Genomic DNA, 57,671 nt, shown 5'->3' on the forward strand with positions numbered 1-57,671 from the left:
TTTTGAAAATTATTTGCTCTTAAAAGTTCAACTTGTGCATTTTCAAGTTCTTCTTGAGAAAAAGGAGAATTAATTAAAGTAATTTTTGCAGACTCTAAAAGTCTTTTGGTGTGTTCTTTTAATCTAAAAATTGCTAAACCATTTTGTGTTTTATAAGCTCTTGTTCCTTCAAAAACTGCATTTGCATAATGTAATGAATGTGTTAAAACATGAATTTTTGCATCATCAAAATCAATGATTTTTCCATCCATCCAAATTTTTTTTGCCCTAATCATAACTAAGCCTTTTTGTTGAAAATAAAACTAATTTTATCAAAAATATACTAATAATTACTAGAATATAGTAAAATTATTATATTTGAAACAAGGAAAAATCATGCCAATTATAAATATCAAATTAGCTAAACCAGAATTTAGCAAAACACAAAAAGAAGAGCTAATAGCAGATATTACAGAACTTTTACATACAAAATACAACAAGCCAAAGCAAAATATAGTGATTATGTTAGAAGATATTGAGCCATATAATATTGCTTTTGGTGGCGAAAGTGTAGAAAAATTAAGATTGAAAGATAAAAAATGAAAGAATTGCAAATTGGTGATAAAGCTCCTGTGTTTGAACTTTTAAATCAAGATGGAGTTAAAATTTCTTTAAGTGATTTCTTGGGTAAAAAAATTATTTTGTATTTTTATCCAAAAGATAACACCCCAGGTTGTACCACACAAGCTTGTGAATTTAGTCAAAGTTATGAGGATTTTTTAGAGCAAAATGCTGTGATTATAGGTATTAGTCCAGATAGTGTTAAATCGCATGAAAATTTCATAAAAAAATATGATTTAAAACACACTTTATTAAGCGATAGTGAAAAAGAAATTTGTAAACTTTATGGTGCTTGGGGTTTAAAGAAAAATTATGGTAAAGAGTATGAAGGGCTTATAAGATCTACTTTTGTGATTGATGAAAATGGAAAAATCTTAAAAATTTATAAAAATGTAAAAGCTAAAGATCATGCTTTTAAGGTGTTAAAAGAATTATGCTAGTGCATATTTGCTGTAGCGTGGATAGCCATTATTTTATACAAGAATTAAGCAAAACTTATCCTGAAGAGAAAATCATTGGGTATTTTTATGACCCAAATATTCATCCATATAGTGAGCATGAACTTAGATTTTTAGATGTTAAACGCAGTTGTGATAAATTAGGCATTAAACTTTATAAAGGTGAATATGAGTATGAAAAATGGCTTGAGGGTGTAAAGGGTTATGAAGACGAACCTGAAAAAGGCGCAAGATGTCAAATTTGTTTTGATTTTAGAATGCATAAAAGTGTTGAATTTGCTCAAAAAATTGGTGAAAAAAAACTTACAACAACCCTTTTAACATCCCCTAAAAAAGACTTAGAGCAGTTAAAATTAGCTTTACAAAAAGAATGCGATAAATTTGGTATAGAGTTTTTGGCACCTGATTTTAGAAAAAATGGAGGCACGCAAAGACAATTTGCCTTAGCTAAGCAAGATATGCTTTATCATCAAAATTATTGTGGGTGTATTTATGCACTTTCTAAACAAAAAGGCCAAAAAGCTTTTATAGATGAGCTTATGAGTCCTATAAATAAACAAATATTACCTTCAAGCATAGAAGAAAAGATAAAATTTTACAATCAAGTAAAAAAATTAGAAAAAAAGGGTGTTAAATTTGAAATTCAAAGAGAGAAATTTTTAAATTATCGCTTACTAAGAGCTTTGATAAAAGAAAACAAAAAAGCCATAAAAACTCATGTTTTATTTTATTCTCATTTTAAAAATTCTTACACTAAATTTAGTATTTTAGAAGAGGATTTAAAGTGCTATAAAAGCGTAAAGGATGAGATTAATTTATGGAGTTTTGATTATTTAAATAGTTTGTGCAAAATGCGATTTAAAAGTTTTGAAGATTTTTTACAAAATCCTTTAAAAATAGAGCAAGAAATCAAAATAAGGCAAAAGCATTTTGGTGCTTATGATCTTTCGCCGGTGATTATTGTTGAAAATATCACAAAAGGCGCTTATGAATTTATAGCAAAAAGTGAAATTTATTTTGATAGTAAAGAAAAGATTGTGAAGTTATAAAACTTAACTAGTTTGTTAATATTTTTTTTGTAAAATCTGAATTTTGAATATATTTTAAGGCTAAATTTATGATAGATGTAATGCAAATTCAAAAAATTTTACCACATAGGTATCCATTTTTACTTGTAGATAAAATCGTAGAATTAAAAAATAAAGAAGTTGTTAGAGGTTATAAAAATATTAGTATAAGTGACCATGTTTTTATGGGACATTTTCCAGATCATCCAATTTACCCGGGTGTGTTAATTTTAGAAGGTATGGCACAAACTGGAGGGGTTTTAGCATTTGAAAGTATGGATGATAAGGTAGATCCAAGCACTAAAGTAGTGTATTTTACAGGTATTGATAATGCTAAATTTAGAAATCCAGTGCGTCCAGGTGATAGGCTTGATTATGAGATGAGTGTGGTGAAAAATCGTGGAAATATGTGGATTTTTCAAGGAAAAGCTTTTGTTGATGGACAATTGGTTGCAGAAGCTGAACTTAAAGCTATGATAGTAGATAAATGATGAGCAAAATTCATCCAAGTGCTGTTATAGAAGATGGAGCTATTATAGCAGATGGTGTTGTAGTAGAGGCCTATGCCTATGTTGGAAAAAATGCCAATATAGGTGCAAATACTATCATCAAACAAGGTGCAAGAATTTTACCTAATGTAAGCATAGGTGAAAATTCTAAAGTTTTTTCTTATGCCATAGTTGGAGATATCCCACAAGATATATCTTATAAAGATGAGATAAATTCAGGTGTTATTATAGGAAAAAATGCAGTTATTAGAGAATTTGTTACTATAAATTCAGGTACAGCTAAGGGCGATGGTTTTACAAGAATAGGTGATAATGCTTTTATAATGGCTTATTCTCATATTGCACATGATTGTTTGCTTGGAGATAATATTATTTTAGCAAATAATGCTACTTTAGCAGGTCATGTGGAACTTGGAGATTATACTGTGGTAGGTGGACTTACTCCAATACATCAGTTTGTTAAGGTAGGTGAGGGGTGTATGATAGCAGGTGCTAGTGCGCTTTCTCAAGATGTGGTGCCATTTTGCTTAGCTGAAGGAAATCGAGCAAGCATTAGAAGTTTAAATTTAGTAGGCATTAGAAGACGCTTTGATAAAGAAGAAGTGGATGTTTTAAGTAAGGCTTTTAAATTTTTATTCAGACAAGGAAATTTAAAAGATAATGCTTTAAGTTTGCTAGAAAATACTTCTAGTGAAAATGTGAAAAAAATGTGTAATTTTATCTTAGAAACAAAAAGAGGAATTCCTATATATAAGGAAAAAAGTCATGGTTAAAAGATGTAGTTTTTGCAATGAAATAGAAACAAGTGAAAGAAGAATTTTAGTAAATGATTATAATAATGCCTTTATATGTGAGTATTGTGCCGAAAGTGCTTGTAATATTTTCTTTGGAGAGGAAAAAGAATTAAAAAATAAAGAAGTTGATAAAGAAAATTTTAAAGATATTACTCCTAAGGAATTAAAAGCATATTTAGATAAATATGTTATCGGGCAAGATAGAGCTAAAAAAATCTTTAGTGTAGGGGTATATAATCACTACAAAAGGCTTTTTAGATCTGAATTAGAAGATGATGATACAGAATTAGCAAAATCAAATATTTTATTAGTAGGCCCAACGGGAAGTGGAAAAACTTTACTAGCACAGACTTTAGCTAGATTTTTAGATGTTCCTATCGCAATTTGTGATGCGACTTCTTTAACTGAAGCAGGTTATGTGGGAGAAGATGTTGAAAATATCCTTACTCGTCTTTTGCAAGCTGCTGATGGAGATGTGCAAAGAGCACAAAAAGGGATTATATTTATCGATGAGATAGACAAAATCGCAAGAATGGGTGAAAATCGCTCCATTACAAGAGATGTAAGTGGTGAGGGTGTGCAACAAGCCTTACTCAAAATTATCGAAGGATCTTTGGTAAATATCCCACCAAAAGGCGGTAGAAAACACCCAAATCAAGACTTCATACAAATAGATACAACTAATATTTTATTTGTGTGTGGTGGGGCTTTTGATGGTATTAGTGATATTATTAAAAGAAAATTAGGCGATAATGTTATGGGCTTTTTTACTGATGATAAAAAAGATGAAAAAGAAGCTTTACTTCAAAGACTAGAGCCTGATGATTTGGTACATTTTGGGCTTATTCCTGAACTTATAGGAAGATTGCATGTGCTTGCTTCTTTAGAAGAGCTTGATGAAGAAAGCATGGTGCGTATTTTAACTGAGCCAAAAAATGCCATTATTAAGCAATATCAAAAACTTTTTGCTATTGACAATGTGGAATTAAAATTTGAAGATGAAGCGCTAAGAGAGATTGCTAAGCTTTCGCTAGAGCGTAAAACAGGCGCTAGAGGTTTAAGAAGTATTATTGAAGAAATGATGGTAGATTTGATGTTTGATTTGCCAGAGTATAATGGATATAGCATAGTAATTACTAAAGAAGTGATCAAAGAAGGTGCAAAACCTTTATTTATAAAAAATAAAAAAGTTAAAGGCTGAGAATGATTTTAGATCAAATAATTGGATTTTTTTCAAGCGATATGGGGATTGACTTAGGTACTGCAAATACTTTAGTTTTGGTAAAAGATAAAGGTATAGTGATTGATGAACCTTCGGTTGTTGCGGTAGAGCGTGAAAGATATGGTAGGGTTAAAATTTTAGCTGTTGGAAAAGAAGCTAAGGAAATGGTAGGAAAAACCCCAGGTAATATCGAAGCAATCCGTCCTATGAAAGATGGTGTGATTGCTGATTTTGATATGACTGAAAAAATGATCCGTTATTTTATAGAAAAAACTCATAGAAGAAAATCTTTTTTAAGACCTAGAATTATCATTTCAGTTCCTTATGGATTAACCCAAGTAGAAAGAAAAGCGGTTAGAGAAAGTGCGTTAAGTGCGGGTGCTAGAGAAGTATTTTTGATAGAAGAGCCTATGGCAGCAGCTATTGGTGCAAATTTACCAATTAGAGAGCCTCAAGGGAGCTTGGTGGTAGATATTGGCGGTGGTACTACTGAAATTGGTGTTACTTCTTTGGGCGGTCTTGTGATTTCAAAATCTATCCGAACAGCTGGTGATAAGCTTGATACTAGTATAGTAAATTATGTAAAAGAAAAATACAATCTTGTCATAGGTGAAAGAACGGGCGAGGAAATCAAAATCGCAATAGGCTCAGCAGTTCAGCTTCCAAAAGAGCTTTCTATGGTAGTTAAAGGACGCGATCAAGTAACAGGATTGTTAAATAGAATAGAGTTAACAAGTGAAGATGTAAGAGAGGCTATGCGTGAGCATTTAAAAGAAATTGCTGATGCATTAAAAATCGTTCTTGAAATGATGCCGCCTGATCTTGCAGCTGATATTGTTGAAAATGGTGTTGTTTTAACAGGAGGCGGAGCTTTAATACGCGGTCTTGATAAATATTTATCTGAAATTGTAAAACTTCCAGTATATGTAGCTGATGAGCCACTTTTAGCAGTGGCAAAAGGCACAGGTAAAGCTTTGGAAGAAATTTCTTTATTGCACCAACTAACGAATGAAGAGTAAAATTCTTAGTGTTTTAATTTTATCTTTTTTAGTGTTTGTTTCGTTTTATTATGGAGATATAATAAAACGAAATGTTTTAGATTTAAATATTGCTATTGTTAATCAGTTTTCTCAAAGCATTAATCTTTTAAAAGATAAATTTAATGAGCATTTTAATCAAGCTCAAGAAATTAAAAAATTAAGAGAAAGAAATGCTGAACTTGAAAAAAACAATATCTATATGAAAAACTTTGCCAATGAATTAAACAATATTTTAAGTGATAAAAATTCAAGTTTTTATTATCCTAATGTTAGTTTAGTTAAGGCAACTTCTTATGCTCAAATTAGTGATTATCATAAGGTTTGGCTTGATGTGGATTATAAAGGAAAAATTAAAGGCTTAATTTATAATGGCTATACAGCAGGCATAGTTATAGAAAAAAATGGTAGAGCTTTGGGACTTTTACAAGGTGATGAAGAGTGTATTTTTTCCGTATATATAGGTAAGGAACAAGCACCAGGTATAGCTCATGGTAGAAATGATTATGTTTTAGTTAAATATATTCCTAAATGGCTTGAACTTAAAATGGGCGATAAGGTTTATACAAGTGGCTTAGATGAGATTTTCTTTTCAGGAATTCCAGTGGGCGAAATTTTTAAAATAGAAGAAGAAGGCGCCTATCAAAATGCATATGTTAAACCTTATGTAAAAATGAAAGTACCAAGTTATTTTTATATGGTAGAAAATTTTTAATAAAAAGTTATTTATTTTAGTTGATATAAATTATTATTTACTATTAAATATTAGAATTATCTCCGAATTTTAAAAATTTAGGAGATTAAATGAAAAAATATATCAGTAGTTGTTTAGCTTTTTGCTGTTTAAGTGGTGCTATTTATGCAAATGAAGTGGAATATGATGCACAAAAAATAGCAGATATTTTTTATCAACTTAATGCTGATCCTAAAAATCCAAAAGCAAAAGTTAATCATGCAAAAGGCTTTTGTGCTATGGGAACTTTTGAGCCAGCTTTGTCTATCAATAAAGAAGTTGATGTGCCTTTGTTAACACAAAAAAGTTTGCCAATCCAAGTAAGATATTCTTTGGGTGGAGCTTTTAAAGATGATAAAAGCAAAACAAGAGGTATGGCTATTAGAATTACTGATCCTAAAGATTCTGCTTCTTGGACTATGGTTATGCTAAATACAGAAATAAATTTCGCAAAAAATCCTAAAGAATTCGGTCAGTTTTTTGAAATGAGACTTCCTGTAAATGGTAAAGTCGATCAAGAAAAAATAAGCAAGATGATGCAAGAGGTTGATTCTTATAGAAATTTTGCTGCATATACTGATAAAATTGGCATTAGTAAAAGTGTAGCAAATACTCCATTTTTTAGTATTCATACTTTTTATTTTAAACAAGCAAACGGAGAAAACTATTTACCAGCAAGATGGAAATTAGTTCCAAGTGAAGGTGTGGCATATTTAAATGAAGCACAAATGAAAAGTGCGAGTAGTGATTTTTTAAAAGAAGATTTCCAAAATCGTGTAAAAGCTAATAAGCCGGTTGAGTATAAAATGTATTTAGTATATGCAAATAAAAATGATATTACCAATGAAACAACGGCTTTATGGAGCGGTAAGCACAAAGAAAGTCTAGTTGGGACTTTTAAGGTTAATGCCTTGAGCGATGAAGATTGTAATTTTGATGTATATTTTCCTTCGGATGTACCTCAAGGGGTTAATCCACCACAAGATCCTTTATTTGATGTAAGAAATGAAGCTTATGCTATAACTTTTGGTAAGCGTCAATAAAATTTAGCTCTTTAAGAGCTAAATTCTTTGTTAAATTCAACTTCTAAAAAACTTATATTTGTTATAATTTGGCTAAAAATTCAGCTTAGGAAAATACATGCCAAAAAGAACAGATATAAAAAATATATTATTAATAGGCAGTGGGCCTATCATTATAGGTCAAGCTTGTGAGTTTGATTACTCAGGAACTCAAGCGGCAAAAACTTTAAAAGAGCTAGGTTATAGAGTAGTTTTGATCAATTCTAATCCGGCTACGATTATGACAGATCCTGAATTTGCTGATGCAACTTATATAGAACCAATTACCAAAGAAAGTATTCTAAGTATTATCAAAAAAGAAAAAATCGATGCGATTTTACCTACTATGGGTGGCCAAGTTGCTTTGAATGTTGCTATGGAAGTTTATGAAAGTGGCGAGCTTGCAGATATAAAATTTTTAGGTGCAAATCCTGAAGCGATTAAAAAAGGCGAAGACAGACAAGTTTTTAAAGAATGCATGAAAAAAATTGGCATGGATTTACCAAAATCTATGTATGCGTATAATTATGAAGAGGCTTTAAAAGCTGTTGATGAGATTGGCTTTCCTTTGATGATTAGAGCTTCTTTTACCTTAGGTGGTGCAGGAAGTGGCGTGGTATATAATATGGATGAGTTTGCAGAACTTGCAAATACTGCTTTAGCGCTAAGCCCTATCCATGAAATTTTAATCGAAGAAAGCTTGCTTGGTTGGAAAGAATACGAAATGGAGGTCATTAGAGATAAAAATGACAATTGTATTATCGTTTGCTCTATTGAAAATGTCGATCCTATGGGAGTTCATACAGGCGATTCTATTACTATAGCTCCTGCTTTAACTTTGACTGATAAAGAATACCAAGCGATGCGTAATGCTTCTTTTGCTATTTTAAGAGAAATTGGAGTAGATACAGGTGGATCAAATGTGCAATTTGCTATCAATCCAACTAATGGTAGAATGATAGTTATTGAAATGAATCCTAGGGTTTCAAGATCTTCAGCCCTAGCTAGTAAAGCTACGGGCTATCCTATAGCTAAGGTAGCTACGCTTTTAGCAGTTGGATTTAGTTTAGATGAGATTAAAAATGATATCACAGGAACTCCTGCTTCATTTGAACCGGTAATTGATTATATCGTAACTAAAATTCCTCGTTTTACTTTTGAAAAATTCCCAAATGCAAGCACAGAGCTTGGCACTGCTATGAAAAGCGTGGGTGAGGTTATGGCTATAGGGAGAACTTTTAAAGAAAGTATTCAAAAAGCACTTTGCTCACTTGAGAGAAATTTAAGTGGGTTTGATACTATAGAATGTGATAAAAATGAGCTTTTAGCAAAAATCCGCCAAGCTAATGAAAAACGCTTGCTTTATATAGCACAAGCTTTTAGAGAAGGTTTTAGCACACAAGAGCTTTTTGAGCTTTGCAAAATAGATCCTTGGTTTTTAAATCAAATCAAAGAAATAGTGGAATTTGAAAATCAAATAGATATGGATATTTTAAGTAATAAGCAACTATTAAGAAAAGCTAAAACCTTAGGTTTTTCAGATAAAAAAATTGCTAGCTTAATTAATCAAAAAGATAATCTTGAGTTAAGCCAAAATGATATTTATTATGCAAGAATGAAACACAAAATCATCGCTCAATATAGTGAAGTAGATACTTGTGCAGGAGAATTTGAAGCACTGACCCCGTATTTATACTCAAGTATTAATACAAATGAAGCTACGCAAGTAAAAGAAAGTAAAGATAAAAAAGATAAAAAAGTGATGATTATAGGTGGTGGACCAAACCGCATAGGACAAGGCATTGAGTTTGATTATGCTTGCGTGCATGCTTCTTTTGCTCTAAAAGATATGGGTGTAAAAACTATAATGTATAACTGTAACCCAGAAACGGTTTCAACAGATTATGATACGAGTGATATTTTGTATTTTGAGCCAATTGATTTTGAGCATTTAAGAGCGGTTATTGATAGAGAAAGACCCGATGGAGTGATAGTGCATTTTGGTGGTCAAACCCCGCTTAAATTTGCAAAACGCCTTAGTGCTTTTGGAGCAAAGATTATAGGAACAAGTGCAAGGGTAATAGATTTAGCTGAAGATAGAAAGAAATTTGCTAAATTTATTGAAGATCTAGGTATAAATCAACCTAAAAATGGCACAGCCATAAGTGTAGAAGAAGCGATTATAAAAGCAAATGAGATAGGTTATCCTGTGCTTGTTAGACCAAGTTATGTTTTAGGTGGTCGTGCAATGCGTGTAGTGCATGATGAGAGTGAGCTTAGACTTTATATGCAAGAAGCAGTAGATGTGAGTGATAAATCTCCGGTATTAATCGATCAGTTTTTAGATAATGCAACTGAGCTTGATGTAGATGCGATAAGTGATGGAAAAGAAGTTTATGTAGCAGGTATTATGGAGCATATTGAAGAAGCAGGAATTCACTCAGGCGATAGCGCTTGCTCTTTACCTGCTGTAAATATTGATGAAGCTATGCTTGAAATGATTGAGCAAAAAACAAAAGATATTGCTTTAAATTTAGGTGTAGTAGGACTTTTAAATATACAATTTGCTATTTATGATAATAAACTTTATATGATAGAAGTAAATCCAAGAGCTAGTAGAACCGTGCCTTTTGTGAGCAAAGCCACAGGAATTCCTTTAGCTAAGGTTGCAACGCGCATGATGTGGCAAGGAAATTTAAGAGAAAGCTTGAAATTTTATGACACCTTTAAAGTGGTAGAGGAAAAAAACGGAATTTTAAGAGCTAAAAAACCAAAACATATTAGTGTAAAATCAGTGGTATTTCCTTTTGCTAAACTTAGCGGAAGCGATCTTGAGCTTGGACCTGAAATGCGCTCAACCGGTGAAGTTATGGGAGTAAGTAAAGATTTTGATAACTCTTATGCAAAAAGCCAACTTGCTTCTTCAAATTTCTTACCAGAAAGTGGTAATGTGTTTTTATCACTAAGAGAGCAAGATAAAAAATATGCAGTAGATTTAGCTAATGAGTATATTAAGCTAGGATTTAAAATCATTGCTACGAGTGGAACTTATAAAGTTTTACAAGAAGCGGGCTTGGAGTGTGAGTTTGTGCATAAAATTTCTGAAGGACGCCCGAATGTAGAGGATAAATTAAAAAATTCTCAAATTCAACTTGCTATAAATACTAGCGATGAGCATAGTTTTAAAGGCGACACTAAAAAAATTAGAGCAAATATTTTACGCTTTAAAATCCCATATTTTACAAATCTAAGAGCAGCTTATGCGGGGATTAAAGCTATCAAAGCTATACAAAATAAATCATGTCTTGAAGTAAAGAGCTTACAAGAATACTTAAAAACATGATTTATCTTGCTCAAACTGATACAACAGCAGGGTTTTTAAGTAAGGACTTAAAAGCCCTTAATACTTTAAAAAAAAGGCCCTTAAAGAAAGATTGTTTAATTACTACGGCTAAATTTAGTGAGCTTAAAAAACTTACAAGAGTGCCAAATTATTTTAAAAATACTATTAGAAAATCCAAAAAAACTACTTTTTTATATCCTAATTCTAAAGCAATACGCGTTGTGAAAGATTGCACTCATGAGGAATTTTTAAAAAAGTTTGATTGGCTTTATTCTACTTCTGCAAACATTCATGGAAAAAAATTTGATCTAAATTGGGCTATGCAAAATGCAGATAAAATAGTAGATGAAAAGTTTTTTGAAAGTGGAGCCTCAAAGATTTTTAAACTTCGAGGCATTAAAAAAGTTAAACTGCGTTAATTTCCAAGCGGCCAAAATACTTTTGGCTCTTCGCCGATTTTTGCTTGTCCATGATACATTCCAAGTTTATCTTTAGTCCAAGCATAACCAACTTTTCCATTTTTATCTATTGAAATAATTCCGCCTGTACCACCAAGTTTTGCAACTTGTTTGATAGTTTCTTGGGCTGCTTTTTGCACTGAAAGTTTTTTGTATTTATACAAAGACGCAACTTCATGGGCTGCAGCTACTCTTATGTAAATGTCACCTGTTCCTGTGCAAGAAATTGCTACTGAGTCATTATTTGCATAATTTCCTGCTCCTATGATAGGAGAATCCCCAATGCGTCCTGTCATTTTATTTGTAGTGCCACCTGTGCTTGTACCTGCTGCTAGGTTGCCATTTTTATCTAAAGCTATTGCACCTACTGTGCCTAAATATGGCTCGGTGCTTACACCAAGATGAGCTTTTGCCTTATCACTATCTAATAAAACTTCCTTGCTTTTTTTAGCTTCTTGAAGTTGTTTGTATCTGTGCTCTGTAAAGAAGTATTTTTGTCCTACTATTTCTAAGCCATGTTTTTTGGCTAATTTATCAGCACCCTCGCCCGCTATTAAAGTATGGGGTGTTTTTTCCATAACAAGTCTTGCTGCCTCTATAGGGTTTTTAATCGTCCTAGCCATAGCAACTGCACCTGCTTTTAAATTTTTTCCATCCATTATAGATGCATCAAGCTCATTAAATCCATCAGAGGTAAAAACAGCACCTTTCCCAGCATTAAATTCAGGACTATCTTCCATTACTTTAATAGCGGCTATAACTGCATCAACCGAGCTCCCTCCTTTTTCAAGTATGCTTTGACCTGCTTTTAAAGATTCTTTCATTACCTTTTCTCTTTTGGCAAATTCTTCTTTGGTAAGTCCTAAGCCACTTGTTCCACCATGTATAACGATAATTGGCTCAAAATCTTTTGCAAAGACATTATTGCTTAGTAAAAATATTAAACTAGTTAATGTCAATAAAATTCTTTTACTACAGGTTAAAAATTTCATTATTTACTCCTTTTTTAAAATTATTTATTATATTTAATAAAAATTAAATATAACTAAAATTTAATTAATAAATGAGTATTTTTAGGACAAAAATTCTACTTTTTATTTTTATAGGTGTTATTTTTGAAAAATTTTTTAGAAATTAATTAAAATGTTTTTATATTTATTGCAAAATTAGGAGGTATTTTAATGTTTAAAACTATTGTAGCTAAGAAAATATCATTTTTCACAGCTTTGATTTTGGTTGTTGGATTTGGTATTTTTGTTGGACTAAATTATTATTCGTCTAAAACGGATATTCTTCAAAGTATTGTAAGTGGAAAGCAAGAAAGTGTTAAAAATGGAAAAAATTTTTCAGATTTATACTTCAATACCAAGATAGAGAATATTAAAAAAATCGCTGCAAATATTATTGAACATAAAAATGTAAGTGAGGAATATATTGGTTCTTTTTTAGAAAAGATGTTTGGTTTTTATTCTTTTAATGCTATTTATGTTGGGTATGAAAAAGATGGTAGCTTGATTGATGTAGATATTAATTCTAAAGGAAAACATTTTATTTTAAATCAAGAAAAAGATGGTTTTGATGCTAGAGAACGCGTGTGGTATCAAAATGCAAAAAATAAAAATAAGGTAAGCATTTCAGAACCTTTTTTAGATGTCATAACTAAAAAAATAGCTTTGTCAGTGTCAATTCCGATTGTTATTGATGGGAAATTTTATGGAGTTTTAGCAGGTGAGTTTTTTCTAGATGATATACGCAATGCTTTTGGAAGATTAAAAACTACTGCAAGTAATAATGTGTTTTTAATCAATGAAAGAAAGGAAATGATAGCTCATTCTTCTGCTAATATAGATTTTTATGAAGACAATGAAGTTAAAGAAGTGTTAAAAAATTTTGTTAATGTTGCAAGTGTAACTCCAAATGAAACTACTGATTTGATTTTGTATAAACTTAAAGGTCAAGAACGCTTAGCTGTGTGTATTATGGGAGAAAATTCTTTAACTTTGTGTTCTTCTAATGCTTTGAGTGATTATGATGAGGTTTTAAACGGACTTTTAATTACCCAAGTTATATTTGGTGTGATTTTTGTCCTTGTTATTATCGTTATTTTGGGTGGTATGATAGAGCATTTTCTTAAGAAAATTATATTTATTAAAGAAGCTTTAGAAGATTTTTTTGAAAGTTTAAACTACAAAGGCGATATGAAAGATATAGATTTAAATATCAAAGGAAATGATGAATTTGCTATTATTGGTAAAGAAATCAATAATGGTATAAAAAATATCCAAAAGAATTTAAAGCAAGACAAGAAGGCTGTGTTTGAAAGTGTTCAAAAGTTGAAAGAGATAGAACTTGGAGATTTATCTGTTAGAATTGATAATGATCCTATAAACCCTCAACTAATAGAGTTAAAAAATGTATTAAATGAATTGCTTGATATTTTAGAAGAGAAAATAGGATCAAACATCAACGAGCTTGATAGAGTGCTTGAAAGTTATAAGGCTTTAGATTTTTCAACACAGGTTGAAAATGCAAAAGGAAGTGTAGAAATAACAACAAATGTTTTAGGTTTAGAAATCAAAAAGATGTTGATTTCTTCTTCTAAATTTGCACATAAACTAACTATACAATGTGAAAAACTAGAAGAATTTATGCAAAAACTTGTTGATGGAACTTATTCTCAATCAAATTCTTTGGAAAAATCCATAAAAGCAGTAGAGCAAATAAACATTTCTATGCAAAATGTTGGAGGTAAAACTACAGAGGTTGTTTCTCAAGCTGAAAATATTAAAGAAGTAGTAAATGTGATCAAGGACATAGCAGAACAAACAAATTTATTAGCATTAAATGCTGCCATAGAAGCTGCTCGTGCGGGCGAACATGGCAGAGGTTTTGCTGTGGTTGCTGATGAGGTGCGTCATTTGGCTGAAAAGACAGAAAGAAGTTTAGGTGAGATAGAAGCTAATGTAAATATTTTAGTTCAAAGTGTTAATGATGTTTCTATATCAATGCATGAACAAACTCAAAGTATTTCACAAATCAATGATGCGATAATTCAACTAGAAGATGTCACAAAAGAAAATGTAAAAATAGCTAATTTTACTAATGAAACTACTAAAGAAGTAGGGGATATTTCTCAAGATATATTAAAAGAGGTAGAAAGTAAGAAAATTTAATACCAAGGAGCTTATTATTTTGTAATTTTGGTTATAATTTGCACTTTTAAAAAAAGGTAGATTATGATTGAAAGAACAAAAATAAGCTCTAATTTTGGTTGGTTTATGGTAATTTTAGGTGGTTTGGTTGAGTGTTTTTGGGTAAGTGGTTTAAAATACTCTACTGAAATTTGGCATTATGCTTTAACAGCCATTGGAGTTTGTATATCTTTTACATGTTTTTTGAAAGCTTGTGAAAGACTTGAAGTAAGTATTGCTTATAGTGTTTTTGTAGGTATTGGCACGGTTGGAGTGGTGCTTAATGAGATGTTTATTTTCAATGAGCCAAGCTCTATTACCAAGCTTACTTTAATAGCCATTTTGCTTTTAAGTATCATAGGCCTTAAAATCATTAGCAAGGAAGCTAAGTAATGGAATGGTTCTTTTTGTTTTTGGCGACTGCTTTTGAAATTTTTGGCGTGATTATTATGAAACAACTTGTAAGCACTAAAAATAAGCTTTATCTTTTAGCTTTGATAGTGTGTTTTGCTTTTTCATTTGGATTTTTAAGCCTTAGTATGCAAAGTATTGCTATGAGTGTGGCTTATTCTATATGGACAGGAGCTGGAACTGCAGGCGGGGTTATCATAGGGGTGCTTTTTTATAAAGAAAGCAAAAGCTTTTTAAAGCTTTTTTTGATTGCTCTTATCATTGCTTGCACCGTGGGTTTAAAAATACTTTCATAGGTTTAAAATGAAAATATACATTAGCGGTATAGACACAGATGTTGGTAAAACTTATCTAAGTGCTAGAATTTGTAAAGAATTGGGTTTTGATTATTTTAAGCTTATCCAAGCAGGCACGCCAAAAGATAGCGAGGTAGTAGCTGAGTTTAGCCCAAAAACTAAGATTTTCAAAGAAGGCGTGTTTTTACAAACTCCTGCTTCACCACACAAAGGTAGGATTTTAGAGAATTTAAATTATAAAGCTTTTGATATACAAATTCCACAAAGTGATAAACTCATCATCGAGCTAGCTGGTGGGCTTTTTTCGCCCCTTGATGATGAAAAAACAATGATTGATTATATGAGTGCGTTTAAGCACCCTACGATTTTAGTCGCAAAAGACTATCTAGGAAGTATCAATCACACGCTTTTAAGCATAGAAGCACTAAAACAAAGAGATATTAAAATCCTTGCTTTAATCTTAAAAACCCAAGATACTTTTAGCAAGGATTTTATAAGCAATTACGCTAAAATTCCTATCATAGAATTTGATGATAAAGTGTGTGAAAAACTTTCAAAAATCCTTGAAAATCTCTCTTAAAGACTGCACTATATAAGCAATTTCATCTTCATTTATAACATATGGTGGCATGAAATAAATTGTATTTCCAAGTGGTCTTAAAAGCAAGCCTTTTTCTAAGGCTCTTTGAAAGACTTCAAGTCCTGCTCTTTGATATTTGCTTTTTTGTATATCAAATGCACTTACCATGCCTAAATTTCTAAAATTTCCTAAAAAGTCAAATTCTTTTAAACTCTCCCATTGAGTTTTTATAAAAGCACTTTTGATTTTATTTTTTGCGATGATATTTTCTTTTTCAAAAATATCCAAAGTCGCATTAGCCGCTGCACAAGCTAGGGCATTACCCGTGTAAGAGTGAGAGTGTAAAAAGGCCTTTTGGCTCTCATAGCTATCATAAAATTTCTCATAAATTTCATCTTTAGTAAGCACCACTGAAAGTGGTAAATACCCACCCGTGATAGCTTTAGAAAGACATATATAATCAATGCTTTGTGAGCAATAATCAAGCGCAAACATTTCCCCTGTGCGTCCAAAACCTGTGGCTATCTCATCAAATATCACTTGCACGCCATAATCTTTAGCAAGTTTAACTGCCTCATCTAAATACCCAAGCTCGTACATATGCATATTGCCCGCACATTGAAGTAAAGGCTCAAGTATAAAAGCACAAATTTCATGATGATGATTTTTTAAAATGCTTTCTAGAATTTCGAGTTCTTTTGTATAGTTTTTACTTGTTGGCACAGGCGTTGTGATACTTTTTAAAAGTAAAGGCTTATAGGTTTTTTTATAAAGTGCTACATCGCCAACGCTTAATGCACCTAAGGTTTCTCCATGGTAAGAATTGCTAAGCGATAAGAATTTATCCTTTTTAGAGCCATTGTTTAAGTGGTATTGAAAACTCATTTTTAAAGCCACTTCTATGGCCGAACTACCATTGTCTGCAAAAAAACATTTATCAAAAGGTAAAAGCTCACAAAGTCTTTGTGAAAGCTTTATGATAGGCTCATGTGAAAAGCCTGCAAGTAAGACATGCTCTAAATTTTGAAGTTGATCTTTGATTTTTTCATTGATGTATTTATTACAATGACCAAAGATATTTACCCACCAAGAGCTAATGCAGTCTATGTAGGATTTTTCATCAAAATCATACAAATACACTCCTTTGGCCTTTTTTATAGGTATTAAAGGTAAAAATTCATGATCGCTCATTTGCGTGCAAGGGTGCCAAATGTGTTTTAAGTCTAGTTCTTTTAAATTCATTTTTACTTCTTTGATTTTTATTACTAATGATACTACAATTTTTACTCAAATTTATGCTTTAAAATGAAAAAAGGATTATTTAGAAAATGTTTATATAATTAGCTTTTATCTTAAATTTAAAGGTAAAGTATGAAAAAAGTTTTGATTATCTTAGCGATTTTATTTTTAAATTTTGCATATTCGCAAGAGGATTTATTTGTAAAAGGAATTAAAGCCTATGAGAGTGGTGATTATATAAATGCTATGAAGTATTACAAACAGGCTTGTGATTTGAATAGTGGAATCAGTTGCTCTAATCTTGGTGTCATGTATGAAGATGGAAAAGGTGTTGAAAAAGATAATTTCAAAGCAGTAGAATTTTATCAAAAAGCTTGCAAATTGAATGATAATGTAGGTTGCTCTCACCTTGGGTATATGTATGCAAATGGATATGGTGTAAAAAAAGATAATTTTAAAGCAATTAGTTTTTTTCAAAAGGCTTGTGATTTAAACAATGGTTTTGGTTGTAGTGCTACTGGTGTTATGTATGCAAATGGATATGGTGTAAAAAAGGATAATTTTAAAGCAGCAGAATTATATCAAAAAGCATGCGACTTAAATAATGGAAATGGCTGTTTTAATCTCGGAGCTATATATGCACTTGGAAAAGGCGTTAGAAAAGACACTTCTAAGGCTTTAGAATATTTTGGTAAAGCTTGTGATTTAAAAGATGATTTAGGTTGTCAAGCTTACGCAAGGCTTAAACAATAATGCAAATTGCACAAATTTTAGATGAGTTGAAACAACAAGATAATTTTAGAATTCTACGCTCATTAGGGCATGAGGGAAAATATGTTATTTATAATGAGCAAAAATTGCTGAATTTAGCGAGTAATGATTATCTAAATTTAAGCAATGAAAAAGCATTGAAGCAAGATTTTTTAACGCATTTAAAAGAATTTGAATTTTCTAGTTCAAGTTCAAGAAGCTTGAGTGGAAATTATGCGATTTTTGATGAATTTGAAAGCTTTTTAGAAGCTAAGCTAGGCAGAAAAATCTTGCATTTTAACAATGGCTATGCCTTAAATGTTAGCTGTTTGCAAGCTTTAGCAAGCATTAAAAATACTTTATTTTTAGCAGATAAGCAAGTTCATGCAAGTATCATCGATGGTTTAAGGCTTGGCGGGGCTAAATTTATAAGATTTAAACACAATGATATAAAGCATTTACAAAGCTTAGTGCAAAAGTATTACAAAGAATTTGAAAATATTATCATCATAAGTGAAGCGCTATTTAGTATGGATGGAGATTTTGCGCCTATAAAAGAATTCATAAATTTGAAAAAAGAATTTAAAAATATCAAAATTTACATCGATGAAGCTCATAGCATAGGTTGTTTTGGAGATGATGGTTTGGGTTATGTGAAATTTTTAGGCTTAGAAAAGGAAGTGGATTTTTTAGTTTTTACCTTTGGTAAGGCCATAGCTTCCATGGGAGCTTGCATGATAAGTGATGAAAAAGATTTTTTTATCAACAAAGCAAGGGCCTTTATATACTCAACTGCCATTGCGCCTATCAATATAGCTTGGACTTTGCATGTTTTTAAGCATTTGCATGAATTTAATGCTCAAAGAAAAGAGCTTTTAGAGTTAAGCACTTGGTTTAAAAATGCTTTGGCAAATAAAGGTGCAGTTTTAGGCGAGGCTTATGTGATATCTTTTATTTTAGGGCAAAATGCACTAGCTAGTGAAATTTCACAAAAGCTTTTAGAAAATGGTATTTTTGCACCTGCTATTAAAGAGCCAACCGTGGCTAAAAATACAGCTAGAATTCGTTTTTCTTTGCATGCTGGGCTAGTGAAAAAAGACTTAGAAAAGGTTTTGGAGGTACTTTGAAAACTCATTTTTTACATGAAAATGCAAATTCATCTGAGTTGATTTTATTTTTTTCAGGATTTTGCTCGCATTTTAGCCATTTTACGCATTTAAAAAGTGATGTAAATGTTTTAATGGCGTATGATTATACGAGTTTTGATTGGGAATTTGATCTTCATAAATTTGAAAAAATCACTCTTGTTGGCTTTTCTATGGGAGTTTGCATAGCGAGTAAAATTTTAAAAGATATAAAATTTGATAAAAAAATAGCCATAAATGGCACAAATTTACCTATAAATGATGAATTTGGGATTAAAGAAGCTATTTTTAAGCTAACGATGAAAAGATTTGCTTTGGAAGATTTTAAAACAAATTTGCTTGAAAAAAGAATGAGTTTAAGTGATGAATTTTACTTTGAAAAAGATGAGTATTTAAAAGAAGAACTTTTAAGTTTATATGAGTTTTGCACTAAAAACTTAAATGAAAATTTCACTTGGGATAAAGCCATAATTAGCAAAGATGATAAGATCTTTCCACCAAAACATGTTTTAAATTTTTTTAAAGAAAAGGCAATGTTTATCGATGAGCCACATTTTGCATTTTTTAAATACCACACTTGGGAAGAGCTTTGCAAACTTTCATAAGAGCAAAAGATACTTATAGCGCAAATACACCAGTGCAAAAAGACATGGTTAAAGAGCTTTGTAAAATGCTTAGTGAGAATGATTTGAGCGATTTTAAAGCGGTATTTGAGTTTGGCTGTGGAGTAGGGGTTTTTAGTAAGGCTTTGCAAGAGTGTATTAAATTTAAGCATTATTTTTTAAATGATATTTATCCTTTTGAAAATCCTTGCAAGTTTGATGAATTTGGCGTTTTTGATATGAATGAACTTAAAAATCATCATTTTTACACGAAAAAATTTGATCTTATAGCTTCAAATGCTTGTATGCAGTGGCTAAAGATAGATGAGCTTTTAGAAAATTTTGCAAGCATGCTAAATAAAAATGGGATTTTGCTTTTTTCTACTTTTGGAGAAAAAAATTTCACTCAAATAAAACAAAGCACTAATTTATCACTTGAATATTTAACTTTAGAGCAAATTAGGCAAAAGCTTTCTAAAAATTTTAAGATCATAAAAGCAAAAGAAGAATTAAAAGAGTTAAAATTTGATGATACTTTGGAGCTTTTTAGGCATTTGAAATTAAGCGGAGTAAATGCTTTGAGTGAAAAATTTTTCATAAGCAAGGCATTTTTAAAAAACTATGAAAAAGAATTTCAAAATACCTTGACTTATCATCCTTTATTTTTTCTAGTTAGAAAACTATAATCGCTAATGTTTTAAGTAAAATGGATAGGTAAAAAATATCAAATGGATTAAATTTAATCCATAGTGAAACAATACGCTCATCCATAAGCTTTTTGAGTATTTATAAGCTAAGCCATAAATCACACCTGCAACACTAGCAAATACAATCATCAAAACACCGCTTTTATAATGCACTAATCCAAAAGCTATGCTTGCGATTAATAAAGCAAGATTGGGGTGAATAAATTGTGTAAGTCTTTGTTGGAGATAACCTCTAAAAAAAGCTTCTTCTACTAAAGCAACTAACAAAAGATTTGAAAATAAAAAATATAAAATCCATGATGGTATGCTTATTTCTAGTTTGATAACACCCAAATACCAAGGCACGCACAGCAAAAGAATAGGAGATAAAAGCAATAAGCTCCATTTTAGCACTGAAGCTTTGGTGTAGTTTGTGTTTTTAAATAAAATAGGAAAAAGTATAAAAAGTATAAAAACCCCTAGTGGCTTGTCAATACTAAAGTAAAGATTAAAAGGTGCGCTATTTGTGCTTACATAAACTTGATCTAAAACTTTGATGTTATTTACACCAGGGATAAAATGAAGAAATAAAGCTAAAGCATAGATAAATAATGCTATTTCTAATATGAAAATTTTTTTATACTGATACAATATAGCCGTTATAAAAACTAATACATTAATCACTATAAAAGTTATATCTATAATTTTAAATACATATCCCAACAAGACTGAAAAGAGTAAAAAAATATACGAAATTTTGACTTTATCAAATGAAAGCAATATCAAAGAAATAGCCAAAAAAAGATGAGTGCTTAAAGCTAACATATAAAATCCTTGTTTATAATTGATCTAGATATAGTTTTACTACTTCTTCTCTTAGGTAAAGCTTTTTTAAATCATTTACATTTATATATTTAAGACAAAAGTGTAAATTTTGTTACTTTTTATAAAACTTACAATTTGTCTATATTGTTTTAAATTCCAGTTTGTGTTTTTACCTAGCTTGATGATATTTATAATTTTTACCTTTGTAGTGAAAAATTTATTATTATCTTTTATAATACCTTTATTGAGTGTAATTAAGATATTAAAAATTTTAAAGTAGAAGCAGATAAAATGCATTTTGTTTGCTTTTTTAAAATCGTTTTATTTTCTTTTTCATGAAAAAATTTTTTAATTCTTTTTGATCTCTTATAGCAATGTTTTCTTTGATGATTTTAAATCCTGCTTTTAAAAAGAAATTTTTAGCGCTAAGGCTAGCAAAAGTATAAATTTCACTATAAGGGTAGTTTTTAAGAGCAAATTCTAATAAAGCTTTACCATAACCTTGATGAGCATAGTTTGTATGAGTAAAGCAAAGATCGAGTGTTTTTTCTTCTAAATTTATACTTATAAAAGATACAATTTGGCCTTTTTCTTCATAAATAAAACCTAGTTGATTTTGAAATTTTTCTTCCCAAGCTTTTTGGTTTATATTAATCCAAGCACGAATTTGTTCTTTTGTATAATCATTTTTACAAAGAATGGATACGCTTTGCTTAAAAAGCTTGATACAAGGAGCTAAGTCTTTTATATCAAGCTTTCTTATCAAGCACTTTCCTTAAAGCCAAAGAAGCTAGAGCAAGTCCAAAAGAAGCTGTTACACCCATAAATGAGCCAAGATCTTTACAATGGGCTTCTTCATCTGAAAATACCACATCAAAATCCCCTTTAAAGCCCGATTTTCTAAGTTCATAGCGGAATTTTTTAGCTAAAGCATCGCCATGTGTTTTAAATATGCTTGTCGTTTTAATACGCGTTGGATCAAGCTTTCTAGCTCCACCGGTTGATGAGATAAAAATTTGCTTTTTCAAATCAAGTAAATTAGCCAAAGCAACCTTAGCAGGTATATCATCAATCGCATCGATGATAAGATCAAATTCACTCAAATTAAAACTTTTCAAAAACTCATCATCGATTTTACTGACTATACCTTTAGCATTGTAAATACGCTCAAAAACCTTAGCTTTTTCTTCGCCTATATTTTCACTATGAAGCTGGCGGTTTTGATTAGTAGTTTCAAATTTATCCGCATCAATTAAAGTTAGATTACTAAAGCCACTTCTAAAAAGCGCATCAACACAAATTCCACCAACTCCACCAAGCCCACAAACTAAAACTTTAGTGTTTTGAATTTTGATAAAATTTTCTTCATTAATAAGCCATTTTATACGCGTGTATCTATCCATTTTTCATCCATTTTTTGAGATTTTTCATTTGTTTATAAGCTGTTAGATCAAGCATTATAGGGGTTATTGTGGCATAGCCTTGTTTTAAAAGTGCTATGTCTGAGTCTTTTTCATTTTCATGATCAAGATTAGCAGCAGCTAGCCAGTAGTATTCTACACCTCTTGGATTTGTATTTGAGTGTGCTTTATAGCTATAAATTCTTTTACCTGCTTTGCAAATTTTTAAGCCTTGAAAGGCTGTTTTGCTAGAAGGAAAGTTGATATTTAAAAATTCTTTTTTATCTAAAGGAAAGCCCTTTTCAAAGATATTTTTGACTATTTTTTTAGTAAGTTTTAAAGCAAGTTTATAATCAAGCTCTTTTTGATTATCTTTGTAAAATTGCGATAAAGCAATGGCAGGAATTCCATGAAGTACTGCTTCCATAGCACCTGCGCAAGTTCCTGAGTAGGTTATATCCTCGCCTACATTAGCACCTTTGTTAATTCCACTTATGACAAGATCAGGCAAACGCTTTTTATATAAAGCATGTAAAGCTAGATAAATACAATCTGCAGGCGTGCCATCATCAAGCTTGTAAAATCTTTTACCAACCTTATGAAATCTCAAAGGCTTAGTTAGTGTTATGGAGTGTGAGCATGCTGATTTTTCACTAGCAGGAGCTACTATGGTAATTTTAGCTTTAAAATGCTTTCTTAGCATTTTTATAAGCTTTTTTAAACCCTCACTTTCATAGCCATCATCGTTTGTTATTAAAATTTCTTTCATGTTTTTTCCTTTTTTTAAATTCTAACACAAGTAATACAATATTTTTTTATTACTAAATTGTTTTTTCATTTTTTAAATATTAAAATTATAGTTTTGATTAATTTTTTAAAGGAAAGAATGATGTCAAAACTTTTACTTTTTAGTGCTTCTGGCTATAAAGATAGCGCTTATTTAAGTCATACTAGAGAATTTATAGATGATTTTTTAAAAGAAAATTCCATGAAAGATGAAGAAATTCTTTTTATACCTTATGCGGGTGTTAGAAGGACTTATGATGCTTATGAAGCTAGAGTAAAAGAAGGCTTGAAAAAAGATAATATCAAATCATTACACCATTTTGAAAATTTAAAAGAAGCGATTTTAAATGCAAGGGTTTTTTTAGTAGGTGGTGGCAATAGTTTTATGCTTTTGCATAAATTATATGAAAATGATTTGCTTGAAGTGTTAAAAGAGTGTATTGAAAAAGGGGCTTGTTATATAGGTTGGAGTGCAGGCTCAAACATAGCAGGTCTTAGCATAAAAACAACTAATGATATGCCTATTGTTATGCCAAAAAGTTTTGATAGTTTAGGGGTTTTTCCTTGTCAAATCAACCCACATTTTATTGGCGGGAAAATTCCTGGACACAACGGAGAAAGTAGAGAAGAGCGTTTGGAAGAGTTTTTATTAACTAATCCAAAAGACATTGTTTATGCTATACCGGAGGGTTCTGCATTAAAAGTGCAAGATGATAGCTTAAAAATCATAGGTTATCATGATGTGTTAAAGCTAAGTCATCCTTTTAATGTAGAATATTTAAAAATCAATCAAATAACTAAAATCTAAAGGAGAAAAATGCAAACTTTTTATCTTTTAGCTGCGATTTTTGGTATTGTGGCTGTGGTTTATTTGCTTATTAAAAAAGTAGAAACAAAAACAGCTTTAATTAGTGTTGGTTTTATTTTATGTTTGATTTCACTTAAGCCCATTGAAGCTTTGAGTGCTTTTACACATGCTATGGTGCAACCTGCTTTGATTAAGGCAATTTGTGCAAGCATGGGCTTTGCTTTTGTGATGAAAGTGACTAAATGTGATAAACATTTGGTTAAAATACTTACAACACCTTTGAAAAATGTAGGATTTTTCTTAATCCCACTTGCTTTTATGGTGACTTTTTTTATCGCTATAGCTATACCTTCAGCGGCAGGATGTTCAGCTGCAGTTGGTGCGACTTTAATACCACTTTTAATGGCTTCGGGTATAAAACCTGCCATGGCAGCAGCAACAGTGCTTTGTGGAACTATAGGAGGAATTTTAAGTCCAGGTGTTTCTCATACGGCTTTGATTTCTGAAATTTCAGGGAAAAATATACAAGAAATTGTTTTAACTCAAACTCCAAATGCATTAACAGCAGGAGTGATAGTGATGATTTCTTTGATGATTATGGCAGTGATTTTTAAAGATTATCAAAAAGGGCAAGTTTTTGAAGTGGCTAATCAAAACAAGACTGAAGATAATATTGAAAAAGTAAATGCATTTTATGCGCTTATGCCTTTAGTGCCTTTAATTGTACTAATCATAGGCGCAAGTCCTTTAAATGATTATGAGTTTTTAACATGGACAAAACAAGTTGGAGTTGCTGAAGCTATGCTTTTAGGAGCGATTATAGCTTTAGTAGTAACTATGAGCAAGCCTGATAATATTTTTAAAGAGTTTTTCAATGGCATGGGAAAATCTTATGCAGAGATTATAGGGATTATCATAGCTGCTAGTGTTTTTGTTGCGGGTTTAAAAGCATGCGGTGTAATTGATATTATCATAGAATGGCTTAAAAATGAACAGCATTATGTGCGTTTTGGTGGAACTTTTATACCATTTTTAATGGCTATGATTACAGGTAGCGGTGATGCTGCTGCTATGGCATTTAACAAGGCTGTAACTATTCATGCTCAAGATCTTGGTTTTGATCAAGTTAAACTTGGTACTGCAGTGGCAATGTCAGCAGTGCTTGGAAGATACCTTTCGCCTATTTTAGGAGCTTGTATCATCGTTTCAGCTATAGCTGGGGTTAGTCCTTTAGAAATTGTTAAAAGAACTGCTTTGGGTTGTGTTGTTTCGGTGATTGTAATTGCTTTTGTGTTATTATAATTTTAAGCCTTAAAAGGCTTAAAATTATTTTGCGGCTAGGATGATGATTTCTTGTATAACTTTGCTCGCTGCTTTTAAAGATTTAACAGGTAAATACTCATAAATAGAGTGAAAATTATGTGCTCCAGTAAAGATATTTGGACAAGGTAGGCCTTTTTCTGAAAGTACCGCTCCATCGTATCCTCCACGCATAGGAATGATTTTAGTTTTGATATTTAAATTTTCATAAGCTTGTAAAGCAAGTTTAATAGGCAAAGATTTGGTTGTTTTTAGACTATTAAAGACATTTTTATAACGATCGTTAAGCTTAATGTTAATTCTTTCTTCTCCATATAGCTTTTTAAAACTATCGTTTAAATCTTGTAAAAATTGCATTCTTTGTTTGTATTTTTCATCATCAAATTCTCTAATATCTATTTTTAAAATAGTTTTAGCACTATTTCCCTTGAGTTCTTTAACCCAAAAATATCCTTCTTTATTTTCTGTGTATTCAGGTGCTTCGCCATTTGGAAGCATAGAGATAAATTTATGTGCTAAAAGTAAAGAATTAACTAATTTTCCCTTAGCACTCATAGGATGAGCAGATTTTCCTATAAATTCTACTTCACAATCTCCTGCATTCCAATTTTCATAAATAAACTCTCCTATCTCGCAACAATCTAAACAATATCCAAAATCAGCATTAATTTCTTTTATATCAAAAGCTTTTGCACCTCTTAAACCTTGTTCTTCATCAGGTAAAAAGCAAGCATAAATATCACCATGCTTAATATCAGGATTTTTAACAAAAAATTCAAGCATATCCATAATAGCTGCAATAGCTGCTTTATCATCAGCTCCAAGCAAGCTTGTGCCATCAGTGTGGATAATATCATCTCCTATGTAGTTTTTAAGCTCTTTAAATTCACTTTCTTTCAAATAAAGATCTAAGTTTTTATTTAAGCATATATCTCCACCTTGATACTTAGTGATTTGTGCTTTGGTGTCATTAGTTTGTTCCATACTTGTATCTAAATGCGCAAAAAAGGCTATTTTAGGAGCATTTGGAGTGTTTGCTGGTAAAAGAGCTGTGGTAATGGTGTTTTCTCTTCTTTTGATGTCTTTTAAACCTAGTTCTTGTAATTCTTTTTCAAGTAATTTTGCAAGCTCCATTTGATTAGGACTTGATGGCATAATGCCTTTGGCGCCATTTTCTCTACTTGTAGTAGTATTAATCTTAGTGTAATTTATAAATCTTTGTACAATATCCATAATTTTTCCTTTTTAGATTAAAATTAATAAAATTATAACAATTCATTTTTAAAATATTTGATCAATATAAGAAGATTTTATTAAATGATATTTTCTATCAAAATTTATTTAAAATTATGATAATATATTTAAATTTATATTTTTTAAGGAGAGAATATGCAAAAACTTAGATTTATGATGATATTGAGCGTATTTATAACTTTTTTTGTTGGATGTTCTTCTAAAGAAATCAATCCTTTAGGGCGTTCTTTTGGAGAATTTAGCGATGGAGATCCTTTGAAAATAGGTAAAAATCCAACTCCACCGGCTAAACAAAAAACACCAACTTTAGTGGAAGGTAAGAAAATCCCAGCTATACCACTTGAGCCACCTCTTATGAAAGTCAATACTTTTAAAGGAGATAATGCTGTAAAAGGACCATTACCAAGGCTTACATCAAGCAATGGATTTACTTCAAATGCTTTGTATGAAAATATAGGATTTGTAAGCGATTTTGTAACTATTATGAACCCAAATGGAGCTGCATTAACGGTTTGGGCTTTAAATCCAGGCAATTGGATATGGGGGTATAATTTATTTGATAGTAAATCTTTTGGTGATGCAAGAGTGTGGCAACTCATTGAATTTCCAAATAATACTGTGATGATTAAAAATGCAAAAACTTTAACTTGCTTAAATGCTTATGGTAATGGTATAGTACATTATCCTTGCGATCAGACAAATTTTGCACAATTTTGGAGATTATATCCTATGAGCAATGGTGCTTATCAAATTCAAAATTTTGCAACACAACAATGTATACAAACGACAGTTGGAAATGTAATGGAGGAATTTTATTTTGACTATTATAGTATTTATTTGACACCTTGTTTGAAATCAAAAGAAAAAAATTTAGATAGACAATGGAGCATTAGTGCGCCTGCTTTTCAAACAAGATCGCCTTATGCTTATACGGGAGAGTGATGATGAAAAAGATAGTATTTTTGATTTTTAGTTTTAATTTATTATTTGCTGCTTTGGAAAATTATAATAGCGGTACTTGGAATTTACAAGGTGCATCAGCTTCTACCGAAAGTAAGTGGAATATTAGTATAAGACAGCTTGTAACCGGTGCTAATCCTATGGATATTTTGGCTGTTCAAGAAGCAGGAGTTTTACCAAGTACTGCTATAATGACGCCAAGACAAGTTCAACCCGTGGGAGTTGGCATTCCTATTCATGAGTATGAGTGGAATTTGGGCTCATCAAGTCGTCCAAATTCAGTTTATATATACTACTCAAGAGTTGATGTTGGGGCAAATCGCGTAAATATGGCTATTGTGAGTAGAACGCGAGCTGATGAGGTGATAGTTTTACCGCCTCCAACCGTTGCTTCAAGGCCTATTATAGGAATTCGTATAGGAAATGATGCGTTTTTTAGCATACACGCTTTATCAAGAGGTGGTAATGATGCAGGGGCTATTATAAGTGCTGTGGATATGCACTTTAGGAATATGCCACAGGTTAATTGGATGATTTTAGGGGATTTTAACAGACCTCCTGGGACTATTGTAAATTTAATTGATCCGGATTTAAGATCTCGCATTAATATAGTCGCACCTCCTTCTTTTACACAAACAGGTGGCAATACAATTGATTATGCGATTACGGGAAATTCAAGCACTACATCTTTATATAGTCCGCCTAGAATTCTTGCAATCTTAGCTGTAGCAGGACTTAGGACTTTTTTAGCTTCGGATCATTTTCCTGTAAATTTTAGAAGACCTTAGGAGAAGATGATGAGAAAAATTTGTATTTTATTTTGCTTTATTTTAAGTTTTTTAAAAGCTGAAGTTTTATTTGATGATTTAGAAGATTTTACACCTATGTTCGCGATAAGATCTTTAGAAACAGGAATTTCACTTAGTCCTTTTAGATATAGCTCTGAAAAACTAGAAGAGCAAAATTGGTTTTTAAAAGAGATAATTCTTAGCGATGCGTTAAAACAAAAAGATAGATATGCCGTGCAACGCCCTTTTGGCTATGTGCAGTTTATAAACCCTAGAGGTGCTGATGTATGTTTAGCTGTCTTAAGTGAAAAATCTTTTGGAGTGAAATCTTGCAAGCAAGATTTACAAGATGGGCAAATGCAAACGGTTTTTTCTATCATGCCTACTACAAGTTCAGCTGTGCAAATTAGATCTTTAACTCATGGCGGGGTAAAATGCATGAGTACCTTTTATGAAGCGCGCGTACCTATAGAAAATCGTTTTGGCTTAGATGATTGCACTGTAAATCCTTCTGTGCCGATAGAGTTAAAAGAGTTATTTTTCTTTGCTCCTGCTATTGTTGAAGCAACTCCGATTTATTAAATTTACTTGCTATTTTAGCAAGTAAATTTTACTTTTTTAACGCAATATTTATTCATTTTTTTAAGTCAAAAAAAGATATTATTTTAACTTACAAATTTAAAGGTAAAGTATGGATTATAAAAAAGCATTTTATTCAAAATTAGAAGATTGTTATTTAGGTGCGAAAATCAAAAACTCGCAAAATCAAGCTAAAAATGGTTTTACAAATTTACTCGTTATAAAAGAAAAATATTTTCAAAAAATCAAAGACTATTTAGACACACAAAATCTTTATACAGATATTTATAATAAACTTTATAATTTTTTTAGCACTTATTTAAACGAAACAGGAACGCCGTTTTTTTACGATACACCTATGTATAAAAATATCTATGCAAGGGTATATTCAAACTCAAAAGACACAAGTCTTTTTTATAAAACACAAAATTTATACTATGTAAAATCAGATACTATTTACAATCCTTTAAGCTTGCGAAGTGAAGATAAAAAATATACTTTAAATTTTCTTACCGATGAGTATGAGCAAAATGCTGATAATAATAAAAGTAAAATCAATTTTTATTTGCAAAATATACAAGATGATAATATAAATATAAAAGTGATAAATTCTAAAAATAATGATGGCGCAAATGTTTTTAAACAAAACTCAAGTGAATTTAGCGATGTTTTTTTAAAGACTTTAAAAAATGCACAAATAAACATAAAAGAAGAAGAGCTAAAAAAGCTTTTTAAAACTTATAAAAAACAAAATGAAGTAGATTTTTTTATTCATAAAAATGCGAAAGAATTTTTAAAAGAACAATTTGATTTGTGGTTGTTTTCCTATGTGAATGATAGCATTACTGATTGGACTAAAGAAAAGATAGATGAGATCAACGATCTAAAACAAATCGCTTTTGCTATCATTGACATGATAGCTGACTTTGAAAACGAGTTAAAAGCTATATGGTTAAAGCCAAAATTTGCTAAAAACGCTCACTATGTATTTAGCTTAGATACCATTAAATCACATTCAAACAACGCTGATGAAATTTTAAAATCCATCTGCAAAGATGTAAAATTTAATGAGCAAATCACAGAATGGAAAGAATTAAATTTCATAAATGATGAGTTTGATATAAAGGCTATAAATGATGAAAAATACAAATTCTTACCGCTTGATACAAAGTATTTAAGCGAGGAAAATTATTATAAACTTTTGCAAAGTTTTGAAAATTTAGATGAAATTTTAAATGGAGAACTTATAAAAGCAGATAATTTTCAAGCACTTAATTCTCTAATGCCAAAATATCAAGGTAAAATAGATCTAATTTACATAGATCCGCCATTTAATACAGGAAGTGACTTTGATTACAAAGATAAATTTCAAGATAGCACTTGGCTTTCTTTGATGCATAATCGCTTGGAATTGGCAAAAGAATTTTTAAGCGATAAAGGAAGTTTTTATTTACATTTGGATCACAATGCAAATTATCGTGGCAGAGAACTTTTAAATGAAGTTTTTGGGGAAGAGAATTTTGTAAATGAAATTGTGTGGGATAAAGGTTTTAGAGGAACGGAATCTAAAAATAAGTATCAAATTTCACACGATATAATATTTTTTTATTCAAATATATTAAAGATTTGGAATCAGCCAAGAGATATTTATAAAGATAGTGATATGTCAAGATATAATAAAGAAGATGAAAACGGCAAATTTGCTTTAATTAAAAGAGTAAAAACTAGTGGTGAGGTTTATTACGGTAAAACATATTTTAATAGTGAGGGTAAGAAAGCAAATGATGTATTTGATATTCCTATTTTAGCTTCAACTGATACTCAAAGACTTGATTTTCAAACTCAAAAACCTGAAGCTTTACTTCAAAGAATAATAAAAGCAAGTAGTAATGAAAATTCCATAGTTTTTGATTATCATTTAGGGAGTGGCACTACAATAGCTACTGCACATAAACTAAAACGCAAATGGCTTGGAGTGGAAATGGGAGAGCATTTTTACAAAGTCATTATCCCAAGAATGAAAAAAATTTTAAATGGTTTTGTTTGTGGTATAAGCAAAGAAGTAGAATTTAAAGGTGGTGGTGCTTTTAGATACTATGAACTTGAAAGCTATGAAGAAAGTTTAGAAAATTGTGAGTATGAGCTTGATAAAAACTCACTTATAGATTATAGAAAATCACGCAAACTTATAAAAGCACTTAAAAAAGGCGAGAATATATGCCTTGATATGAAAGCTTATGATAAAGAATTTGATATATTTTTAACGATGTCAAATCTTTTAGGACTTAAAATCAAAAATATTTTTATAGATGAAAATGGCATAAAATCTTGCAAATTTGAAAACGATGAGATTATAAATTTAGAAAATATAGACTTAATTAAATATCCAAAACTAAAAAATCTAATTTGGTGGGAGAAATAAAATGAAAAATATAGCAATTCTAGTGGGAAATTCTGAATATCAAAATTTAAATAAATTACATTTTTGCAGAGAAGATATTAGTTCAATGCAAAAAATATTAAACTTGAGCAAAAAATTTGAAATTCATATTTTTGAAAATTACCAAAGTGAACAATTAAAAAGTGAATTATCAAAAATTATTAGAGAACTTGAAAAATTTAAAATTAATGAGTTGTTATTTTATTATACTGGACATGGATTATTTAAAGAGCGATTTTATTATTTGCCAATTAATTTTACTGATAAGCAATTTGAAACGACGAGTTTATCTAATGATGAATTGGATAATATGCTTAAAAGTTTAGATGCAGAAATGGTAATTAAAATAATTGATGCTTGTCAATCAGGACAACAATATATCAAAGAATCTGATCAAGCATCTGTCAAAAAAAGTTTAACTCAACATTTTTTTAAAAAATGTCATTTTTTCTTTTCTTCTATGAATAATCAATCTTCAATGGGTGATGATAAGGGTAGTTATTTTACAAATGCTATTATAGAATCAATCTTAGCGCATAAAACAGATTCTATTCGATATATGGATGTTCAATCTTATGTTGCCGATTATTTTAGCAGTAGAAGTGAATTGCAAACGCCGTTTTTTGTGAATCAATCAAATGCAACTGAAATTTTTCTTAATGAGCTTACATCTATACAAAAAGAATTTGAAAACAATAATCTCATGACAAATAATGGCGAAGATATTGTTCAAGAAATAGAAAATGATAAAATTGATATAGTAGAAAAGCTTAAAACTTTATCTAAAAAGTATATAAATAAAGATGTAGCACAAAAAACTATTGAATGCATTTTTAATGAAAATAATATCAATAATATGTTTAATGATGATATAAAGTTAATTTATGATATAAAAATCGAAAAATACAATGATTATGATATTGGTAATATCAATAAGTTGTATAATGAAATAGAAAAAAATAAACAACATTTTTTTATTAATCTTGAATATAGACAAGAGACTTATACTACTACAGAGTGGGTTCCAAAAAAGAAAAATCCATATGATATTACAGGACATTTTTCTTATGATCAGTTTTTGGGTAAGAATTATGAAGAAAAAGAAGTCCAAAAATACAGAAATATAGTTAATTCTATTTGTTTAGTAGATGATATTTTGCCAATAGGTATTGCTATATCTCTTAATCCTAAAGAAGATATTGATAATATTAATAGATATTTGATAAATATTATTAATTTTCATAATAATCTTGATATTGTTTTTTATAGTAATATAATTGAATATTATAAAAACAACTGGCATGATTGGAAAAAAATAAATACTGAAGATTGGATAAAAAGTAAAGAAAGTTTTTGCGATAAAGATAAGATCTTAGAGAAAATTCAAATAATAATAAAAAACTATAATCAAAAAATTATTGATAATATTTTTAATATTTTAAAACAAGAAGATTTAAAAATTAGAGAGTAAATAGCAATTGAAATAACATCATTCTTTATACCACTTGCAAGATAAGCGGTTGCAAGAATTTTCAGTATGTAAAAAATTCTTACATGCTGCAAATGATAATAAACAATTAAAGCTTTAAAGGAAAAATAATGGCTAAGGCAAAACAAAACACAAGAAAACATTTATTGTTAAATAAATTTATCCATGATAAATCACTAGTGCAAAAGCTTGATGAAAGTTATGATTTTGGCAATTTTTCTCAAGCTATAAATTTGCAATTTTATCAACAAGAAAGTGTTAAAAATGCTTTAGCCATACTCTCTTTTTATATGAAAGATGAGTTAAATTCACATCAATACAATCAAGAACGCAGAAATCTTTTAGCATTTTATCAAGATGAAAGTGAGAATTTAAAACTACAAAAAGAACATATCGCAAGAGCTTCATTTTGGATGGCTACAGGAAGTGGTAAAACTATAGTTATGATCAAACTTATAGCTTTGATACATGAATTTATTAAAAATAATCAATTACCTAAAAAGCCTATCATGCTTTTAGCACCAAATGATAAGATTTTAAATCAATTCAAAGCAAATATAGCTAAATACAACAATCATCACAGCAATTTTATCAAAATAAAAGATTTAAAAGATTTTGAAAGCATAGAAAAAGAAGCTAGTTTATTAAATGAAGCGGTGGTGTATTTTGCAAGAAGTGATTTACTTGAGAGTGAAGAAAATGTAGGCAAAGATAAAAAAGCAAAAAGATTAAACTATAAAAATTATCTTAATAAAGATGGTTGGTATATATTGTTAGATGAAGCTCATAGAGGCGATAGTAAAACATCACTAAGAAAAAACTATTATCATGAGCTTGCTAGAGGTTTTATCAAAGAAGATGAATTTCCAAAAGGATTTGTTTTTAATTTTTCTGCTACCTTTGAAGATGAAATAGACTTTATAACTTGTGCTTATAATTATAATCTTCAAAAATTCAATCAAGAAGGATATGGTAAAAATATAGCAGTTTTAAATGAGAATTTAGATTTTAAAAGTGAAAATAACGAAGAAGTAAAAATTAAAACGATTTTAGAAAGTTTTATAATATTCAATGCGATTGTAAAATCAAAAGAAGAATTGTTTTTAAAAAGATCAGACTTTAAATATCATAATCCTTTGATCATAGCAGTTTCTGATAAAGTAAATACTCAAGATGCGGGTATAAAAGCGTATTTTAAAGCAGTGCATAATGTATTAAAAAATAAAGTAGATATACGCAATATAGCTTTAGAACTTTATGAAAAACTTCAAAATCAAAATTTGTATTTTGGTATAAATACACTAAGCGATGATTTTTTAAAATATATAAAAAATGCAAATAATGATGAACTTAGAGAAAATATTTTTTATGCAAATGCAAATGCAAAATTAGAATGTTATAGCATTAAAGGAAATGATAAAGAATTGGCTTTTAAGAGTAAAAATTCAAACAAACCTTTCATGCTTTTAAATATTTCAAATGCAAAAGAATGGGAAAAAGATTTTTTACTTGAGCTTGGGGTAGAAAGCATAAGTGATATATCACAAAGTCATTTTGAAAATATCAATAGCTCACAATCTTCTATCAATATAATGCTAGGAAGTAAGGTTTTTTCAGAAGGTTGGGATAGTAATCGTGTAAATTTAATTTCTTTTATCAATATAGGAAGCATTAATGCTAAAAAATATGTTTTGCAAACTATAGGAAGAGGTGTTAGAATAGAACCTTTCTTAAATATAAGAAAGAGATTAAATGCTTTAAAAGAGATGTTTAAAATCGATGAGCGATGTGTAAATTTAGCATGTGGTTTAGAAACTCTTTTTGTAATGGCAAGTGATAATGAAGCCATAAAAGCTATCATAGAGGGTATAGAATGTGAATTTATGGAAAGTAAGCATTTAAAAGGATTTAAAGAAACAAAATTGTCGTTTAATTTACCTGTGCCAAAATATAAAAATGAAAATAAACTAAATAGTATCTATAGAATTTCAGAAAAAGAAGCAAAATCTTTAAAAGAATTTATAAAATCTTACGATGAGGATGTTTTGATTTTAGAGCAGTGTTTGTATAAAAATTTTAAATATTCTACATTAGAAGAATTTTATAAATTTAGCGAAGGAAAAGAAAGTAAAATTCAATTACTAAGAAACAATGTAGAATTTAATGAAAAAACAACATTAAAAACAATCAATAGTGTGTTAAATTCTAATGCCAAAGTTTTGGATAAATTTGTAAAGCTAGAAGAAGAAATAACGCACTATAAAAATATACAAGCAAAGTTAGATTTTGAAACCGTTCAAAAAATTAATAAGACTATAAAAGATGTTTTAAACGCAAAAAGTGAAGATGAATTAAAAGCAGACTTTGAAAATAAAAAAATAAATTTAGATGAGCTAATGCAAGGTATAAAAGAAAGTCAAAAAAGCAAGGAAGTGCAAAACTATATAATTAGTGCAAAACTTAGCAAGCATTATTATAGCCCTTTAATCATTTACAATAAAAATGATAAAGAAAATAAGATTAATTTTGCCATTTCTAATAAAAGTGAAAAAGAATTTTTAGAAGATTTAGAAAGTAATTTAAAATCATCTTTTTTTGAACAATATGAATGGTATTTTTCTAAATTGGTAGAAAATCAAGATGAAATTTATATCCCTTATTTTGATGAAGAACAGCAAAAAGAAAGAAAATTTTATCCTGATTTTATATTTTGGTTAAAAAATAAACAAAGTGGAGATTTTTTTATATATTTTATAGATCCAAAAGGCTTAAAAATAGAAGATAATCCTAGATTTAAATTAAAAGGCTTTAAAGCAATATTTGAAAATAAAAATTTAAGTTATGAAGATAAAAGTATAAAAGTTAATTTGTTTTTTTATAATAAAAATTATACTTTTTCAGATGAATTAAAAGACTTTGTTAAATCTGCAATAGAGGATATTTTCAAATGAAAACCTTTTTAGTTTGTGCCTTAGAGCCATCAGCAAATTTGCATTTAAAAGAAGTTTTAAAAGCTTATAAAAATGAGTATAAAGAATTTGATTTAATGGGAATTTATGATGAGAATTTATGTGAAGAATTTAGTTTAAATTCCAAGCCACTTTATAGCTCACATGAGTTTAGTGCTATGGGTTTTATAGAGGTTTTGCCGCTCATTTTAAAAGCTAAAAGAGCCATAAAAGAGCTAGTGAGTTTAAGTTTTGCTCAAAAAATTGATGCGATTTTATGTATAGATTCTCCTGCCTTTAACTTACCTTTTGCAAAGGCTTTAAAAAAAGCAAATTCCAAAGTAAAAAGAATTTATTATATTTTACCTCAAGTTTGGGCATGGAAAAAAGGACGCATTCCTATCATAGAAAGTCATTTTGATGTGTTAGCTTCTATCTTGCCTTTTGATAGTGAGTTTTTTAGTAAAAGCACTTATGTGGGACATCCGCTTTTAGATGAGATAAAAGAATTTAAAAATCAAGAAGATATAAATTCTATACTTTCAAAAAATGATGATGAAAAAGTAATCGCTTTCTTACCGGGCTCAAGAAAAAGCGAAATAAAGCGTTTGATGCCTATTTTTAGAGAGTTAAGTACTAAATTTAAAGGTAAAAAAATCCTTTGCGTACCCGAGTTTAATTTAAAAAGATTAGAAATTTACGGAGAAATGAGTAATTTTGAAATTCAAACTAACACCCCAAAGGTGCTAAAAAATGCTGATTTTGCTTTTATTTGTAGTGGCACAGCTACACTTGAAGCAGCTTTGGTTGGCACGCCTTTTGTGCTTGCTTATAAGGCTAAAGCTATTGATGTATTTATCGCAAGATGTTTTGTAAAACTCAAACATATAGGCCTTGCAAATATCTTTTTGGATTTTGCAGGAAAAAGCGAGCTTAATCCTGAATTTTTACAAGAGCAAGTGAATGTGGAAAATTTATATCAAGCTTATCTTAAATACGATTATAAGGCATTTTTTGATAAAGTAGATTTTTTAAAAGAATATTTGCAATTTGCAAGTGCAAAAAATTTAGCTAAAATACTTTATGAAATCAAATAAGGATAAATCATGCAAAAAGAACCTATGAGTAAATATGGCTATGAGAAATTAGAAAAAGAATTAGAACATTTAAAGAAAGTTGAACGCCCAAAAGTAGTAGAAGAAATAGACATAGCAAGAAGTCATGGAGATTTAAAAGAAAATGCAGAATATCACGCGGCTAGAGAAAAACAAGCTTTTATAGAAGGAAAGATTGCTGAACTTGGAGATTTGATCTCAAGAGCACAAATCATTGATCCATCTTCTTATGAGCATGATAGTGTGAAATTTGGCTCAACTGTTGTTGTAGAGGATTTAGAAAGTGAAAAACAAAGCACTTATACTTTGGTAGGGGTAAATGAAGGAAATTTAGAAAAAGGCTATATTTCCATTAGTTCACCTATTGCTAAAGCAATGCTTGGTAAAAAAGAAAGGGATGATTTTAAAGTGCGTTTGCCAAAAGGCGAGAGTGAATTTGAAATCATTTCTATAGAATACAAAGCTTTGGAATTTTAATTTTTGCAAAAAATAATTATAAAAGAAAATGCTATTTTTATTGCCGATGCGCATGAAAATAAAAATAGGCGTGGTTTTTGGGAGTTTTTGCAAGCCTTAAAAAATAAAAAAATTCAAACTCCACAGCTTTTTTTAATGGGTGATATATTTGATCTTTTAATTTATGAAGTAAAGGCCACGCATGATTTTGCAAAAGCTTATATAGACTTACTTGAAGAACTTGCGTATGAAATTGAAATCATTTATTTAGAAGGCAATCATGATTTTAATTTAGCTAAATTTTTTAAAAAAGTGAAAGTTTTTAGTATAAAACAACAACCCTTGCTTTGCGAATTTCAAGATAAAACCTTAGTAAAATTAGCCCATGGGGATATTTTTTTAAAACCTTTTTTGCAGTTTTGCTTAAAGAGTTTGAGAAATCATTATTTGCTACTTTTTTTAAATTTTTTAAATGTTATTAGTAAAGAAAGAATTACTCAAAAAATTCTAAAAAATCAAAACAAAAAACAACTTATTAGAAAAATTCCCCATTTTTCTGCTTTAGTAAAAGAGCGTTTAAAGCACTATAATATAGACTTTGTAATAGAAGGTCATTATCATCAAGATGTATTTTTAAAAAATGAAGATATAAAATATCTAAATTTAGCTACTTTTGCATACAAGGAAAGTTTTTTTATAGTAAAATATGAGCCAGAAATCAGATTTCACAAAATAGAACTTAAGGAGGCATAATGTTTGATGAGAATGTCGTTAAAACAGGTTCAAATGAAATGGAACTTGTTGATTTTCGCATCTTTAAGCAAGGCCACGATAAAGTCTATGAGGGAATTTATGGTGTAAATGTTTCTAAGGTTAGAGAAATCATTAAAATTCCTTTTTTGACTGAAATTCCAGGAGTGCCTGAATATGTAGAAGGTATTTTTGATCTTCGTGGCGTGGTGATTCCTGTAATCAACCTAGCAAAATGGATGCAAATTCAAGAACCAGAAATGACAAATATAAAACCTAGAGTTATCATTACTGAATTTAGTAATGTTTTAATCGGTTTTATTGTCCATGAGGCGAAAAGAATTCGTAGAATTAATTGGAAAAATATTGAACCAGCTACTTTTGCAACAAGTGCGGGTAGTTTAGATAAAGGTAAAATTACTGGTGTAACTAAGATCGAAGGAGATGAGGTTTTACTTATCCTAGATTTAGAAAGTATAGTGCAAGAACTTGGAATTTATACCCCGCAAACTGATATTGACGATGATAAAATTCAAAAAATCGAAGGTATGGCTTTAGCACTTGATGATAGTTCAACTGCAAGAAAACTTGTTAAAGATTTACTAAATAAAATCGGTCTTAAAGTAATTGAAGCTAAAGATGGTGTTGAAGGTTTACATAAACTAGAAGAGCTTTATAGTACTTATGGCAGTGATTTAAATAAACATTTAAAAATTATTGTAAGTGATGTTGAAATGCCACAAATGGATGGATTCCATTTTGCAGCAAAAGTTAGAGATGATGAGAGATTTAAAAATATTCCTATCGTATTTAACTCTTCTTTATCAAATGAATTTATGAGTGATAAAGGTGTTAAAGAAGCAGGTGGAGATGGGTATTTAGTTAAATTTAATGCAAGTGATTTCTTTGCTGAAATTTCTCGTATCATAGCAAAACATGAAAAAGGTGAGGAGTAAAAATGGAAGATATTCAAGAAATACTTGAGGATTTTTTAGTTGAAGCCTTTGAATTAGTCGAGCAAATTGATCATGATTTGGTTGAATTAGAAGCAAATCCTGAAGATTTAGAACTATTAAATAGAATTTTCCGCGTTGCGCATACTGTTAAAGGATCATCAAGCTTTTTAAATTTTGATGTTTTAACAAAACTTACTCATCATATGGAAGATGTTTTAAATAAAGCAAGACATAATGAGCTTAAAATTACTCCTGAAGTAATGGATGTAGTTTTAGAATCTATTGATATGATGAAAACTTTATTAAATTCTATTAGAGATAATGGAAATGATACAGCAATCGGACTTGATATAGCTCCAATTTGTGCAAGATTAACCGCAATTTCAGAAGGAGAAAGTTTAGAATCAATTACTCCGGCTAAGGCTGAAGAGCCAAAAGAAGAAGTTAAAGAAGAGCCAAAAGCTGAAGAACCTGAAGTTGATGTAAATAAACTTAGTGATGATGAAGTTGAAGCTGAAATTGAAAGACTTTTAAAAGTAAGAAAAGCTGAAGATCAAGCAAGACGCGCTGAAAAGAAAAAAACTCAAGAATCAACTCCAACCCCAAGTAAGCCAGCTCCACAGGCACAAAATGCAGCAGCTGAGAAAAAGGTCCCTGCAGCAGGTGGTGGAAGCAGCGGTGCAAATATGGATCAAACAATTAGGGTTGAAGTTAAAAGACTTGATCATTTAATGAACTTAATTGGTGAGCTTGTATTAGGTAAAAACCGCTTGTTAAAAATTTATGATGATGTTGAAGAAAGATATGATGGAGAAAAATTCTTAGAAGAATTAAATCAAGTTGTTTCTCAACTTAGCATTGTCACTACAGATATTCAACTTGCGGTTATGAAAACAAGAATGCAACCTATTGCGAAAGTATTTAATAAATTCCCAAGAGTTGTGCGTGATTTAGGCCGTGAACTTGGTAAACAAATGGAGCTTGAAATTTCAGGGGAAGAAACTGAACTTGATAAGTCTATTGTAGAAGAAATTGGCGATCCTATTATGCATATGATTAGAAATTCTTGTGATCATGGTATAGAAGATCCAGCAACGCGTATAGCTAATGGTAAACCAGAAAAAGGAACGGTTAATCTTAAAGCATATAATGAAGGAAATCATATCGTTGTTGAAATTGCCGATGATGGTAAAGGTTTAGATGCTGATGTGTTAAAATCAAAAGCAATAGAGAAAAACTTAATCACAGAGCGTGAAGCTGATCAAATGAGTGATAAAGAAGCATTTGCATTGATTTTCAAACCAGGTTTTTCAACCGCTGCAAAAATCACCAATGTTTCAGGGCGTGGTGTTGGAATGGATGTTGTTAAAACTAATATTGAAAAATTAAATGGTGTGATTGAAATCGATAGTGAGCTTGGAAAAGGCACTGTGATGAAGCTTAAAATTCCACTTACTTTGGCGATTATTCAATCTTTACTTGTGGGAACTCAAGAAGAATTTTATGCTATTCCACTTGCAAGTGTTCTTGAAACAGTTAGAGTGCCAATTGATGATATTTATACCATTGAAGGTAAAAATGTACTTCGCTTAAGAGATGAGGTTTTATCTTTAGTAAGACTTTCAGATGTATTTGGCGTAAAACAAGTGCTTGAAAATGCTGATCAAACTTATGTAGTTGTTATAGGTGTGGCAGAAAGTAAGCTTGGTATTATAGTAGATACTTTAGTAGGTCAAGAAGAAATTGTTATCAAGTCTATGGGTGAGTATTTGCAAAATATCCAAGGTATAGCAGGAGCAACTATCCGTGGTGATGGTAGAGTAACTTTGATTATCGATGTTGCTGCTATGATGGATATAGCTAAAGAAATTAAAGTTGATATTAAAGCACAAATTGAATCACAATCTAAAAAAACAACTAAAGAAAAACCAAGTGATTATACAGTGCTTATAGTGGATGATTCTAAAATGGATAGAAATATCATGCAAAAATCATTAGAGCCACTAGGTGTAAGTATTATAGAAGCAACTAATGGTGTTGAAGCATTAAATACAATTAAATCAGGCGAGCATGATATTGATGCTGTGTTGATTGATATTGAAATGCCAAGAATGGATGGTTATACCTTAGCAGGTGAAATTAGAAAATATTCTAAATATAAAAACCTCCCACTTGTTGCAGTAACTTCAAGAACTAGTAAATCAGACCGCTTAAGAGGTGTGGAAGTAGGAATGACTGAGTATATTACTAAGCCTTACTCTCCAGAGTACTTAGAAAATGTAGTTAGAAAAAATTTAAAACTAGGATAAGAAGATGAATGATAAATTAAACCAGGTTTTGCAAAAACAACAAGCGCAAATTGCAGAACCTGATGTAGATAAAGAAGAGGATATTATTCAGCTTGTTGGCTTTGTGGTAGGAGATGAGGAATACGCTATTCCAATTCTTAATATCCAAGAAATTATTAAACCTATAGAATATACTAGGGTTCCAAGTGTACCTGATTATGTTTTAGGTGTGTTTAATATGAGGGGTAATGTTATGCCTTTGATTGATCTTGCTAAAAGATTTAATCAAGGTAGTTCTAAAATGACTCCTCAAACAAGATATATTGTTTTAAAAGGTATAGCAAATGGCAATCAAACTCCTGCAGGTAATGCAGGCTTTGTGATAGATAGATTAACAGAAGCTATTAAAATTCACAGAAGCAGGATTGATCCGCCACCTGAAACTTTACTAAAAGAAAAAGGTATGATTTTTGGTATAGGCAAAAGAGAAGAAAATATCTTGACTATATTAAAAGCTGAAGCTTTATTAAAGCGTGAGTTTTAATGATAAAGCTTTGTGCCTTTGACTTTGATTCTACGCTAATGGATGGGGAAACTATCGATATTTTAGCGCAAGAATATAATGTTGGTGATGCTGTAAAAGCAATCACCAACAAAGCAATGAATGGTGAGCTTGATTTTTTTGAAAGCTTAAGTGCTAGAGTAGCTTTGCTTGAAGGTATGCCTATAGAGCAGGTAAAGAAATGCTGTGAAAATTTACCTTTGATGAATGGCGCTAAAGAATTATGTGAATATTTAAAAAGTAAGAATATAAAAATAATCGTTTTTAGTGGTGGATTTCATGAAGGAATTGATTTAATACAAAATAAACTTCATTTTGATTTTGGTTTTGCTAACTTTTTACATAGTAAAAATGGTTTTTTAACAGGAAAAGTTGGCGGAGAAATTATGTTTAATAACTCAAAAGGTATTATACTACAAAGACTTAAGAAATTTTTAAATTTAAAAACAGAAGAAATTATGTGTGTAGGCGATGGAGCTAATGATATTTCTATGTTTAAAGAATGTGGATTAAAAATAGCTTTTTGTGCCAAAGAAATTTTAAAATCTCATGCAGATATTTGTATAGATAAGAAAGATTTAAAAGAAATAATAAAGGTAATACAATGAAAAAATTTTCACTATGGTGTGATTTTATAGAAAATGAATTTTTAGATCATGAATTTTTAGATTTAATTTACTCAAAAACAATCAATGGTGCTACCTCAAATCCTGCTATTTTTAAAAATGCGATTTTAAACTCAGCTATTTATAAAGAAAAAATCAAAAAATCAAATCTTAAAGATAAAAAAGCTTTATATGAGTATCTTGCGATAGAAGATATAGCTAAGGCTGCGGATAAATTAGCTATTAATTATTATGAAAATAATGATGGTTTTATTAGTATTGAAATTGACCCAAGATTAAAAGATAATACTAGCCTATCTTTGGCCGAAGCAAAAAGATTATACATGCAAATTGCAAAAGAAAATGTGATGATGAAAATTCCTGCCACGGAAGCTTCTTATGAAGTAATGCAAGAATTAATGAAAAATGGTATTAGTGTCAATGCGACTTTGATTTTTGATTTTGAGCAAACTAAAAAATGCTTTGAAGCTTTAAATTTGGGTTTAAAAGAATTTAGAAAAAATAATATCGCAACCAAAAAAGAACCTCAAGCAGTTATTAGTATTTTTGTAAGCCGTTTTGATAGATTATTAAATAATCAAGTTTTAGATAAAAATTATATAGGAATTCTCACTGCAACTAAGGCTTATAATTATATCGTTAAACAAAATGAAGCAAATATTAGAGCTTTATTTGCAAGTACGGGTGTTAAAGGTGATGATTTAGAAAAAGATTATTATATTAAAGAATTACTCTATGATAAAGCTATTAATACTGCACCACTAGATGCTATCAAAGCTTTTAAAGGTAAGCAAATTGTGTTTAAAGAGCCTTTAAAAGATGAGTGTATAGAGAAAAAATTAAATGCAAATATTTCAAAAGATACTTTAAGCAAAGCTTGTAAAGATTTACTTGATGATGGTTTAGAGCAATTTTGCATAGCTTATGAAGATATTTTAAAATCTTTATAAACTTATTTAGCTATAATTAGCGTTTATTTTTTTAGAAAGGAAACAGATGTTAGAAGGTATCGTTAGAGAGAGTATCGGTAGAAAAGCTGCTAAAGCTTTAAAAAGAGATGGTTATCTAATCGCAAACATCTACGGAAAAGGATTAGAAAACATCAATGCTGCTTTTAAAGTAAATGAATTTATTAAAGAAGTACGCAAAAAAACTACTTTAGCTTTTGATGTAAAAGTAGCAGACAAAGTATTAAATGTTGTGGTAGTTGATTATCAAAAAGATCCTGTAACTGCAGAATTAAAACACGTAGATTTAAAAGTAGCACAAAAAGGTGTTATTTCTAAATATATGGTTCCTGTAAAAATCGTAGGAACGGCTATGGGTCTTAAAAATAAAGGTGTTTTAATCCAATCAAAAAGAAGATTGAAAGTAAAATGTGCAGCTGAAAACTTACCAAATTATTTTGAATTAGATGTAACTAAACTTGATGTTGGTGATGCACTTTTAATCCGCGATGTAGTTGTACCTGAGGGTGTAACTATGGTTGATGCTGATAGAGTAGCTGTAGTTGGCGTAGAAAAAGCAAGATAAAATGACCTTAGTCGTAGGACTTGGTAATATAGGAGAACAATACGCCCAAACCCGTCATAATGTAGGGTTTATGCTAATTGACTTAATTTTGAAAGACTTGCAAACAACAAAGCTTTCAAATGCTAAATTTAAAGGAGAGCTTTTTAAAAGCTCTCCTACTCTTTTTTTAAAACCTTCCACTTATATGAATTTATCTGGAGAAAGCGTAAAAGCTGTTAGTGAATACTATAAATGTGATAGAATTATTGTAATCCATGATGATATAGATTTAAATTTAGGTGCTTTGAAATTTAAAATAGGTGGATCAAGTGGTGGACATAATGGACTTAAAAGTATAGATAATCTTTGTGGCAATGCTTATGAGAGGGTACGCATAGGAGTAGGAAAAGAACAAGATGTAATTTCTCATGTTTTGGGAAAATTTAAACAAGAAGAACAAGAAAGTTTAACTAAGGTTTTAGAACATAGCAAAAAAGCTTTACTTGAGCTTTTAAATTCTGATATAGAAAAAATCGCTTCAAAATATTCTTTAAAAAGTTAAACGATGAGTATATTTTTTCGCTATATTTCATCTTTGTATTTAAAATCATTTTTTATTTTATTTTTTTCTTTGACTTTTTTCTTTGTAGCGATTGATTTTTTGCTCAATTTCAATAGACTACCAAAAAGTGCAAATTTAGAGCTTTTGTATATATTTTTTTTAACATGCTCAGCAGCTTCTTATATACTACCTTTAGCTATAGTCCTTGCTTTGGTTTTATGTATTTTTAATATGATACGTTCGAATGAATTTGTTAGCTTGTATGCTTTGGGTTTAAGTAAAAATCAAGTGATTTTTTATCCTTTTTTATGGGCTATGTTTTTTTGTTGTGTTTATGTTGGACTTAATTTTAGCTCCTTTGCTTATGCAGATGAATATAAAAGTAATATTCTTAAGCGTGGCGTTGTAGATAGAGAGGGCGGGGAAGTTTTGATTAAATATGATGATAAATTTATTTATATACAAAAAACAAGTTCTCAAACCCTATATAATGTAAAAATCTTTGATGTAAAAAATTTAGACATTCAAAGCATAATCCACGCAAAAACTGCTAAATTTAATGGAGATTCTTGGGATTTAAATGATGCCAAGGCTACTAATATACCGCAAAATTTGATTGTTTCAAAAGAGGGTTTAAGTATAGAAGAATTTAAAAATATTAAAGGTTTAGAAGACTTTTCTCCAAAAATTTTAGAAAGAATTTCTTTAGTAGAGAGTAATCCTTCTTATTCTATTTTAGACGCACTAGAAAGTATGGTGATTTTTGCAAAACAAAATATTTCTACTAATACACTTAGAACAAGTTTATATTCTTTAATTCTTACACCATTTTTTGCCCCATTTTTGATGCTTATTGTGTATTATTATTTTCCTTTAACTGCAAGATTTTTTAATCTTGCACTTTTAGCTTTTGTGTTTTTTGTGTGCATACTTTTAGTTTGGGGCTTGTTGTTTTTATTAACAAGATTGAGCGAAAATGAAATTTTACTTCCAGAGCTTGGTATAATGCTACCAGTATTTATTTTAATGAGTATAGGAAGTTTTTATTATTTTAAACACAAATAACTACAAGTGAGGTTTTTATGGATTATTTAAAACTAGCAAAAGAATATAACACACCATTTTATATTTATGATTTTGATAAAATCAAAGAACGTTTTACAATGTTAAAAGATGCATTTAAAGCAAGAAAATCACAAATTTTTTATGCAGTTAAAGCAAATTCTAATTTAAGTGTTTTAAAACTTTTAGCTTCTTTAGATAGTGGGTTTGATTGTGTTAGCGCAGGCGAGATTTATAGAGCTTTAAAAGCAGGAGCTAAAAATTATAAAATTATTTTTAGCGGGGTAGGTAAAAGTGCTGATGAGTTAAAATATGCTTTAGAACAAAACATACTTTATGTAAATTTAGAAAGCTATGAAGAAATGCTTCTTTTAGAACAAATTGCTAAAGAAAATCAAAAGATAGCTCGTATAAGCATAAGAGTAAATCCAAATGTAGATGCTAAAACACATCCTTATATTTCTACAGGTTTGCATGAAAATAAATTTGGTGTAGATATAGAAAGTGCTAAAAAAATGTATCTTTATGCTAAAAACTCACAATTTTTAGAGCCAGTTGGTGTGCATTTTCACATAGGCTCTCAAATTCTTGATATAAGCAGTATTCATGAAGCTTCAGTGATTGTTGCAAAATTAGTAAAAGAACTTTTAGCTTTGAAAATTAATATTAAATTCTTTGATATAGGCGGGGGTTTAGGAGTTTGTTATAAAGATGAACAAGAGCCAAATTTATATGATTATGCTCAAGGAATTTTAGCAAGTTTACAAGGTCTTGATGTGTGTATAGGTATGGAACCTGGTAGATTTTTAGTGGCAAATGCAGGTGAGTTTGTTACTAAAGTTTTATATGAAAAATTTAATGATAAAAAGCGTTTTGTGGTTGTTGATGGGGCGATGAATGATTTATTGCGTCCAAGTTTATATAGTGCTTATCATGAAATCAAGCTTTTGAGTGAAAATAAAGAAGAAAGCCTTTGTGATATTGTTGGTGGGGTTTGTGAAAGTGGAGATTTTTTAGCTAAAGATAGAAAATTGGCTAAAACAAAAGCAGGAGATTTGATCATAGTTAAAAGCGCAGGTGCATATGGTTTTAGCATGAGTAGTAATTATAATACTCGCAATAGAGTATGTGAGCTAGCTTGTGAAAATGGTAAGGTAAGAATGATTAGAAAAAGAGAAAGTTATGAGGATCAAATTGCATTAGAGTTTGATTTTTTAAAGGATTGAAATGTTGTTTTTAGATGTGCAAGGAACTTTGATTTCAGATTATGATAAAAGTCCTATAAATGGTGCTTTAGAACTCATTAAATCTTTAAATAAAGAAAAAATTCCTTATGTGATTATCACTAATAATACCAAAAAATTAGATTTTTTAAATTATTTGCAAAATTTGGGTTTTGAAATTAATGAAAAAGTTTATATCGATCCTTTTTGTGTTTTAAAAGATCATTTAAAGCCTTGTAAAATAGCAGCTTTTGGAGCAAAAGAATTTTTAGATTCACTTCAAGAGTTAGGTTATGAGCTTGATTATAAAGATCCAAAAGCATTTTTACTAGCAAGTTATGATGATTTTAAATTTCAAGATTTTGCTAGTATGATAGAGTATCTTAAAAATGGTGTGCAAGCTATAGCAATGCATGAAAGTAGTATTTATAAGAAAAACTCAAGGCTTTATCCAGGCGTTGGAAGTATCATGTCTATGCTTAAAAATGCATGCGAGTTTGATTATAAAGTGATAGGAAAACCTAGTAAGGCTTTTTATGAAAGTGCTTTAAATTTATTAAAACAGCAAGATTATAATGCAAGCTTTGAAAATACTTTAATCATTAGTGATGATTTTAAAGGTGATTTGCTTGGTGCCTATGAACTTGGCATGCAAACAGCCTTAGTTTTAAGCGGTAAAATTTCTAACACTCAAGGTCTTGATACAACTAAACTTAATTTTGTATATGATAGTATTAAGAATTACTACATATCGAGGTTTAAATGAAAGAGATAGAAAAATTACGCAATAAAATTGACACTATCGATGATAAAATTTTGGCTTTACTTAATGAAAGAATGCTTCATGTTAAAGATATAGGAGTTATTAAGCAAAATTTAGGTGGGAGTATTTATAGACCTGAGCGCGAAAGAGCTATTATAAATAGACTTAAAAATTATAATCATGGTTTATTAGATCAAAATGCAATCGAAGCAATTTACCAAGAAATTTTTGCTGTATCAAGAAATTTAGAAATGCCTCAAAGCATAGCTTATTTAGGCCCTGAGGGAAGCTATACACATCAAGTAGCAAGAACGCGTTTTGGTGCTATGAGTCGTTATACTCCACTTGCAAATATAGAAGATGTTTTTAAAGAATTAGCTCACAAAGAAGCAAAATATGGAGTAGTGCCTATAGAAAATAATACAGCAGGTGCAGTGGGTGTGACGCTTGATTGTCTTGGAAAATATGAAGATGTAAAGATTTTTGCTGAAATTTATATGGATATTCATCATTCTTTTGTAAGTATGGGTGAAAATTTAAAAGATATTAAACGTATATATTCTCATCCACAAGGTTATAATCAATGTAGAAATTTTTTAGAAAGTCATGATTTAAGTGAAGTAGAATTTGTAGCAAGTAAATCCACAGCTCATGCAGCTTACTTAGCTTCGCAAGATGTTACTTCAGCTGCGATTTGCTCTAAGATTGCAGCAAAACTTTATAATGTACCTATATTATTTGAAACGATTGAGGATAATTTGGCAAATCGTACTAGGTTTTTGATTTTAAGTGATATAAAAATACCTCAAATGCCTCATTGTAAAACTTCTATCTTAGCACTTGCTGCACACAAACCAGGTGGACTTAGTGATTTGTTATATGAGTTTAAAAAAGAAGGGATAAATTTAACAAAACTTGAATCACGCCCTATAAAAACAAGAGAATTTGTGCATAGTTTTTATATAGATTTTGAAGGACATATTGATGATGAAAATGTCCAAAGAGTATTAAAAAAAGCCGAGCATATAAAATGGCTTGGATCATATTTATCAGGAGAAAGCAATGAAATTTAATCCTTTTTTAGAAGCTATTAAAACTTATGAAAGTGGTAAGGATATGGATTTAGTTGCTAAAGAATATGGTTTAAAAGAAGTTATTAAATTAGCGAGTAATGAAAATCCTTATGGTACAAGTAAAAAAGCTAAAGAAGCCATCATAAATAATGCACATTTAGCTCATTTGTATCCTGATGATACTATGAGTGAATTAAAACAAGCTCTAGCACAAAAATATGATATTTTAAAAGAAAATCTCATCATAGGTAGCGGGAGTGATCAAATCATAGAATATATAGTGCATGCAAAACTTGATCATTCTAAGGCTTATTTGCAATGTGGGGTTAGCTTTGCTATGTATGAAATTTATGCAAAACAACTAGGAGTTAAGGTTTATAAAACCTCAAGTTTAATCCATGATTTAAATGAGTTGCATGAGTTATATCAAAAGTATAAAAATGAAATCAAAGTAATCTTTTTATGCTTACCTAACAATCCTTTAGGTGAGTGTTTGGATGCAAGTGCGGTTTTTGAGTTTTTAGAAAAAATTGATGAAGATTGTTTGGTGGCTATTGATGGAGCTTATAATGAATTTGCTTCATTTAAAGATAGCAAAAAACATATCAACCCTAAGGAATTAATCCATAAATTTCAAAATGCAATATATCTAGGAACTTTTTCTAAGCTTTATGGTTTGGGTGGTATGAGAGTGGGTTATGGTATAGCTTGCAAGGAAATTATTAATGCATTTTATAAATTAAGAGCACCTTTTAATGTGACTAATTTGAGTTTAAAAGCCGCTGTTGCTGCGTTAGATGATGATGAGTTTGTGCAAAAAACCTTGGAAAATAATTTTTCGCAAATGAAACTTTATGAAGATTTTGCTAAAAATTATAAAATTCAATACATTCCAAGCTATACAAATTTTATTACCTATTTCTTTGATGAAAAAAATAGCACAGATTTATCTGAAAAACTGCTTAAAAACGGTATAATAATAAGAAATTTACAAAGTTATGGTTTAAATGCTGTGCGTATAAGTATAGGTACAGAGTATGAAAATTCAAGGTTTTTTGAAGAGTTTTCTAAAAATTTTTAGTTTGTAGGAAATAAATGGATTATAAAACTATACTGCACCAAGTAGGTCAGCTTTATCAAAATTTAAGTTTAAGACAGCGTATTATCATTGCTGCTTCTATTGTTGTTGTAGTTGGATTTTTAGTATTTTTAACCCTTTTTAGAAGCGGCTCTACAGTAGCTAGCGAGGCTGGATATTCAGTATTATTTGAAAATGCTAATACTAGCGACTCAGCGATGATAGTAACGCAGCTTGAAAAAAGTGGAGTTCCTTATATTTTGCGTGATGAGGGAACTATTTTAGTACCTAATGAACAAGTATATAAACAGCGTTTAGCTATCGCTTCAGCAGGGTTATTGCCAAAAGATAATAAAGTAGGCTTTGAGCTTTTTGATAAACAAGAATTTGGAGCTACAGAAGCTGAACAAAAGGTAAAATATCAAAGAGCATTAGAAGGTGAGCTTGCTAGAACGATTGAAAGTTTAGAGCCTATCCATAGTGCCACAGTGCATATTGCTTTTGCTAAAGATACGCTTTTTACTCAACAACAAGTTCCACCAACTGCTTCAGTAGCTTTGACTATAAAAGAAGGTTTAAAGCTTAATAAAAAGCAAATTATGGGGATTAAAAACCTAATCGCTTCTTCAGTAACAAAACTTACTCCAGAAAATGTAAAAATCATGGATCAAAAAGGTATTCCTTTAGATGATGAGGGTGCTTTTGAAAGTGATTTAATTGCTGCTCAAATTAAATATAAAAGAGATCAAGAATATGAATTAGAGCAAAAAATTGTTGCTTCTATTGCTCCATTTGCAGGTGGCTATGATAGGGTAGTAGCAAAGGTTAGTATTGATTATGATTTTTCTAAAGAAGAATCACAAAGTGAAGTATATGATCCAAATACCGTTGTGCGTAGTGAGCAAACCTTGGAAGAGCATAGAGAAGGCTATAAAGATAAAGAAATTCAAGGTGTACCAGGTGCTGTTTCAAACATCGGTCCTGTGGAAGGTTTGGATGATAAAGGTGCGCGCGAGGTTTATACTAAAAATCAAACTACAACTAATAATGAAATTTCTAAAAAAATTACCAACACCACTAAGCAATTTGCAACCATTAAAAGAATTTCTGCAGCCGTTGTGGTAGATGGAAAGTATAAAGTAATTACTGATGATCAGGGAAATATTACTAATGAATATATTCCTTTGAGTGATAAAGAAATTAAAGCGATTGAAAATCTTACTAAAGGTGCCATAGGATTTAATCTTGCTAGAGGTGATGCGGTTGAAGTAAATAATTTGGAATTTCATAGAACAGCTAAAGTTGAAAATAAGGTTCAAACTTTTTATTCAAGATTTGTCGAGCCTTTTATTCCACCTGTTAAGTATGTATTTGCCGCGATTTTGCTTTTTATCTTTTACAAAAAAGTTATTGTGCCATTTTCTCAAAAAATGCTTGCAGATATTAGACTTGAAGAAGAGATGGAAGGTAAGGATGGGCAGATTATTGATGAGGCTGAAGATGCTATTGAAAAATTCAATGCTGCTCGTAGAAAAGTTGAAGAACAACTTGGTTTTGGAGATAGTTTTGATGAGGATGCATTACAATATGATGTTTTACTTGAAAAATTAAGAGCAGTAGCTAATGAAAAAGGCGAAGAGGTGGCATTATTGTTGCAAAAACTTGTTGAAAATGAAGCTGAATTTGGTGAGAAGGATATCTAATGATAAAGCTTAGTGAAGAACAAAAAATGGTCTATGATGACCTTTCTATGCCAGAAAAGGTTGCCATATTTTTAATCCAACTTGGAGAAGATGTAACGACAGTTTTATTTTCTCATATGGATATTAATGTCATCACTGAAATTTCTCGCTATATTGCTTTAGCAAAAAATGTTGATAAGCCAGTTGCTACTGCAGTGCTTGAGGAATTTTATACTTTACTGCAATCAAATCAATACTTAAAAAGTGGTGGTTTGGAATATGCAAAAGAAATTTTATTTAGAACTTTTGGTCCTGAAATTGCCAATAAAATTTTGGAAAAACTTACCAAAAGTATGGAAAATAATCAAAATTTTGCTTATCTTTCACAAATTAAACCACAACAACTTGCAGACTTTATCATTAAAGAACACCCGCAAACTATAGCTTTGATTTTAGCTCATATGGATACTACTCAAGCTGCTGAAACTTTGGAATATTTTAGCGATGAATTAAGAGCTGAAGTTGTAATAAGAATGGCAAATCTTGGAGATATATCTCCTTCAATTATCAAAAGAGTATCTGCTGTGCTTGAAAGTAAGCTTGAAAGTCTTACTTCTTATAAAGTTGAAGTGGGTGGTCCAAGAGCAGTTGCTGAAGTGCTTAATCGCTTGGGTCAAAAAGCCTCTAAAACAACACTTTCTTATATTGAGCAAAGTGATGAAAAACTTGCTACAACCATTAAAGATTTAATGTTTACCTTTGATGATATTTCTCAACTTAGTACTAATGCGATTAGAGAAGTTTTAAAAGCTGCTGACAAGCGTGATTTGATGATAGGTTTAAAGGGCGCAAGTGAGGATTTAAAACAAAAATTTATGTCCAATATGTCTACGCGCGCTGCTGAAGCTTTTGTAGAAGAAATGGGCTTTTTGGGTGCTGTGCGTGTTAAAGATGTAGAAGAAGCACAAAGAAAAGTTGTAGAAGTGGTGCAAAAACTTGCAGAACAAGGTCTTATCCAAGTGGGTGAGGCTGATGAGATGATAGAGTAAGATTATGGCAAAATTAACCAATGTAATTTCACCTGAAAATATTTCTGCTCATGTAGTTGAGGGTTATCATTTTAAAGTTATGAGTGAAATGCCCTCTAGTGAAGAACAAAAACAAGAAGAAATTCAAACTATAAATCAAGTCTCTCCTGTCCAAAACACACAACAAGCAGTAGAAAATCAAACAATAGAAGCTACTCCACAAACCCCACAACCACAAATTCAACCTGATTTTGTTGAAGATTTACTTAAAAAAACTGATGAAATGTCAGGAAATATCATTAAGTTGCAAATGCAGATAGAAAGCCAAGAGGCTGAATTTAACAATCGTTTAAATACAGAATTAGAACATGCAAAGGAAAAATTTACTAAAAAAGGTTATGAACAAGCACAAAAGAATTTTGAAAGTGAATTAGAAGCCTTGAAGGAAAAATACTTAAAAAGCGTAGAAAAGCTTGAAAATACAGTGCAAAATTTAAATGAGTTTTTATCTAAAAATGAAAAAGAATTAGCCGATACGGCTGTAATTATTGCAAAAGAAGTGATTGCAAAAGAGCTCGAAGAAAATTCATCACTTATAGCATTAAATTTAGCAAAAGAACTTATGAGTGAACTTAAAAATGCTACTAAGATAGAATTAAAGTTAAGTCCTGATGATTTTGAATATGTAAAAGCACACTTGCAAGAACAAAGCAATATTAAATTTAGTCTTGATGATGCGATTAATAAGGGAAGTATTTTAATATTAAGTGATGCGGGTAATATAGAGTCAAACCTTAACAATCGTTTGCAAAAAATCAAAAACATGGTTAATGAATGATAGATTTAAATAACTTAAATATTAAAAATATGCAAATTAAAGAACTGGAAAATTTAGCTAGTAATTTGCGTGAAGTTATCATAGATACAGTGAGTAAAAATGGTGGACATTTAAGTTCAAATTTAGGTGTAGTTGAACTTAGTATAGGAATGCATTATGTTTTTAATGCTCAAAAAGATCCTTTTATTTTTGATGTTTCACATCAATCTTATCCGCATAAGCTTTTAAGTGGTAAAATAAATAATTTTCACACTCTAAGACAGTTTAATGGTTTAAGTGGCTATACCAAGCCTGATGAGGGGGATTATTTTGTAGCAGGACATTCAAGTACTTCTATATCTTTAGCGGTTGGAGCTTGCAAGGCTATAAGATTAAAAAAAGAAGATCGCTTGCCTGTTGTATTAATAGGCGATGGAGCGCTAAGTGCGGGTATGGCATATGAAGCCTTAAATGAGCTTGGTGATAGAGAATATCCTTGTGTGATCATTTTAAATGATAATGAAATGAGTATTTCAAGGCCAATTGGGGCTATTTCAAAATACCTTTCTCAAGCAATGGCAACGCAGTTTTATCAAAAATTTAAAAAACGCATAGAAAATCTTTTAGAATACTTTCCTCAAGGTGCTTCTTATATGGCAAAGCGTTTTGAAGAGGGTTTAAGACTTATTACACCTGGACTTTTGTTTGAAGAACTAGGGCTTGAATATATTGGACCTATTGATGGACATAATTTAAATGAAGTTATAAATGCGCTAAATCAAGCTAAAGCTATGAATAAACCTTGTGTAGTGCATGCGCAAACTATCAAAGGCAAAGGTTATACATTAGCTGAAGGTAAAAATGCTAAATGGCATGGAGTAGGTGCTTTTGATAGAAGTAGCGGAGAGAGTTTAAAGGCTAATATGAACAAAAAAAGTGCTACAGAAATTTTTTCAAATACACTTTTAAATTTAGCTCAAAAATATGAAAATATAGTGGGTGTAACTGCTGCTATGCCAAGTGGAACTGGACTTGATAAATTAATGGAAAAATACCCTGAACGCTTTTGGGATGTAGCAATTGCAGAACAACATGCAGTTACTTCTATGGCGGCTATGGCCAAAGAAGGTTTTAAACCTTTTATAGCAATTTATAGTACTTTTATGCAAAGGGCATATGATCAAGTAATTCATGATTGTGCTATTATGAATTTAAACGTAGTTATAGCTATGGATAGAGCAGGAATTGTAGGAGAAGATGGAGAGACACATCAGGGTGTTTTTGATGTTAGTTTTTTAAGTGCTATTCCAAACGTTACTCTAGCGGCTCCAAGAGATGAGGCTATGATGGAAAAGATCATGGAATATGCTTATTTTCATCAAGGTGTTTTTGCTTTTCGTTACCCTAGGGGTAATTTTTTATTAGATGAAAATTTTAATCCATGTGAGATAAAACTTGCAAAAGCTCAAATTTTATCTAAAGTGCAAAGCGATAAAGTATTTTTAGGTTTTGGTCAGGGTGTGGCTAAGGCAAAACTAGCTTTAGATAAACTTGGTTTAGATTATGCAAGCTTAATAGATTTGATTTTTGCAAAACCTTTAGATGAAGAGCTTTTAAAAGAATTGGCAAAAGATACAAAAACTTGGTTTGTTTTTTCAGATAGTGCTAAGATAGGTGGAGTGGGAAGCTTGATTGCAACTTTCTTGCAAAAAGAAAATCTTTATCATATAAAACTAGTAAGTTTTGAATTTGAAGATCAATTTATAACTCATGGTAAAACAAATGAAGTAGAAAAATTTCTAGAAATTGATGTTGAATCTTTGTGTAAAAAGATTAAAATTTATTAAAAGATAAAAAATATCCTTTAATATAATCATTTTTTTATAAAAAAAGCGTTATACTATATAAAAAATATCGGAGAATTAATAATGGAACTTATTCAATTGCTTAAAAATTGTGATTTAAAAGCTACTCCTCAAAGACTTTGTATTTTAAAAATTTTAAAACGTCATGAACATCCTAATATAGAATCTTTATACGAAAGCATTAAGGAAGAATATCCTTCTATTTCTTTAGCTACAGTGTATAAAAATTTAAATACTTTAAAAGAACAAGGTTTGGTTGTAGAAATCAACACTCCAAATCAAAAAACTTGTTATGATATTTATGAATATCCTCATATACATGTAATTTGTAGCAAATGCAATCATATAGAAGATGTATGTTATGAAGATAGTGGGATAAATAAATACCAAGAAGATCTTGAGAAAAAAATTGGCAATATCATTGATTATCTTGGCGTATTTGCTTATGTGAATGGTTGTAAAGCTTGTAAAAAATAAGATGGTTTGTGAAGTCCAAAGACGCTTTTTACTCAAAAATGATGACTTTATAAAAATTTTAAAAGAAGAAAAAATTATATATTCTAAGGATAAAATACGCGTTTTCTTTACGCGTATAAGTCCTTTTTGTGATGTTAAATATAAAAAATTTAATAAAAATTATTATCGATTTTCGCTTTATAAACTGCATGATATTTTAGATAAAAAAAATCATAAACTTTCTAAAAAAGAATTTAAACAGCAAAGTAAAAAACTTATAGGAAGTGTTATTAAGAAAACTAGAATTAGTTTTGAGATTAATAGTGCTCGATTTTTACTTTATAAGTTTAAAAATAATCTGCAAGATTTGGTCATTTTGAAAGTTGTTTTTCCTACTTTTGAAAAAGCAAAGCAATTTAATTTACCTCACTTTTTTAAAAGCTATAAAGAGATTTCAGATGATGAAAATTTCTACAGCAAAAATTTAGCATTATATGGAGATTTTTCTAAAATTTTTGATAGTGCTAGATGTATTAAAATTTTAGATAAGCAAGAAGATATTAGCTTACATTTTCCAAATCAAATTCAAAGTTTTGAAGCGGGTAAAATCTTACTTTTTGTACTTTTAAAAAGATTAAAAAATGACAGATTGAATTTTTTACAAAAATTAAATTTTGAAAGTTTTGAGCAATTTTTTGTAAGTCTTAGGCAAATATGCATTTTCTTTGAGCTTTTTAGCACTCTTTTTGAAAAGAGTATTCAAAATAAACTTCAAGATTATATTTTGAATTTGGAAAAACAAATTTGTAATGATAAAATTTGTAAATTTGAATTAGAAAAATATATTTTTATTTTAAGTGATGAAAAAATCAATGATATTTTTCTTGATATGGATTTTATTTTAAAGAATGATTGTAGTTTTTATCAAGGAGAGAAAAATCAAATTTTAAAGTCTTTAGTGGCTTTTAAACTAAGAAAAGAATTAGTTTTTTTAAAGAAAAAAATTGTAAAATCTCAAACAAATCATGAAGAAGAATTAGAAAGAATAAAATTTTTATTATGCTATTTTGCAACTATGTTTGAAGAAAAAAGTATTGAAAAACTAAAAAATTATTTTGAACATAATCATTTAGAACAAATTTCATATGATGAAAATACAATAAAACAAATTGAAAAAAGCATTAAAAAATTAAAAATATATAGTTAGGAAAAACATGCAAAAACAAGAAAAAATAGTCAAAATGTTTGATGATATAGCACCAACTTATGATAAGGCTAATAGAATTTTAAGTTTTGGAAGTGATGTGAGTTGGAGAAAAAAAGCTTGTTTAGATGTTTTTAAATTTTCTAACAATGAACTTGATATTATCGATGTGGCTTGTGGTACAGGCGATATGATTATAGAATGGCAAAATCAAGCCTTAAGGACAAATAAAAATATCATTAGTATAAAAGGGGTTGATCCAAGTGCGGGCATGCTTGAAGTGGCTAAGAAAAAAATTCCTGATGCGACTTTTGTGCAAGCAAAAGCACAAGAACTTCCACTTGAAAGTGAAAGTGCAAATATCATAAGTATAAGTTATGGCATACGCAATGTGGTAGATAGGAAAGAAGCTATAAAAGAATTTGCAAGAGTGTTAAAAAAGGATGGGATTTTACTTGTGCTTGAATTTACTAAAAGAGAGCAGGGTGGTTTTATAGCTGCTTGTAGAGATTTTTACTTAAAAAATATTTTACCAAAAGTGGGTGGATTTATCAGTAAAAATTATAGTGCTTATGAGTATTTACCAAATTCGATAGAAGATTTTTTAAGCAAAGAAGAATTTATTAAAGAATTGAGTGAGTATTTTGAAATGCTAGAGTATAAAAGCTTTAGTTTTGGTGTTTGTTCTATGTTTATTGCAAGAAAAAAATGAAAGTTTCAGAACTTAATTTAAAAGCTAAAAGTTTATTAGAATTTCATCTTGATGATATAGAGCTTAGTGGAGAAATTTCTAAAATTACCATTCATAGTTCAG

The 57,671-nt window shown here is 30.0% G+C and carries 58 protein-coding genes and 1 pseudogene (2 of these 59 cut by a window edge); 51 read left to right on the forward strand and 8 right to left on the reverse strand.

Annotated features, from left to right (window positions below; genetic code table 11):
• Positions 1 to 275, reverse strand: partial view of a branched-chain-amino-acid transaminase gene (gene ilvE, locus L8X33_RS04555; protein WP_263666599.1) — the 5' portion only. 640 nt of this gene lie to the left of the window's left edge; 275 of the gene's 915 nt are visible here — the first part of the coding sequence; its start codon is at positions 273 to 275; the stop codon falls past the left edge of the window.
• 100 nt (positions 276 to 375) lie between these two features.
• On the opposite strand from ilvE, the gene L8X33_RS04560 reads away from it, so the two are divergent.
• The 11 genes from L8X33_RS04560 to L8X33_RS04610 all read left to right on the forward strand — a co-directional run bounded on the left by L8X33_RS04560 (position 376) and on the right by L8X33_RS04610 (position 11,243).
• Positions 376 to 582: a tautomerase family protein gene (locus L8X33_RS04560; protein WP_133319508.1), complete on the forward strand. Its 207-nt coding sequence runs from the start codon at positions 376 to 378 to the stop codon at positions 580 to 582.
• Positions 579 to 1,040, forward strand: a complete 462-nt coding sequence (gene bcp, locus L8X33_RS04565; protein ID WP_133319509.1) for a thioredoxin-dependent thiol peroxidase — start codon at positions 579 to 581, stop codon at positions 1,038 to 1,040. The genes L8X33_RS04560 and bcp overlap by 4 nt, the downstream gene beginning before the upstream one ends.
• Entirely contained in the window at positions 1,034 to 2,107 is a 1,074-nt protein-coding gene (locus L8X33_RS04570) for an epoxyqueuosine reductase QueH (protein ID WP_133319510.1), read from the forward strand. Before bcp ends, L8X33_RS04570 begins: the two co-directional genes overlap by 7 nt.
• A 68-nt stretch (positions 2,108 to 2,175) precedes the next feature.
• Complete coding sequence (gene fabZ, locus L8X33_RS04575) at positions 2,176 to 2,616, forward strand: 3-hydroxyacyl-ACP dehydratase FabZ (RefSeq protein ID WP_039619275.1); 441 nt, start codon at positions 2,176 to 2,178, stop codon at positions 2,614 to 2,616.
• On the forward strand, positions 2,616 to 3,407 hold the full coding sequence (gene lpxA, locus L8X33_RS04580) for an acyl-ACP--UDP-N-acetylglucosamine O-acyltransferase (RefSeq protein WP_263666638.1): 792 nt from the start codon (positions 2,616 to 2,618) through the stop codon (positions 3,405 to 3,407). Before fabZ ends, lpxA begins: the two co-directional genes overlap by 1 nt.
• Positions 3,400 to 4,629: an ATP-dependent Clp protease ATP-binding subunit ClpX gene (gene clpX / locus L8X33_RS04585; RefSeq protein WP_263666600.1), complete on the forward strand. Its 1,230-nt coding sequence runs from the start codon at positions 3,400 to 3,402 to the stop codon at positions 4,627 to 4,629. Before lpxA ends, clpX begins: the two co-directional genes overlap by 8 nt.
• A 2-nt stretch (positions 4,630 to 4,631) precedes the next feature.
• Entirely contained in the window at positions 4,632 to 5,669 is a 1,038-nt protein-coding gene (locus tag L8X33_RS04590; RefSeq protein ID WP_012662095.1) for a rod shape-determining protein, read from the forward strand.
• Positions 5,659 to 6,402, forward strand: coding sequence for a rod shape-determining protein MreC (gene mreC, locus L8X33_RS04595; protein WP_133319511.1), 744 nt, complete (start codon positions 5,659 to 5,661; stop codon positions 6,400 to 6,402). Before L8X33_RS04590 ends, mreC begins: the two co-directional genes overlap by 11 nt.
• An 89-nt stretch (positions 6,403 to 6,491) precedes the next feature.
• Positions 6,492 to 7,463 (forward strand): catalase, encoded by a 972-nt coding sequence (locus L8X33_RS04600; protein ID WP_263660462.1) that lies wholly within the window; start codon positions 6,492 to 6,494, stop codon positions 7,461 to 7,463.
• 97 nt (positions 7,464 to 7,560) lie between these two features.
• Entirely contained in the window at positions 7,561 to 10,824 is a 3,264-nt protein-coding gene (gene carB, locus L8X33_RS04605; RefSeq protein ID WP_263670067.1) for a carbamoyl-phosphate synthase large subunit, read from the forward strand.
• On the forward strand, positions 10,821 to 11,243 hold the full coding sequence (locus tag L8X33_RS04610; protein ID WP_263666602.1) for a Sua5 YciO YrdC YwlC family protein: 423 nt from the start codon (positions 10,821 to 10,823) through the stop codon (positions 11,241 to 11,243). Before carB ends, L8X33_RS04610 begins: the two co-directional genes overlap by 4 nt.
• Here the strand turns inward: L8X33_RS04610 and L8X33_RS04615 are convergent.
• The gene (locus L8X33_RS04615) at positions 11,240 to 12,274 is read right to left on the reverse strand and encodes an isoaspartyl peptidase/L-asparaginase family protein (protein WP_263659513.1); all 1,035 of its coding nucleotides are present in this window, start codon (positions 12,272 to 12,274) and stop codon (positions 11,240 to 11,242) included. The two genes, L8X33_RS04610 and L8X33_RS04615, sit on opposite strands and share 4 nt — an antisense overlap.
• A 462-nt stretch (positions 12,275 to 12,736) precedes the next feature.
• On the opposite strand from L8X33_RS04615, the pseudogene L8X33_RS08785 reads away from it, so the two are divergent.
• From L8X33_RS08785 to bioD, 5 genes and pseudogenes are all read left to right on the forward strand, one after another.
• A pseudogene (locus L8X33_RS08785) lies at positions 12,737 to 13,240 on the forward strand (cache domain-containing protein); the annotation flags it as partial.
• A 690-nt stretch (positions 13,241 to 13,930) separates the two neighbouring features.
• The gene (locus L8X33_RS08790) at positions 13,931 to 14,455 is read left to right on the forward strand and encodes a methyl-accepting chemotaxis protein (RefSeq protein ID WP_375154850.1); all 525 of its coding nucleotides are present in this window, start codon (positions 13,931 to 13,933) and stop codon (positions 14,453 to 14,455) included.
• Between the two features lie 63 nt (positions 14,456 to 14,518).
• Entirely contained in the window at positions 14,519 to 14,866 is a 348-nt protein-coding gene (locus L8X33_RS04630; RefSeq protein ID WP_087699708.1) for a DMT family transporter, read from the forward strand.
• Complete coding sequence (locus tag L8X33_RS04635; protein ID WP_087699706.1) at positions 14,866 to 15,180, forward strand: DMT family transporter; 315 nt, start codon at positions 14,866 to 14,868, stop codon at positions 15,178 to 15,180. Before L8X33_RS04630 ends, L8X33_RS04635 begins: the two co-directional genes overlap by 1 nt.
• A gap of 7 nt (positions 15,181 to 15,187) precedes the next feature.
• On the forward strand, positions 15,188 to 15,760 hold the full coding sequence (gene bioD, locus L8X33_RS04640) for a dethiobiotin synthase (RefSeq protein ID WP_133319517.1): 573 nt from the start codon (positions 15,188 to 15,190) through the stop codon (positions 15,758 to 15,760).
• Here bioD and L8X33_RS04645 read toward each other — a convergent pair.
• Complete coding sequence (locus L8X33_RS04645) at positions 15,734 to 17,002, reverse strand: adenosylmethionine--8-amino-7-oxononanoate transaminase (RefSeq protein WP_263670069.1); 1,269 nt, start codon at positions 17,000 to 17,002, stop codon at positions 15,734 to 15,736. The genes bioD and L8X33_RS04645 overlap by 27 nt on opposite strands.
• A 129-nt stretch (positions 17,003 to 17,131) precedes the next feature.
• Here L8X33_RS04645 and L8X33_RS04650 point away from each other — a divergent pair, with 129 nt between their 5' ends.
• Genes L8X33_RS04650 through bioC form a run of 4 tightly spaced genes read left to right on the forward strand, consistent with a single transcriptional unit; the run spans position 17,132 to position 20,182 of the window.
• Complete coding sequence (locus L8X33_RS04650; RefSeq protein ID WP_263670070.1) at positions 17,132 to 17,752, forward strand: tetratricopeptide repeat protein; 621 nt, start codon at positions 17,132 to 17,134, stop codon at positions 17,750 to 17,752.
• The gene (locus tag L8X33_RS04655; protein WP_263670071.1) at positions 17,752 to 18,876 is read left to right on the forward strand and encodes an aminotransferase class I/II-fold pyridoxal phosphate-dependent enzyme; all 1,125 of its coding nucleotides are present in this window, start codon (positions 17,752 to 17,754) and stop codon (positions 18,874 to 18,876) included. The genes L8X33_RS04650 and L8X33_RS04655 overlap by 1 nt, the downstream gene beginning before the upstream one ends.
• Positions 18,873 to 19,499: a pimeloyl-ACP methyl esterase BioG family protein gene (locus L8X33_RS04660; protein ID WP_263670072.1), complete on the forward strand. Its 627-nt coding sequence runs from the start codon at positions 18,873 to 18,875 to the stop codon at positions 19,497 to 19,499. Before L8X33_RS04655 ends, L8X33_RS04660 begins: the two co-directional genes overlap by 4 nt.
• Complete coding sequence (gene bioC, locus L8X33_RS04665; protein WP_263670074.1) at positions 19,484 to 20,182, forward strand: malonyl-ACP O-methyltransferase BioC; 699 nt, start codon at positions 19,484 to 19,486, stop codon at positions 20,180 to 20,182. Before L8X33_RS04660 ends, bioC begins: the two co-directional genes overlap by 16 nt.
• Before the next feature lie 3 nt (positions 20,183 to 20,185).
• Here the strand turns inward: bioC and L8X33_RS04670 are convergent, their stop codons facing one another.
• From L8X33_RS04670 to surE, 4 genes are all read right to left on the reverse strand, one after another.
• Positions 20,186 to 21,007 carry a CPBP family intramembrane glutamic endopeptidase gene (locus L8X33_RS04670; RefSeq protein ID WP_263670075.1) on the reverse strand — a complete coding sequence of 274 codons (822 nt, stop codon included), beginning with the start codon at positions 21,005 to 21,007 and terminating at the stop codon, positions 20,186 to 20,188.
• Between the two features lie 310 nt (positions 21,008 to 21,317).
• Positions 21,318 to 21,773, reverse strand: a complete 456-nt coding sequence (locus L8X33_RS04680) for a GNAT family N-acetyltransferase (RefSeq protein WP_133319523.1) — start codon at positions 21,771 to 21,773, stop codon at positions 21,318 to 21,320.
• Positions 21,757 to 22,410: a ThiF family adenylyltransferase gene (locus L8X33_RS04685; RefSeq protein ID WP_220566570.1), complete on the reverse strand. Its 654-nt coding sequence runs from the start codon at positions 22,408 to 22,410 to the stop codon at positions 21,757 to 21,759. Before L8X33_RS04685 ends, L8X33_RS04680 begins: the two co-directional genes overlap by 17 nt.
• Positions 22,403 to 23,176, reverse strand: coding sequence for a 5'/3'-nucleotidase SurE (gene surE, locus L8X33_RS04690; RefSeq protein WP_133319525.1), 774 nt, complete (start codon positions 23,174 to 23,176; stop codon positions 22,403 to 22,405). The genes L8X33_RS04685 and surE overlap by 8 nt, the downstream gene beginning before the upstream one ends.
• A gap of 120 nt (positions 23,177 to 23,296) precedes the next feature.
• Between surE and pepE the strand changes: the two genes are divergently transcribed.
• Together pepE and dcuC are read left to right on the forward strand one after the other, a co-directional pair.
• On the forward strand, positions 23,297 to 24,001 hold the full coding sequence (gene pepE, locus L8X33_RS04695) for a dipeptidase PepE (RefSeq protein WP_263670077.1): 705 nt from the start codon (positions 23,297 to 23,299) through the stop codon (positions 23,999 to 24,001).
• A 9-nt stretch (positions 24,002 to 24,010) separates the two neighbouring features.
• Positions 24,011 to 25,303 (forward strand): C4-dicarboxylate transporter DcuC, encoded by a 1,293-nt coding sequence (dcuC, locus tag L8X33_RS04700; RefSeq protein ID WP_263670078.1) that lies wholly within the window; start codon positions 24,011 to 24,013, stop codon positions 25,301 to 25,303.
• A gap of 24 nt (positions 25,304 to 25,327) precedes the next feature.
• On the opposite strand, the gene pepT is transcribed toward dcuC, so the two are convergent.
• Positions 25,328 to 26,554, reverse strand: coding sequence for a peptidase T (gene pepT, locus L8X33_RS04705; RefSeq protein ID WP_133319528.1), 1,227 nt, complete (start codon positions 26,552 to 26,554; stop codon positions 25,328 to 25,330).
• Between the two features lie 156 nt (positions 26,555 to 26,710).
• Between pepT and L8X33_RS04710 the strand changes: the two genes are divergently transcribed.
• The 29 genes from L8X33_RS04710 to xseA all read left to right on the forward strand — a co-directional run.
• Positions 26,711 to 27,517 (forward strand): cytolethal distending toxin subunit A/C, encoded by an 807-nt coding sequence (locus L8X33_RS04710; RefSeq protein ID WP_133319529.1) that lies wholly within the window; start codon positions 26,711 to 26,713, stop codon positions 27,515 to 27,517.
• Positions 27,518 to 27,519: 2 nt separating this feature from the next.
• Positions 27,520 to 28,323, forward strand: coding sequence for a cytolethal distending toxin subunit B family protein (locus L8X33_RS04715; protein ID WP_133319572.1), 804 nt, complete (start codon positions 27,520 to 27,522; stop codon positions 28,321 to 28,323).
• Between the two features lie 9 nt (positions 28,324 to 28,332).
• Positions 28,333 to 28,905: a cytolethal distending toxin subunit A gene (locus L8X33_RS04720; protein WP_133319530.1), complete on the forward strand. Its 573-nt coding sequence runs from the start codon at positions 28,333 to 28,335 to the stop codon at positions 28,903 to 28,905.
• Between the two features lie 109 nt (positions 28,906 to 29,014).
• Positions 29,015 to 31,324, forward strand: coding sequence for a site-specific DNA-methyltransferase (locus L8X33_RS04725; RefSeq protein ID WP_263670079.1), 2,310 nt, complete (start codon positions 29,015 to 29,017; stop codon positions 31,322 to 31,324).
• A gap of 1 nt (position 31,325) precedes the next feature.
• Entirely contained in the window at positions 31,326 to 32,813 is a 1,488-nt protein-coding gene (locus L8X33_RS04730; protein ID WP_263666615.1) for a caspase family protein, read from the forward strand.
• Between the two features lie 128 nt (positions 32,814 to 32,941).
• Complete coding sequence (locus tag L8X33_RS04735; RefSeq protein ID WP_263670081.1) at positions 32,942 to 35,782, forward strand: DEAD/DEAH box helicase family protein; 2,841 nt, start codon at positions 32,942 to 32,944, stop codon at positions 35,780 to 35,782.
• The gene (gene lpxB, locus L8X33_RS04740; RefSeq protein WP_263670082.1) at positions 35,779 to 36,876 is read left to right on the forward strand and encodes a lipid-A-disaccharide synthase; all 1,098 of its coding nucleotides are present in this window, start codon (positions 35,779 to 35,781) and stop codon (positions 36,874 to 36,876) included. Before L8X33_RS04735 ends, lpxB begins: the two co-directional genes overlap by 4 nt.
• A gap of 9 nt (positions 36,877 to 36,885) precedes the next feature.
• On the forward strand, positions 36,886 to 37,371 hold the full coding sequence (gene greA, locus L8X33_RS04745; protein ID WP_263670083.1) for a transcription elongation factor GreA: 486 nt from the start codon (positions 36,886 to 36,888) through the stop codon (positions 37,369 to 37,371).
• Between the two features lie 3 nt (positions 37,372 to 37,374).
• Complete coding sequence (locus L8X33_RS04750; RefSeq protein WP_412175226.1) at positions 37,375 to 38,103, forward strand: UDP-2,3-diacylglucosamine diphosphatase; 729 nt, start codon at positions 37,375 to 37,377, stop codon at positions 38,101 to 38,103.
• Positions 38,103 to 39,056: a chemotaxis protein gene (locus L8X33_RS04755; RefSeq protein WP_133319535.1), complete on the forward strand. Its 954-nt coding sequence runs from the start codon at positions 38,103 to 38,105 to the stop codon at positions 39,054 to 39,056. The genes L8X33_RS04750 and L8X33_RS04755 overlap by 1 nt, the downstream gene beginning before the upstream one ends.
• A 2-nt stretch (positions 39,057 to 39,058) precedes the next feature.
• Positions 39,059 to 41,365: a chemotaxis protein CheW gene (locus L8X33_RS04760; protein ID WP_263670085.1), complete on the forward strand. Its 2,307-nt coding sequence runs from the start codon at positions 39,059 to 39,061 to the stop codon at positions 41,363 to 41,365.
• Between the two features lie 4 nt (positions 41,366 to 41,369).
• On the forward strand, positions 41,370 to 41,888 hold the full coding sequence (locus L8X33_RS04765; RefSeq protein ID WP_133319537.1) for a chemotaxis protein CheW: 519 nt from the start codon (positions 41,370 to 41,372) through the stop codon (positions 41,886 to 41,888).
• On the forward strand, positions 41,888 to 42,514 hold the full coding sequence (gene serB / locus L8X33_RS04770; RefSeq protein WP_133319538.1) for a phosphoserine phosphatase SerB: 627 nt from the start codon (positions 41,888 to 41,890) through the stop codon (positions 42,512 to 42,514). The genes L8X33_RS04765 and serB overlap by 1 nt, the downstream gene beginning before the upstream one ends.
• Positions 42,511 to 43,482, forward strand: coding sequence for a transaldolase (locus L8X33_RS04775; RefSeq protein ID WP_263670087.1), 972 nt, complete (start codon positions 42,511 to 42,513; stop codon positions 43,480 to 43,482). Before serB ends, L8X33_RS04775 begins: the two co-directional genes overlap by 4 nt.
• 46 nt (positions 43,483 to 43,528) lie before the next feature.
• Positions 43,529 to 44,065 (forward strand): 50S ribosomal protein L25/general stress protein Ctc, encoded by a 537-nt coding sequence (locus L8X33_RS04780; protein ID WP_133319540.1) that lies wholly within the window; start codon positions 43,529 to 43,531, stop codon positions 44,063 to 44,065.
• 1 nt (position 44,066) lies between these two features.
• The gene (gene pth / locus L8X33_RS04785) at positions 44,067 to 44,606 is read left to right on the forward strand and encodes an aminoacyl-tRNA hydrolase (protein ID WP_263670088.1); all 540 of its coding nucleotides are present in this window, start codon (positions 44,067 to 44,069) and stop codon (positions 44,604 to 44,606) included.
• Positions 44,607 to 44,609: 3 nt separating this feature from the next.
• Positions 44,610 to 45,671: an LptF/LptG family permease gene (locus tag L8X33_RS04790; protein ID WP_258107648.1), complete on the forward strand. Its 1,062-nt coding sequence runs from the start codon at positions 44,610 to 44,612 to the stop codon at positions 45,669 to 45,671.
• A gap of 17 nt (positions 45,672 to 45,688) precedes the next feature.
• The gene (lysA, locus tag L8X33_RS04795; RefSeq protein WP_263670091.1) at positions 45,689 to 46,894 is read left to right on the forward strand and encodes a diaminopimelate decarboxylase; all 1,206 of its coding nucleotides are present in this window, start codon (positions 45,689 to 45,691) and stop codon (positions 46,892 to 46,894) included.
• Position 46,895: 1 nt separating this feature from the next.
• A complete protein-coding gene (locus L8X33_RS04800) occupies positions 46,896 to 47,657 on the forward strand; it encodes an HAD-IIA family hydrolase (protein WP_258107646.1) in 762 nt (253 codons plus the stop codon).
• Positions 47,654 to 48,727 carry a prephenate dehydratase gene (gene pheA / locus L8X33_RS04805; protein WP_258107645.1) on the forward strand — a complete coding sequence of 358 codons (1,074 nt, stop codon included), beginning with the start codon at positions 47,654 to 47,656 and terminating at the stop codon, positions 48,725 to 48,727. Before L8X33_RS04800 ends, pheA begins: the two co-directional genes overlap by 4 nt.
• Positions 48,717 to 49,808, forward strand: coding sequence for a histidinol-phosphate transaminase (gene hisC / locus L8X33_RS04810; RefSeq protein WP_263670093.1), 1,092 nt, complete (start codon positions 48,717 to 48,719; stop codon positions 49,806 to 49,808). The genes pheA and hisC overlap by 11 nt, the downstream gene beginning before the upstream one ends.
• A gap of 14 nt (positions 49,809 to 49,822) precedes the next feature.
• Positions 49,823 to 51,508: a flagellar basal-body MS-ring/collar protein FliF gene (gene fliF / locus L8X33_RS04815; protein WP_263670094.1), complete on the forward strand. Its 1,686-nt coding sequence runs from the start codon at positions 49,823 to 49,825 to the stop codon at positions 51,506 to 51,508.
• Complete coding sequence (gene fliG / locus L8X33_RS04820; protein WP_039619192.1) at positions 51,508 to 52,536, forward strand: flagellar motor switch protein FliG; 1,029 nt, start codon at positions 51,508 to 51,510, stop codon at positions 52,534 to 52,536. Before fliF ends, fliG begins: the two co-directional genes overlap by 1 nt.
• Positions 52,537 to 52,540: 4 nt before the next feature.
• Positions 52,541 to 53,353, forward strand: coding sequence for a flagellar assembly protein FliH (gene fliH / locus L8X33_RS04825; RefSeq protein ID WP_263670095.1), 813 nt, complete (start codon positions 52,541 to 52,543; stop codon positions 53,351 to 53,353).
• Positions 53,350 to 55,179, forward strand: coding sequence for a 1-deoxy-D-xylulose-5-phosphate synthase (gene dxs, locus L8X33_RS04830; RefSeq protein ID WP_263670096.1), 1,830 nt, complete (start codon positions 53,350 to 53,352; stop codon positions 55,177 to 55,179). The genes fliH and dxs overlap by 4 nt, the downstream gene beginning before the upstream one ends.
• An 81-nt stretch (positions 55,180 to 55,260) precedes the next feature.
• Entirely contained in the window at positions 55,261 to 55,674 is a 414-nt protein-coding gene (perR, locus tag L8X33_RS04835) for a peroxide-responsive transcriptional repressor PerR (RefSeq protein WP_133319550.1), read from the forward strand.
• Between the two features lies 1 nt (position 55,675).
• Positions 55,676 to 56,860 (forward strand): hypothetical protein, encoded by a 1,185-nt coding sequence (locus tag L8X33_RS04840; RefSeq protein ID WP_263664594.1) that lies wholly within the window; start codon positions 55,676 to 55,678, stop codon positions 56,858 to 56,860.
• 7 nt (positions 56,861 to 56,867) lie between these two features.
• On the forward strand, positions 56,868 to 57,569 hold the full coding sequence (ubiE, locus tag L8X33_RS04845) for a bifunctional demethylmenaquinone methyltransferase/2-methoxy-6-polyprenyl-1,4-benzoquinol methylase UbiE (protein ID WP_133319552.1): 702 nt from the start codon (positions 56,868 to 56,870) through the stop codon (positions 57,567 to 57,569).
• Positions 57,566 to 57,671, forward strand: partial view of an exodeoxyribonuclease VII large subunit gene (xseA, locus tag L8X33_RS04850; RefSeq protein WP_263661474.1) — the 5' end (the start) only. It continues 1,058 nt past the right edge of the window; only the first 106 of its 1,164 coding nucleotides appear in the window; its start codon is at positions 57,566 to 57,568; its stop codon lies off the right edge, out of view. Before ubiE ends, xseA begins: the two co-directional genes overlap by 4 nt.

This window comes from Campylobacter sp. CNRCH_2014_2849 (assembly GCF_025772845.1).
Lineage (GTDB): Bacteria > Campylobacterota > Campylobacteria > Campylobacterales > Campylobacteraceae > Campylobacter_D > Campylobacter_D lari_D.

What these genes read in the sequence shown, in the direction of transcription:
- dxs (WP_263670096.1), top strand. Translation starts at nt 53,350, where the DNA reads ATGATAGATTTAAATAACTTAAATATTAAAAATATGCAAATTAAAGAA.
- L8X33_RS04735 (WP_263670081.1), top strand. Translation starts at nt 32,942, where the DNA reads ATGGCTAAGGCAAAACAAAACACAAGAAAACATTTATTGTTAAATAAA.
- ubiE (WP_133319552.1), top strand. Translation starts at nt 56,868, where the DNA reads ATGCAAAAACAAGAAAAAATAGTCAAAATGTTTGATGATATAGCACCA.
- L8X33_RS04645 (WP_263670069.1), bottom strand. Translation starts at nt 17,002, where the DNA reads ATGAATTTAAAAGAACTAGACTTAAAACACATTTGGCACCCTTGCACG.
- L8X33_RS04780 (WP_133319540.1), top strand. Translation starts at nt 43,529, where the DNA reads ATGTTAGAAGGTATCGTTAGAGAGAGTATCGGTAGAAAAGCTGCTAAA.
- L8X33_RS04765 (WP_133319537.1), top strand. Translation starts at nt 41,370, where the DNA reads ATGAATGATAAATTAAACCAGGTTTTGCAAAAACAACAAGCGCAAATT.
- pepT (WP_133319528.1), bottom strand. Translation starts at nt 26,554, where the DNA reads ATGGATATTGTACAAAGATTTATAAATTACACTAAGATTAATACTACT.
- bioD (WP_133319517.1), top strand. Translation starts at nt 15,188, where the DNA reads ATGAAAATATACATTAGCGGTATAGACACAGATGTTGGTAAAACTTAT.
- fabZ (WP_039619275.1), top strand. Translation starts at nt 2,176, where the DNA reads ATGATAGATGTAATGCAAATTCAAAAAATTTTACCACATAGGTATCCA.
- L8X33_RS04800 (WP_258107646.1), top strand. Translation starts at nt 46,896, where the DNA reads ATGTTGTTTTTAGATGTGCAAGGAACTTTGATTTCAGATTATGATAAA.
- L8X33_RS04635 (WP_087699706.1), top strand. Translation starts at nt 14,866, where the DNA reads ATGGAATGGTTCTTTTTGTTTTTGGCGACTGCTTTTGAAATTTTTGGC.
- lysA (WP_263670091.1), top strand. Translation starts at nt 45,689, where the DNA reads ATGGATTATTTAAAACTAGCAAAAGAATATAACACACCATTTTATATT.
- L8X33_RS04775 (WP_263670087.1), top strand. Translation starts at nt 42,511, where the DNA reads ATGAAAAAATTTTCACTATGGTGTGATTTTATAGAAAATGAATTTTTA.
- pth (WP_263670088.1), top strand. Translation starts at nt 44,067, where the DNA reads ATGACCTTAGTCGTAGGACTTGGTAATATAGGAGAACAATACGCCCAA.
- L8X33_RS04670 (WP_263670075.1), bottom strand. Translation starts at nt 21,007, where the DNA reads ATGTTAGCTTTAAGCACTCATCTTTTTTTGGCTATTTCTTTGATATTG.
- carB (WP_263670067.1), top strand. Translation starts at nt 7,561, where the DNA reads ATGCCAAAAAGAACAGATATAAAAAATATATTATTAATAGGCAGTGGG.
- greA (WP_263670083.1), top strand. Translation starts at nt 36,886, where the DNA reads ATGCAAAAAGAACCTATGAGTAAATATGGCTATGAGAAATTAGAAAAA.
- L8X33_RS04760 (WP_263670085.1), top strand. Translation starts at nt 39,059, where the DNA reads ATGGAAGATATTCAAGAAATACTTGAGGATTTTTTAGTTGAAGCCTTT.
- L8X33_RS04570 (WP_133319510.1), top strand. Translation starts at nt 1,034, where the DNA reads ATGCTAGTGCATATTTGCTGTAGCGTGGATAGCCATTATTTTATACAA.
- pepE (WP_263670077.1), top strand. Translation starts at nt 23,297, where the DNA reads ATGTCAAAACTTTTACTTTTTAGTGCTTCTGGCTATAAAGATAGCGCT.
- clpX (WP_263666600.1), top strand. Translation starts at nt 3,400, where the DNA reads ATGGTTAAAAGATGTAGTTTTTGCAATGAAATAGAAACAAGTGAAAGA.
- dcuC (WP_263670078.1), top strand. Translation starts at nt 24,011, where the DNA reads ATGCAAACTTTTTATCTTTTAGCTGCGATTTTTGGTATTGTGGCTGTG.
- L8X33_RS04560 (WP_133319508.1), top strand. Translation starts at nt 376, where the DNA reads ATGCCAATTATAAATATCAAATTAGCTAAACCAGAATTTAGCAAAACA.
- lpxA (WP_263666638.1), top strand. Translation starts at nt 2,616, where the DNA reads ATGAGCAAAATTCATCCAAGTGCTGTTATAGAAGATGGAGCTATTATA.
- L8X33_RS04590 (WP_012662095.1), top strand. Translation starts at nt 4,632, where the DNA reads ATGATTTTAGATCAAATAATTGGATTTTTTTCAAGCGATATGGGGATT.
- L8X33_RS04650 (WP_263670070.1), top strand. Translation starts at nt 17,132, where the DNA reads ATGAAAAAAGTTTTGATTATCTTAGCGATTTTATTTTTAAATTTTGCA.
- lpxB (WP_263670082.1), top strand. Translation starts at nt 35,779, where the DNA reads ATGAAAACCTTTTTAGTTTGTGCCTTAGAGCCATCAGCAAATTTGCAT.
- L8X33_RS04655 (WP_263670071.1), top strand. Translation starts at nt 17,752, where the DNA reads ATGCAAATTGCACAAATTTTAGATGAGTTGAAACAACAAGATAATTTT.
- hisC (WP_263670093.1), top strand. Translation starts at nt 48,717, where the DNA reads ATGAAATTTAATCCTTTTTTAGAAGCTATTAAAACTTATGAAAGTGGT.
- L8X33_RS04630 (WP_087699708.1), top strand. Translation starts at nt 14,519, where the DNA reads ATGATTGAAAGAACAAAAATAAGCTCTAATTTTGGTTGGTTTATGGTA.
- L8X33_RS04755 (WP_133319535.1), top strand. Translation starts at nt 38,103, where the DNA reads ATGTTTGATGAGAATGTCGTTAAAACAGGTTCAAATGAAATGGAACTT.
- L8X33_RS04840 (WP_263664594.1), top strand. Translation starts at nt 55,676, where the DNA reads ATGGTTTGTGAAGTCCAAAGACGCTTTTTACTCAAAAATGATGACTTT.
- L8X33_RS04715 (WP_133319572.1), top strand. Translation starts at nt 27,520, where the DNA reads ATGAAAAAGATAGTATTTTTGATTTTTAGTTTTAATTTATTATTTGCT.
- bcp (WP_133319509.1), top strand. Translation starts at nt 579, where the DNA reads ATGAAAGAATTGCAAATTGGTGATAAAGCTCCTGTGTTTGAACTTTTA.
- L8X33_RS04710 (WP_133319529.1), top strand. Translation starts at nt 26,711, where the DNA reads ATGCAAAAACTTAGATTTATGATGATATTGAGCGTATTTATAACTTTT.
- L8X33_RS08790 (WP_375154850.1), top strand. Translation starts at nt 13,931, where the DNA reads ATGCAAAAACTTGTTGATGGAACTTATTCTCAATCAAATTCTTTGGAA.
- serB (WP_133319538.1), top strand. Translation starts at nt 41,888, where the DNA reads ATGATAAAGCTTTGTGCCTTTGACTTTGATTCTACGCTAATGGATGGG.
- surE (WP_133319525.1), bottom strand. Translation starts at nt 23,176, where the DNA reads ATGAAAGAAATTTTAATAACAAACGATGATGGCTATGAAAGTGAGGGT.
- fliG (WP_039619192.1), top strand. Translation starts at nt 51,508, where the DNA reads ATGATAAAGCTTAGTGAAGAACAAAAAATGGTCTATGATGACCTTTCT.
- L8X33_RS04725 (WP_263670079.1), top strand. Translation starts at nt 29,015, where the DNA reads ATGGATTATAAAAAAGCATTTTATTCAAAATTAGAAGATTGTTATTTA.
- mreC (WP_133319511.1), top strand. Translation starts at nt 5,659, where the DNA reads ATGAAGAGTAAAATTCTTAGTGTTTTAATTTTATCTTTTTTAGTGTTT.
- L8X33_RS04615 (WP_263659513.1), bottom strand. Translation starts at nt 12,274, where the DNA reads ATGAAATTTTTAACCTGTAGTAAAAGAATTTTATTGACATTAACTAGT.
- L8X33_RS04685 (WP_220566570.1), bottom strand. Translation starts at nt 22,410, where the DNA reads ATGGATAGATACACGCGTATAAAATGGCTTATTAATGAAGAAAATTTT.
- fliH (WP_263670095.1), top strand. Translation starts at nt 52,541, where the DNA reads ATGGCAAAATTAACCAATGTAATTTCACCTGAAAATATTTCTGCTCAT.
- L8X33_RS04720 (WP_133319530.1), top strand. Translation starts at nt 28,333, where the DNA reads ATGAGAAAAATTTGTATTTTATTTTGCTTTATTTTAAGTTTTTTAAAA.
- fliF (WP_263670094.1), top strand. Translation starts at nt 49,823, where the DNA reads ATGGATTATAAAACTATACTGCACCAAGTAGGTCAGCTTTATCAAAAT.
- L8X33_RS04790 (WP_258107648.1), top strand. Translation starts at nt 44,610, where the DNA reads ATGAGTATATTTTTTCGCTATATTTCATCTTTGTATTTAAAATCATTT.
- perR (WP_133319550.1), top strand. Translation starts at nt 55,261, where the DNA reads ATGGAACTTATTCAATTGCTTAAAAATTGTGATTTAAAAGCTACTCCT.
- L8X33_RS04730 (WP_263666615.1), top strand. Translation starts at nt 31,326, where the DNA reads ATGAAAAATATAGCAATTCTAGTGGGAAATTCTGAATATCAAAATTTA.
- L8X33_RS04600 (WP_263660462.1), top strand. Translation starts at nt 6,492, where the DNA reads ATGAAAAAATATATCAGTAGTTGTTTAGCTTTTTGCTGTTTAAGTGGT.
- L8X33_RS04610 (WP_263666602.1), top strand. Translation starts at nt 10,821, where the DNA reads ATGATTTATCTTGCTCAAACTGATACAACAGCAGGGTTTTTAAGTAAG.
- pheA (WP_258107645.1), top strand. Translation starts at nt 47,654, where the DNA reads ATGAAAGAGATAGAAAAATTACGCAATAAAATTGACACTATCGATGAT.